56 protein-coding genes and 2 tRNA genes (2 of these 58 only partly in view) are annotated in these 55569 nt (G+C 65.5%); 42 read left to right on the top strand and 16 right to left on the bottom strand.

The features are described 5' to 3' along the window. Both OU426_RS13975 and OU426_RS13970 read left to right on the top strand, forming a co-directional pair. A protein-coding gene (locus tag OU426_RS13975) for a Gfo/Idh/MocA family protein (protein ID WP_267634644.1) crosses the window boundary here: on the top strand, positions 1-364 show its 3' end. 752 nt of this gene lie to the left of the window's left edge; only the last 364 of its 1116 coding nucleotides appear in the window; its start codon lies beyond the left edge, outside the window; it ends in the stop codon at positions 362-364. 55 nt (positions 365-419) lie between these two features. Further along, the gene (locus tag OU426_RS13970) at positions 420-1553 is read left to right on the top strand and encodes a Gfo/Idh/MocA family protein (protein WP_267634643.1); all 1134 of its coding nucleotides are present in this window, start codon (positions 420-422) and stop codon (positions 1551-1553) included. A 3-nt stretch (positions 1554-1556) separates the two neighbouring features. Here OU426_RS13970 and OU426_RS13965 read toward each other — a convergent pair whose 3' ends face one another. Beyond that, the gene (locus OU426_RS13965; protein WP_267634642.1) at positions 1557-2585 is read right to left on the bottom strand and encodes a LacI family DNA-binding transcriptional regulator; all 1029 of its coding nucleotides are present in this window, start codon (positions 2583-2585) and stop codon (positions 1557-1559) included. Between the two features lie 128 nt (positions 2586-2713). Between OU426_RS13965 and OU426_RS13960 the strand changes: the two genes are divergently transcribed. The 6 genes from OU426_RS13960 (at position 2714) to OU426_RS13935 (ending at position 7705) form a co-directional block, all read left to right on the top strand. Next, positions 2714-2789, top strand: a tRNA-Val gene (locus OU426_RS13960). A gap of 322 nt (positions 2790-3111) precedes the next feature. Next, positions 3112-4077, top strand: coding sequence for an agmatinase (speB, locus tag OU426_RS13955; protein ID WP_267634641.1), 966 nt, complete (start codon positions 3112-3114; stop codon positions 4075-4077). A 5-nt stretch (positions 4078-4082) separates the two neighbouring features. After that, positions 4083-4547, top strand: coding sequence for a DUF1499 domain-containing protein (locus OU426_RS13950; RefSeq protein ID WP_324289827.1), 465 nt, complete (start codon positions 4083-4085; stop codon positions 4545-4547). A 242-nt stretch (positions 4548-4789) separates the two neighbouring features. Then, positions 4790-5845 (top strand): peptide chain release factor 1, encoded by a 1056-nt coding sequence (gene prfA / locus OU426_RS13945; protein WP_267634639.1) that lies wholly within the window; start codon positions 4790-4792, stop codon positions 5843-5845. Beyond that, positions 5842-6699, top strand: coding sequence for a peptide chain release factor N(5)-glutamine methyltransferase (gene prmC / locus OU426_RS13940; RefSeq protein WP_267634638.1), 858 nt, complete (start codon positions 5842-5844; stop codon positions 6697-6699). Before prfA ends, prmC begins: the two co-directional genes overlap by 4 nt. Positions 6700-6964: 265 nt before the next feature. Continuing rightward, positions 6965-7705 (top strand): DUF4167 domain-containing protein, encoded by a 741-nt coding sequence (locus OU426_RS13935; protein ID WP_267634637.1) that lies wholly within the window; start codon positions 6965-6967, stop codon positions 7703-7705. Between the two features lie 55 nt (positions 7706-7760). On the opposite strand, the gene rsmA is transcribed toward OU426_RS13935, so the two are convergent. The 6 genes from rsmA to lptF all read right to left on the bottom strand — a co-directional run bounded on the left by rsmA (position 7761) and on the right by lptF (position 15409). Then, positions 7761-8621, bottom strand: a complete 861-nt coding sequence (gene rsmA, locus OU426_RS13930) for a 16S rRNA (adenine(1518)-N(6)/adenine(1519)-N(6))-dimethyltransferase RsmA (protein ID WP_267634636.1) — start codon at positions 8619-8621, stop codon at positions 7761-7763. A 91-nt stretch (positions 8622-8712) separates the two neighbouring features. Beyond that, the gene (gene pdxA / locus OU426_RS13925; RefSeq protein ID WP_267634635.1) at positions 8713-9705 is read right to left on the bottom strand and encodes a 4-hydroxythreonine-4-phosphate dehydrogenase PdxA; all 993 of its coding nucleotides are present in this window, start codon (positions 9703-9705) and stop codon (positions 8713-8715) included. Beyond that, on the bottom strand, positions 9702-10997 hold the full coding sequence (locus OU426_RS13920) for a peptidylprolyl isomerase (RefSeq protein ID WP_267634634.1): 1296 nt from the start codon (positions 10995-10997) through the stop codon (positions 9702-9704). The genes pdxA and OU426_RS13920 overlap by 4 nt, the downstream gene beginning before the upstream one ends. Positions 10998-11049: 52 nt before the next feature. Then, the gene (locus tag OU426_RS13915) at positions 11050-13215 is read right to left on the bottom strand and encodes an LPS-assembly protein LptD (protein ID WP_267634633.1); all 2166 of its coding nucleotides are present in this window, start codon (positions 13213-13215) and stop codon (positions 11050-11052) included. Further along, complete coding sequence (lptG, locus tag OU426_RS13910; protein ID WP_267634632.1) at positions 13215-14306, bottom strand: LPS export ABC transporter permease LptG; 1092 nt, start codon at positions 14304-14306, stop codon at positions 13215-13217. The genes OU426_RS13915 and lptG overlap by 1 nt, the downstream gene beginning before the upstream one ends. Then, the gene (lptF, locus tag OU426_RS13905; RefSeq protein WP_324289826.1) at positions 14303-15409 is read right to left on the bottom strand and encodes an LPS export ABC transporter permease LptF; all 1107 of its coding nucleotides are present in this window, start codon (positions 15407-15409) and stop codon (positions 14303-14305) included. The genes lptG and lptF overlap by 4 nt, the downstream gene beginning before the upstream one ends. A gap of 151 nt (positions 15410-15560) precedes the next feature. Between lptF and OU426_RS13900 the strand changes: the two genes are divergently transcribed. The 3 genes from OU426_RS13900 (at position 15561) to OU426_RS13890 (ending at position 17794) form a co-directional block, all read left to right on the top strand. After that, positions 15561-17033 carry a leucyl aminopeptidase gene (locus OU426_RS13900; RefSeq protein ID WP_267634631.1) on the top strand — a complete coding sequence of 491 codons (1473 nt, stop codon included), beginning with the start codon at positions 15561-15563 and terminating at the stop codon, positions 17031-17033. Between the two features lie 10 nt (positions 17034-17043). Continuing rightward, the gene (locus tag OU426_RS13895) at positions 17044-17520 is read left to right on the top strand and encodes a DNA polymerase III subunit chi (protein WP_267634630.1); all 477 of its coding nucleotides are present in this window, start codon (positions 17044-17046) and stop codon (positions 17518-17520) included. 197 nt (positions 17521-17717) lie between these two features. Beyond that, positions 17718-17794 (top strand) — tRNA-Asp (locus OU426_RS13890). A 102-nt stretch (positions 17795-17896) separates the two neighbouring features. Here the strand turns inward: OU426_RS13890 and OU426_RS13885 are convergent. Beyond that, positions 17897-18514, bottom strand: coding sequence for a thiamine phosphate synthase (locus OU426_RS13885; protein ID WP_267634629.1), 618 nt, complete (start codon positions 18512-18514; stop codon positions 17897-17899). Between the two features lie 59 nt (positions 18515-18573). Then, on the bottom strand, positions 18574-18900 hold the full coding sequence (locus OU426_RS13880) for a TfoX/Sxy family protein (RefSeq protein WP_267634628.1): 327 nt from the start codon (positions 18898-18900) through the stop codon (positions 18574-18576). Between the two features lie 63 nt (positions 18901-18963). Between OU426_RS13880 and OU426_RS13875 the strand changes: the two genes are divergently transcribed. The 6 genes from OU426_RS13875 (at position 18964) to OU426_RS13850 (ending at position 25135) form a co-directional block, all read left to right on the top strand. Beyond that, a complete protein-coding gene (locus OU426_RS13875; protein WP_267634627.1) occupies positions 18964-19704 on the top strand; it encodes an RNA methyltransferase in 741 nt (246 codons plus the stop codon). Between the two features lie 124 nt (positions 19705-19828). Next, positions 19829-20866, top strand: coding sequence for a M4 family metallopeptidase (locus OU426_RS13870; RefSeq protein WP_267634626.1), 1038 nt, complete (start codon positions 19829-19831; stop codon positions 20864-20866). Further along, on the top strand, positions 20863-21171 hold the full coding sequence (locus OU426_RS13865; protein ID WP_267634625.1) for a protealysin inhibitor emfourin: 309 nt from the start codon (positions 20863-20865) through the stop codon (positions 21169-21171). Before OU426_RS13870 ends, OU426_RS13865 begins: the two co-directional genes overlap by 4 nt. A 162-nt stretch (positions 21172-21333) precedes the next feature. Beyond that, on the top strand, positions 21334-22488 hold the full coding sequence (ctaA, locus tag OU426_RS13860; RefSeq protein ID WP_267634624.1) for a heme A synthase: 1155 nt from the start codon (positions 21334-21336) through the stop codon (positions 22486-22488). Beyond that, positions 22485-23957 carry a carboxypeptidase M32 gene (locus OU426_RS13855; protein WP_267634623.1) on the top strand — a complete coding sequence of 491 codons (1473 nt, stop codon included), beginning with the start codon at positions 22485-22487 and terminating at the stop codon, positions 23955-23957. The genes ctaA and OU426_RS13855 overlap by 4 nt, the downstream gene beginning before the upstream one ends. After that, a complete protein-coding gene (locus OU426_RS13850) occupies positions 23954-25135 on the top strand; it encodes an MFS transporter (protein ID WP_267634622.1) in 1182 nt (393 codons plus the stop codon). Before OU426_RS13855 ends, OU426_RS13850 begins: the two co-directional genes overlap by 4 nt. Here the strand turns inward: OU426_RS13850 and OU426_RS13845 are convergent. After that, positions 25132-25920 carry an enoyl-CoA hydratase gene (locus tag OU426_RS13845; protein WP_267634621.1) on the bottom strand — a complete coding sequence of 263 codons (789 nt, stop codon included), beginning with the start codon at positions 25918-25920 and terminating at the stop codon, positions 25132-25134. The two genes, OU426_RS13850 and OU426_RS13845, sit on opposite strands and share 4 nt — an antisense overlap. A 78-nt stretch (positions 25921-25998) precedes the next feature. On the opposite strand from OU426_RS13845, the gene OU426_RS13840 reads away from it, so the two are divergent. The 4 genes from OU426_RS13840 (at position 25999) to OU426_RS13825 (ending at position 28914) form a co-directional block, all read left to right on the top strand. Next, positions 25999-26430: a PaaI family thioesterase gene (locus OU426_RS13840; RefSeq protein ID WP_267634718.1), complete on the top strand. Its 432-nt coding sequence runs from the start codon at positions 25999-26001 to the stop codon at positions 26428-26430. A 605-nt stretch (positions 26431-27035) separates the two neighbouring features. After that, entirely contained in the window at positions 27036-27500 is a 465-nt protein-coding gene (gene rplM / locus OU426_RS13835) for a 50S ribosomal protein L13 (protein ID WP_267634620.1), read from the top strand. 2 nt (positions 27501-27502) lie between these two features. Beyond that, positions 27503-27991, top strand: a complete 489-nt coding sequence (gene rpsI / locus OU426_RS13830) for a 30S ribosomal protein S9 (protein ID WP_267634619.1) — start codon at positions 27503-27505, stop codon at positions 27989-27991. Between the two features lie 101 nt (positions 27992-28092). Next, on the top strand, positions 28093-28914 hold the full coding sequence (locus OU426_RS13825) for a sulfotransferase domain-containing protein (RefSeq protein ID WP_267634618.1): 822 nt from the start codon (positions 28093-28095) through the stop codon (positions 28912-28914). A 15-nt stretch (positions 28915-28929) separates the two neighbouring features. Here the strand turns inward: OU426_RS13825 and OU426_RS13820 are convergent, their stop codons facing one another. Both OU426_RS13820 and OU426_RS13815 read right to left on the bottom strand, forming a co-directional pair. Further along, positions 28930-29739 carry a PhzF family phenazine biosynthesis protein gene (locus OU426_RS13820; protein WP_267634617.1) on the bottom strand — a complete coding sequence of 270 codons (810 nt, stop codon included), beginning with the start codon at positions 29737-29739 and terminating at the stop codon, positions 28930-28932. 104 nt (positions 29740-29843) lie between these two features. Beyond that, entirely contained in the window at positions 29844-30056 is a 213-nt protein-coding gene (locus OU426_RS13815) for a DUF1127 domain-containing protein (RefSeq protein WP_267634616.1), read from the bottom strand. A gap of 110 nt (positions 30057-30166) precedes the next feature. Here OU426_RS13815 and OU426_RS13810 point away from each other — a divergent pair, with 110 nt between their 5' ends. The 11 genes from OU426_RS13810 (at position 30167) to prfB (ending at position 41429) form a co-directional block, all read left to right on the top strand. After that, entirely contained in the window at positions 30167-31579 is a 1413-nt protein-coding gene (locus tag OU426_RS13810; protein ID WP_267634615.1) for an aminotransferase-like domain-containing protein, read from the top strand. Positions 31580-31751: 172 nt separating this feature from the next. Next, entirely contained in the window at positions 31752-32645 is an 894-nt protein-coding gene (locus OU426_RS13805) for an ABC transporter permease (protein WP_267634614.1), read from the top strand. Next, positions 32642-33454 (top strand): ABC transporter permease, encoded by an 813-nt coding sequence (locus OU426_RS13800; RefSeq protein ID WP_267634613.1) that lies wholly within the window; start codon positions 32642-32644, stop codon positions 33452-33454. The genes OU426_RS13805 and OU426_RS13800 overlap by 4 nt, the downstream gene beginning before the upstream one ends. Before the next feature lie 11 nt (positions 33455-33465). Continuing rightward, complete coding sequence (locus tag OU426_RS13795; RefSeq protein WP_267634717.1) at positions 33466-34542, top strand: ABC transporter ATP-binding protein; 1077 nt, start codon at positions 33466-33468, stop codon at positions 34540-34542. 168 nt (positions 34543-34710) lie between these two features. Further along, positions 34711-36456, top strand: coding sequence for an arginine--tRNA ligase (argS, locus tag OU426_RS13790; protein ID WP_267634612.1), 1746 nt, complete (start codon positions 34711-34713; stop codon positions 36454-36456). 67 nt (positions 36457-36523) lie between these two features. Then, positions 36524-37561: an SPOR domain-containing protein gene (locus OU426_RS13785; protein ID WP_267634611.1), complete on the top strand. Its 1038-nt coding sequence runs from the start codon at positions 36524-36526 to the stop codon at positions 37559-37561. After that, positions 37558-38568: a glycoside hydrolase family 3 N-terminal domain-containing protein gene (locus OU426_RS13780; protein WP_420712603.1), complete on the top strand. Its 1011-nt coding sequence runs from the start codon at positions 37558-37560 to the stop codon at positions 38566-38568. Before OU426_RS13785 ends, OU426_RS13780 begins: the two co-directional genes overlap by 4 nt. A 14-nt stretch (positions 38569-38582) precedes the next feature. Continuing rightward, positions 38583-39371, top strand: a complete 789-nt coding sequence (locus tag OU426_RS13775; RefSeq protein WP_267634609.1) for a segregation and condensation protein A — start codon at positions 38583-38585, stop codon at positions 39369-39371. A gap of 86 nt (positions 39372-39457) precedes the next feature. Then, positions 39458-40036, top strand: coding sequence for an SMC-Scp complex subunit ScpB (gene scpB / locus OU426_RS13770; RefSeq protein WP_267634716.1), 579 nt, complete (start codon positions 39458-39460; stop codon positions 40034-40036). Between the two features lie 4 nt (positions 40037-40040). Further along, positions 40041-40229, top strand: a complete 189-nt coding sequence (locus OU426_RS13765; RefSeq protein WP_267634608.1) for a hypothetical protein — start codon at positions 40041-40043, stop codon at positions 40227-40229. A 72-nt stretch (positions 40230-40301) separates the two neighbouring features. Further along, positions 40302-41429 (top strand): peptide chain release factor 2, encoded by a 1128-nt coding sequence (prfB, locus tag OU426_RS13760; RefSeq protein WP_267634607.1) that lies wholly within the window; start codon positions 40302-40304, stop codon positions 41427-41429. A 111-nt stretch (positions 41430-41540) separates the two neighbouring features. Here prfB and OU426_RS13755 read toward each other — a convergent pair whose 3' ends face one another. Genes OU426_RS13755 through OU426_RS13740 form a run of 4 tightly spaced genes read right to left on the bottom strand, consistent with a single transcriptional unit; the run spans position 41541 to position 44860 of the window. Beyond that, a complete protein-coding gene (locus OU426_RS13755) occupies positions 41541-42671 on the bottom strand; it encodes a Gfo/Idh/MocA family protein (RefSeq protein ID WP_267634606.1) in 1131 nt (376 codons plus the stop codon). Further along, the gene (locus OU426_RS13750; protein WP_267634605.1) at positions 42668-43468 is read right to left on the bottom strand and encodes a 3-methyl-2-oxobutanoate hydroxymethyltransferase; all 801 of its coding nucleotides are present in this window, start codon (positions 43466-43468) and stop codon (positions 42668-42670) included. The genes OU426_RS13755 and OU426_RS13750 overlap by 4 nt, the downstream gene beginning before the upstream one ends. After that, a complete protein-coding gene (locus OU426_RS13745) occupies positions 43468-43782 on the bottom strand; it encodes a MocE family 2Fe-2S type ferredoxin (protein ID WP_267634604.1) in 315 nt (104 codons plus the stop codon). The genes OU426_RS13750 and OU426_RS13745 overlap by 1 nt, the downstream gene beginning before the upstream one ends. 7 nt (positions 43783-43789) lie before the next feature. Next, complete coding sequence (locus OU426_RS13740) at positions 43790-44860, bottom strand: fatty acid desaturase family protein (protein ID WP_267634603.1); 1071 nt, start codon at positions 44858-44860, stop codon at positions 43790-43792. Between the two features lie 132 nt (positions 44861-44992). Between OU426_RS13740 and OU426_RS13735 the strand changes: the two genes are divergently transcribed. From OU426_RS13735 to iolE, 10 genes are all read left to right on the top strand, one after another. Beyond that, positions 44993-46024 (top strand): LacI family DNA-binding transcriptional regulator, encoded by a 1032-nt coding sequence (locus OU426_RS13735; protein ID WP_267634602.1) that lies wholly within the window; start codon positions 44993-44995, stop codon positions 46022-46024. 142 nt (positions 46025-46166) lie between these two features. Then, positions 46167-46985, top strand: a complete 819-nt coding sequence (locus OU426_RS13730) for a TIM barrel protein (protein WP_267634601.1) — start codon at positions 46167-46169, stop codon at positions 46983-46985. An 84-nt stretch (positions 46986-47069) separates the two neighbouring features. Next, positions 47070-48011: a sugar ABC transporter substrate-binding protein gene (locus tag OU426_RS13725; protein ID WP_267634600.1), complete on the top strand. Its 942-nt coding sequence runs from the start codon at positions 47070-47072 to the stop codon at positions 48009-48011. A gap of 103 nt (positions 48012-48114) precedes the next feature. After that, complete coding sequence (locus OU426_RS13720; RefSeq protein ID WP_267634599.1) at positions 48115-49227, top strand: ABC transporter permease; 1113 nt, start codon at positions 48115-48117, stop codon at positions 49225-49227. A 4-nt stretch (positions 49228-49231) separates the two neighbouring features. Beyond that, complete coding sequence (locus tag OU426_RS13715; RefSeq protein WP_267634598.1) at positions 49232-49999, top strand: ATP-binding cassette domain-containing protein; 768 nt, start codon at positions 49232-49234, stop codon at positions 49997-49999. Further along, positions 49983-50780 (top strand): SDR family oxidoreductase, encoded by a 798-nt coding sequence (locus tag OU426_RS13710; RefSeq protein ID WP_267634597.1) that lies wholly within the window; start codon positions 49983-49985, stop codon positions 50778-50780. Before OU426_RS13715 ends, OU426_RS13710 begins: the two co-directional genes overlap by 17 nt. 19 nt (positions 50781-50799) lie before the next feature. Further along, positions 50800-51807, top strand: coding sequence for an inositol 2-dehydrogenase (gene iolG, locus OU426_RS13705; protein ID WP_267634596.1), 1008 nt, complete (start codon positions 50800-50802; stop codon positions 51805-51807). Next, positions 51804-53702 carry a bifunctional 5-dehydro-2-deoxygluconokinase/5-dehydro-2-deoxyphosphogluconate aldolase gene (locus OU426_RS13700; RefSeq protein WP_267634595.1) on the top strand — a complete coding sequence of 633 codons (1899 nt, stop codon included), beginning with the start codon at positions 51804-51806 and terminating at the stop codon, positions 53700-53702. Before iolG ends, OU426_RS13700 begins: the two co-directional genes overlap by 4 nt. Then, on the top strand, positions 53699-55522 hold the full coding sequence (iolD, locus tag OU426_RS13695) for a 3D-(3,5/4)-trihydroxycyclohexane-1,2-dione acylhydrolase (decyclizing) (protein WP_267634594.1): 1824 nt from the start codon (positions 53699-53701) through the stop codon (positions 55520-55522). Before OU426_RS13700 ends, iolD begins: the two co-directional genes overlap by 4 nt. A 9-nt stretch (positions 55523-55531) precedes the next feature. After that, positions 55532-55569: the 5' end (the start) of a myo-inosose-2 dehydratase gene (iolE, locus tag OU426_RS13690; protein ID WP_267634593.1), read on the top strand. It continues 856 nt past the right edge of the window; only the first 38 of its 894 coding nucleotides appear in the window; its start codon is at positions 55532-55534; its stop codon lies beyond the right edge, outside the window.

The following is a 55569-nucleotide window of genomic DNA, read 5'->3' as shown; positions in this document are numbered from 1 at the left end:
GACCGGCCGCAAGATGGGCTATGCATATGAGATCACCGGCACGACGGGCGCCATCCGTTTCGATCAGGAAGACCAGAACGCGATCTGGCTCTACCGTGCCGAAGGGCCCGAGGCCGAGCGCGGCTTCCGCAAGATCCTGACCGGCCCCGCGCATCCCGACTACCGGAACTTCTGCGTCGGCCCCGGCCATGGCACCGGCTTTCAGGACCAGATCATCATCGAGGCACGCGATTTCCTTGCCGCGATCCATGGGGGCAGGCCGGTCTGGCCCACCTTCCGTGATGGCCTCGCGGTCTGGGAAGTCGCCGATGCAGCTGCCCGTTCTGCCGCTGCCGGGGGCACATGGGTATCGGTCGCAGGATGATCGCCGCCCCGCCACCTAATCTGACGTCAATCGCTTCTCCCGAAGGGAACCGCACATGGCAAAACTGAAATGGGGCATGATCGGCGGCGGCGAGGGCAGCCAGATCGGGCCGGCTCACCGTCTGGGCGCGCTGGCCGACGGCCACTTCGAGCTTGTGGCGGGTGCGCTCGATCACCGGCCGGAGGCGGGCCGCGCCTATGCCCGCCAGTTGGGCGTCGCACCAGAGCGTGCCTACGGCGACTGGAAGGAAATGCTGGCGGGCGAGCGCGACCGCCCCGACAGGCTCGATCTGGTGACGATCGCCACCCCGAACGCCACCCATTACGAAATATCCAAGGCCTTCCTCGAAGCCGGGATCAATGTCCTGTGCGAAAAGCCGATGACCGTGACGGTCGCGGAGGGCGAGGATCTGGTGAAGACCGCCGCCCGCACAGGCAGGATCTGCGCAGTCAATTATTGCTATTCGGCCTATCCGATGGTGCGTCAGGCCCGCGCCATGGTCCGCGCGGGCGAGATCGGCCGGGTCAGGCTGGTGGTCACGAGCTTCAGCCATGGCCATCATGGCGATGCGACAGACGCCGACAATCCGCGCGTGCGCTGGCGGTATGATCCGGCGATGGCGGGCGTCTCGGGCCAGTTCGCCGACTGCGGCATCCATGCGCTGCATATGGCGAGCTTCATCTGCGACGACGAGGTCGAGAGACTCTCGGCCGACTTTGCCTCCACCATCCCAAGCCGGGTGCTGGAAGACGATGCAATGGTGAATTTCCGCATGGGGCGCGGCACCGTAGGGCGGCTCTGGACCTCCTCGGTCGCTATCGGGCGCCAGCATGGATTCGACATCCAGGTTTTCGGCGAAACCGGTGGCTTCCGCTGGGCCTCGGAACAGCCAAACCAGCTCATCTACACCCCGGTCGGCGGGCGAACCCAGATCATCGAGAAGGGCGAGGGCGGGCTTCATGACGAGGCCAGGCGCCTCACGCGTGTCGCCATTGCCCACCCCGAAGGCTTCCCTCTCGCGGTGGCCAATATCTACTGCGACCTTGCCGACACGATCCGCGGCACCGCTCGCGACGGCCTGCCGCTCGCCGCTTCGGGCCTGCGCTCGATCGCGGCGATCCACGCCGCCGTTGCTTCGGCAAAGGCGAACGGCGCCTGGCAGGACGCGCGCCCGCCGATGTTCCGCTGAGGTTCAGGTGAGGCGCGGCAAGGTTCCGCGCTCGACGACGGAACAGTCAAAAAGCCGCGCCTCGGGCGGCAGGTCCGGTTTTTCCACCGCCCGGACCACCAGATCGATGCTCGCGGCGATGATCTCGGCAATCGGCTGACGCACCGTCGTCAGGTCGATCCCCGCCCAGCGGGCCATTTCCATGTCGTTGAGGCCAAGCACGCCCACATCCCCCGGCACCTTCAGCCCGGCGTCGGCAAGGGCGCTCAGCGCGCCGATCGACAGAACATCATCGCCGCAGAAATACCCCCCGGCGGGTGGCCCCGCCGCCAGAAGGCGCTGCATCTCGGCCCGACCTGCCTCGAAGGAATAGGCCCCGGCGAAACTGACCGTGACCCGGACCCGACCGGCCACCCCTTCAATGAACCCCGCCAGCCGGTCCTGGGTCGAGGTCGCGGCCTCCGGCCCGCCCAGAAAGCCGACATGGGCAAAGCCACAGGCCAGAAGCCGCTCTGCCGCCAGCCGCCCGGCGGCGCGGTTGTCGATGGTGACGAGATTGACCTCAGGGCTCGCTGACCAGCGCCCGAAAGACTGCACGACCGGCAGCCCCGCCTCGTGGAAGCGGCGGGCAAAGGCGGGCGGCAGGGTGGAACTCGCGAGGATCACCCCGTCGACCGAATAGCGCCGCAGCATCTGCACCGCCTCTTCCTGCGACAGATCGCCCGAGAGGTTGACCAGCAAGGGCCGCAGCCCACGGTCCTGCAAGCCACGGGTGAACTGGTCGAAGACCTCCAGAAACACCGGGTTGTGGAAATTGTTCGACACGAGCCCGATCATCTGCGTGCGGCCCGTCGTCAGCGCCGAGGCCAGCGCCGAGGGCGCATAGCCAAGCGCCTGCGCCGCCGCCTCGATCGCTGCGCGCTTCTTGGCTGACACAGAGGCGCCCGGCGTAAAGGCCCGCGACACGGCCGAGGTCGAAACCCCCGCACGCTCCGCCACCTCGCGCAACGTCACCGCCCCTTGCCGCCGCCCCGGTCCGACCGCCTCTCGCACGTGTCCTGCCCTCCGGCCCACTGGCCGAGGCTTACGCGACAAGCGCCTTTGCCGTCCAGCGGGAATGCCCCGCGCGCTTGTCCCGCACGCTTGCCCTGTCCGGAAAACCGCTGTATCAGCGCGCTCACGGGTGATTAGCTCAGTTGGTAGAGCGCCTCGTTTACACCGAGGATGTCGGGAGTTCGAGTCTCTCATCACCCACCATCTTACCCCGTTGATCCTGATAACCTATTGTCCGGACTGACAAAGGGTTGCCCCAACTGTTCCATAGGGGGAATGCGCGCGGGGGCGATCCGGCTGGATTGGTGCAGCGCGGGGCGAGGCGGGCGAATAGCCTTCCCCGTTCCGTTCGACCTCAGGGAGCGCAGGAACGGTCGTGCTCGAGGATCGGGCAGCGATTGGCGGATAATTTGATCAAACCATCACTTGACTCGGCGCGCGCGTTCGGGCCTTTTCGGCAGACCCGGATCCGCCCGTCTCCGGCCCCTTTGGCAACGACAGGGCGTCTTAGGCCTGGGGGATTTCCATGGCACTCGAAGATGCAAAGACGCAGGTTGATACTGCGTTCACCCGCAAGGACCGCAGGGGACTTGCCTTTGAAAACGCATTCGGCGGCGCGACGAGCTTTCTGCGCCGGACCTATACGAAAGATCTGAGCGGGGTCGATCTGGCCGTGACCGGCGTGCCGTTCGATCAGGCGGTGACGCACCGCACGGGTACACGGTTCGGACCCCGCGCGATCCGCGAGGCCTCCTGCCTGCAGCCCTATGACCCGCCCTTCGGCTGGCCGACCAATCCGCTCGAAGAGATGAGCATCGTCGATTACGGCGATCTGGCGTTTGATTATGCCAAGACCTCGGAATTCCCGGACACGCTGACCAACCATATCCGCACGATCCTCGCCGCAGGCGCGGGAACGGTGACGCTCGGCGGTGATCACTACATCACCTTCCCGATCCTCAGGGCCTATGCGGAGAAATTCGGTCCGCTCGGCGTCATCCATTTCGACGCCCATTCCGACCTCTGGGCCGACGACGACCTCACCCGCATCGACCATGGCACGATGATGTACAAGGCGGTGAAGACCGGGCTTGTTGACCCAAAGCGCTCAGTCCAGATCGGCATCCGCACGGTGACCGACGATTATCTGGGCGTGAATGTGATCGACGCCCGCGAGGTGCACGAAAAGGGCTGCGACTGGGTGGTGGCGAAGGCGAAAGAGATCGTGGGGGCAGGGGCGACCTATGTCACCTTCGATATCGACGCGCTCGATCCGGCCTTCGCGCCCGGAACCGGCACGCCGGTCTGGGGCGGGCTGGCAAGCTGGCAGGCGGCAGCGATGCTGCGCGATCTTGCCGGGATCAATATGGTCGGCGGCGATGTGGTCGAGGTCTCGCCACCCTATGACATCACGGGTGCTACCGCGATCGCGGGGGCGCATGTGGCCTATGAGCTGATCTGCCTCTACCACTGGGCAAAGACCCGGCGGTGAGGCGGATGTTCTATGCGCTTCTTCTGATCCTCGTCGGGGGCATGGCCTGGATCCGCCTTGCCCCCGACGATCCGGCGCGCTGGCATGTCGATCCCGGTCCTGCGATCAGCCATGGCGCGCTCACCGCCGTCCCGCCGGGGCCGGACAGCGTAATCGTCGTTCCGGGCGGCGCCCGGGCGATGATCGGCCCGCTCGAGGCGACGGGTGAGGCCGCGCTGGGCCGCCTGGACACAATCGCGATGGCGACGCCGCGCACACGACGTCTCGCCGGCAGCCCGAAAGAGGGCCGGATCACCTGGGTGACACGCTCTGCCACATTCGGCTTTCCCGATTACACAACCGCCGAAGTGCGCGTGGTGGACGGGATGATTTTCATCGACCTCTATGCCCGCCTGCGCTACGGGCGCCGGGATTTCGGCGTGAATGCCGCACGGCTGCGGGACTGGCTCTCGCGGCTGGGCGCCGATTGATCCAATAGCGGCCGCGCCAAGGGCGCGGCCAGGATATCTCTCGCGCCCCGGACAAGGTCCGGGGCACTCGGGGCGCCTCCGGCGGGAGTATTTCCGGACAGAACGAGGACAGGTGAAACGTTCTGTCCGAAAATACTCCGGGGTCGCCACCGGTTTGCCACAGGTACAAAAACCGGCGGCGACGGGCAGAGCCCCGGGGCCCTCCCCCTTGACCAAAGGCCGGGCAAGGGCGAAGAGGCGGCATGGTACCTTTCGACAAACTTGACCAGATCGTGCGGCGTTTCGAGTTTCTCGAAGCGAAGCTTTCGGCTGGCGCGGCGCCCGCCGAGATCGCGGCCCTGTCGCGCGAATATGCCGATCTGAAGCCGGTGGTGGCCGAGATCGGCGCCTACCGGCAGGCGCTCGGCGATCTTGCGGAGGCCGAGGCGATGCTCGCCGATCCCGAGATGAAGGCTCTGGCCGAGGATGAACTGCCGGTGCTGAAGGCGCGCATCCCCGAGATGGAAGGGCGTTTGCGCATCGCGCTGCTGCCCAAGGATGCGGCGGATGCAAGGCCTGCGATCCTCGAGATCCGGCCCGGGACGGGGGGCGAGGAGGCGGCGCTCTTCGCGGGCGATCTGCTCCGCATGTATCAGAAATACGCCGAGGCGCAGGGCTGGCGGTTCGAGCTGCTTGAGTTCAGCGCGACCGAGCTTGGCGGCGTCAAGGAAGCGATGGCGCGGATCGAGGGCGAGGGGGTTTTCGCCCGCCTGAAGTTCGAAAGCGGCGTGCACCGCGTGCAGCGCGTGCCCGAGACCGAGGCGGGCGGACGCATCCACACCTCCGCCGCGACAGTCGCGGTGCTGCCCGAGGCCGAGGAGGTCGAGATCGACATTCCGGCGACCGATATCCGGATCGACACGATGCGCTCGTCTGGCGCGGGCGGCCAGCATGTGAACACCACCGATTCCGCCGTCCGGATCACCCATCTGCCAACCGGCATTGTGGTGACCTCCTCCGAGAAGAGCCAGCACCAGAACCGCGCCAATGCGATGGCCGTCCTGCGTGCGCGTCTCTACGATCTGGAACGCTCGCGCGCCGATGATGCGCGCGCCGCCGACCGCAAGGCGCAGGTGGGCTCGGGCGACCGCAGCGAGCGGATCAGGACCTACAATTTCCCGCAAGGGCGGATGACCGATCACCGGATCAACCTGACGCTTTACGCGCTGCCGCAGGTCATGGCGGGCGATCTCGGTGACGTCATCGATGCGCTCGTCGCCCATGATCAGGCGGCCAAACTCGCCGAGATGGAGGCGTGACCGGCAACGAGGCGCTTCGCGCCGCGATCCCGCGCCTCAGGACGGCGGGCATCGATAGCGCGCCGGGCGATGCCCGCCGCCTGCTCGCCCATGCGCTGGGCCTTTCGCCCGACCGGCTGATCCTGCATCTCGCCGATGAGATGACCGGCGCGCAGCAGAGGTCATACGAAGAGGCGCTTGCCCAGCGGGTCCGGCGTCGGCCGGTAAGCCAGATCGTCGGCGAACGCCAGTTCCTCGGCCGTACCTTCCGCGTCACCGGCGATGTGCTCGACCCCCGGCCCGAAACCGAGCTTCTGGTGCTGAAGGCGCTGGAACGGCCCTTCGTGCGGATGCTTGATCTCGGCACCGGCTCGGGCTGCATCCTCCTGTCCTGTCTCGCGGGCATGCCGATGGCGACCGGCCTCGGCACCGACCTCTCCGAGGCGGCCCTCGACGTGGCCAGGGACAACGCCACGCGCCTCGGTCTCGCGGCGCGGGCTACCTTCGCCCGCTCGGACTGGTATCAGGCGGTCGCCGGCCGGTTCGATCTGATCGTCTCGAACCCGCCCTATATCGCGGCCGACGAGATGGCGGGGCTCGCGCCCGAGGTCCGCGACTGGGAACCGCATCTGGCGCTGACCCCGGGGGGCGACGGGCTGGACGCCTACCGGGCGATTGCGGCGGGCGCGGGCGCTCGGCTGATGGCGGGGGGGCGGATCCTTCTGGAAATCGGCCCCGCGCAGGGGCAGGCGGTTGCCGCCCTTCTGGACGCCCAAGGGTTCGAAAGCCCGGCGATTCTCCCCGACCTTGACGGTCGCGACCGGATCGTGATGGCGGTGAAACCCGGCGATCCGGAGGGCTGCGGCGCGGTTTGAGGCGTTGCAAATTCGCAAGAACTGACCCAATCGCGAAAATATCGGGGCAAATCCGGCGCTTCGCCGCCCTGCATGCGAGAATCCGCTTGTCAGGCCCGCCTTGCCCGTGCAAACAGGGCGCAGCGGATCCAAGCGGCTCTTTGGCCGGGCTCGGGCCGCTGTTCTTACCCACATGACCCTCAGGACGTCCGATAGCGGAGCCTGGCGCGGGTCGGTCGGGCAAGCACCCGCCCCTTGAAGCCTCTGGCGAGCATAGACGAAGCACATGAGATCATCGAAATCCCGTTCGCGGAACAAGTCGAACCGGCAGCGTTCGCTGGGCAATATCGTCAACCGGGTCTTTGACAGTTCCGGCCCCGAGGGCAAGGTGCGCGGCACACCGCAGCAGATCATCGACAAGTACCTGATGCTCGCCCGCGATGCGCAACTATCGAGCGACCGGGTGGCCGAACAGGCCTTCCTGCAACATGCCGAACATTACACAAGGATGCTTGGCGAGGCGCAGCGCGAGCTTGCCCGCGAGCAGGAGCAGCGTCAGGCCCAGGGTGGTCAGCCGGGCGGCAATCAGGGCGGGCAGCCTTACGGCCAGAACGGGAACGGCAACGGCTATGGTGGTCAGGCCGGGGGCGAGCGCTATGAGCCGCGCGACCCGGGCGAGAGCGATCAGCCGGACCTCACCGCTGCGCCGGAAAGCGGCGAAGAGGACGAGGGGCCGGGTCTCGTCGAGACCCCCGAAATGTATCACGCGCCGGAGCCCCTGGGCTTCGAGGGCTCGACGCCCGATTTCCTGGGTGGGGGGCAGCCGCGCGAGCGGCGCGAGGGCAACCGCGGCCCGCGCCGCGAGCGGAGCGAGAAGCCCGAGGGCGGCGCCGACAAGAAGGACGGCGAGCGCAAGGAAGGCGGAAGCCGTGGTCCGCGCGGCCCGCGCCGTCCGCGCGGCGAGCGCAAGGATGGCGATGCGGGCGCCGAGGCGCCGGCCGCAGTCACCGCGCCGGACAGCGAATAGGCCTCAGGGCAAAGTCGGAAGCAGCACGGCCCCGGATTGCCGGGGCCGTTTTCATTCAGATCTGCTCGGGGCGACGCTGGTCCGCAAGAAGGCGGGCGAGCGTGCAGAACCGTTCGAGGTCGATCTCCTCGGCGCGCGCGGTGGGCGGGATGCCCGCTTCGCTCAGCAGGTCATCGATCCCCGGTGCCAGACCCTTCAACGCGGCGCGCAGCATCTTGCGGCGCTGGTTGAAGGCAGTCGCGGTGACGTGGGCCAGGATCTTCGCATCGGCCGGATAGCGTGGCTCTGGCATGGCGGTCAGATGGACGACCGCCGAATGGACCTTGGGCGCCGGAGTAAAGGCCTCGGGCGGCAGGGTGAGGACGATCTTCGCCTCCGCCCGCCATTGCGCGAGAAGCGCCAGACGTCCGTAGGCCTTCGATCCCGGCTTCGCGACGATCCGCTCGGCCACTTCCTTCTGGAACATCAGCGTGAGGCTCTGCCAGAAGGGCGGCCAGTGTGCGGGAGTAAGCCAGCGCACCAGAAGCTCGGTCCCGACATTATAGGGCAGGTTCGCCACCACCTTGATCGGCTGGCCGAGATGCTGCGTGGGGTCGACAGTCAGGGCGTCGGCATTGAGGACGGCGAGGCGCCCGGGGTAGGCATCGGCGATCTCGGCCAGCGCGGGCAGGCAGCGCTCGTCCTTCTCGACCGCCAGCACCCGTCGGGCGCCCTCGGCCAGAAGCCCGCGCGTCAGGCCGCCGGGGCCGGGGCCGACCTCAAGGATATCGGCGGTCGTAAGGTCGCCCGCCGCCCGGGCGATGCGGGCGGTGAGGTTGAGATCCAGAAGGAAATTCTGGCCGAGCTGTTTCCTGGCCGAGATCCCGTGGCTGGCGATCACGTCGCGCAAGGGCGGCAGGCTGTCTATCGTCGCCATCAGTCCGGGCTCCGGCGGGGAAAGGGGGCTCTGCCCCCGTCCCGGACGGGGTCCAGGACTCCCCCGGGATATTTGCAAACGGAAGATCGGGTCATGGGTGGGTCTTGCGGTTCTCTGCCATGCGCGCCGCGAGGCGCAGGGCGGCGATGAGGCTGGAAGGGTCGGCCCTGCCCTGGCCCGCGATATCGAAGGCGGTGCCGTGATCGGGCGAGGTGCGGACGAACGGCAGGCCGAGTGTCACGTTCACCCCGTCGGCGAAGGCAAGCGTCTTCAACGGGATCAGCGCCTGATCGTGATACATGCAGATCGCCGCGTCATAGCGGGCGCGGGCTTCGGCATGAAACATCGTGTCGGCGGGCAGGGGGCCCGCGATCTGAAATCCTTCAGCGCGCAGCCGGTCAAGGACGGGCAGGATGAGGTCCAGCTCCTCGCGCCCCATCGTGCCGCCTTCGCCTGCGTGCGGATTGAGGCCCGCGACCGCGAGGCGGGGCTGGCTAAGACCGAAATCGCGGGCGAGGCCGGCGTGGGTGATGCGCAATGTCTCTTCGAGCAGCTCGGCCGTCAGGCGGGTGGCCACGTCGGCGAGCGGGATATGGATGGTGACCGGCACGGTGCGGAGCGTGTCGGAGGCGAGCATCATCACCGGGCGATGGCCGCCGCCCGCGAGATGGGCGAGATATTCGGTATGACCCGGGAAAGCGAAGCCCGCGCCGCGCTTCAGCGCCTCCTTGCTGATCGGCAGGGTGCAGATCGCACTCGCCTCGCCCCTCTGGACAAGCTGCACCGCGCGCTCGATCACCGAAATCACGGCAGCGGCATTTTCCGGCGCCGGGCGGCCGGGCAGGGCGGGTGCGGGGAACGGATGGGGCAGGACCGGCAGTCTGTCTGCCGAAACGCGGGTTGCCTCTGCGGGCGTGGCGATTTCCTGATAGATGGTGCCGGGCGGCAGGTGGCGCGCATTGCCGATCCAGAAGAAGGGCAGCGCCGCGCCCAGAGCGACGCGTGCCTTCACCGCGATCTCGGCACCGATGCCCGCAGGCTCGCCGCAGCTCAGCGCGACCGGCAGGCCGGGGCGTCCACTCATGGCCGGGTGATGATCGCGCCCGCCTTCAGGTCCGCGAGCCAGGCATCGGCAAGCTGGCCGATCTTGCGGTTCTGCAGTTCGTCGCGGATCTGGTCGCGGCTCGGGCCATTGCCGAAACCGAGCCCTTCGATCGCCGAGGGGATGATGTCGCCATCGGCGGTCTTCACCGCCGGATCGGCGATCACCGGCACGACGGCATCCAGATGGTTGGCCGCGATGGTGGCGTTGCGGGCACAGAGCATGACGACGCGGGGACCGGAGGCGCCCTGAACCACGGCGGCCTCGTTCGCGTCGAGCCGGTCGAGTGCTGCGGCAATATCCCCGGGGATCGCGCCCCTGAGCGCCGTCTGCCGGTTCACCGCACCGCTTTGCCCCTTGGTCATCAGATAGAGATCGTCGCAGGAGCGTGCCTCGGTCGCGATCCGCTGCGCCTCTGCCGCCTGACCCGCACCAAGCGCGAGGACGGCATAGTCGCTTGCGATGGCACCGGGTGCCAGCTTGTCCTCGCCGCCGGTCATGCCGCGCAGCAGGAAAAGCGCGACATAGCCGTTCAGCGGCACCGGCTCGCTGATCTGGCCCTGGCCGAGCTTGCCCACCGCCGCCTGTGCCTGTGGCGGCAGGTTCGATAAGGGGATCCAGTCGATCCGGCCGCCATCCTCGCGCGAGGGCGCGAGCGACATCTCTCGGGCAAGCGCCGCAAAGGCCGCCTCGCCGCGGGTCTCGGTCGCGAGTTTCTCGGCCTTGCGGCGAACAAGCCCGATCTCGCCCGGACGGGCGCGCAGGATGATCTCGGACAGAAGCACGCGCGGCCCCGTGCCCCGACCATTATCGGCGGAGAGGGCGCGGTCGATCTCGGCCTCGGATACGCTCACGCGGCCCAGATAGCGGGCGCGCACCACCTCGCGCCAGGCGATGCCTGCCTCGACGAAATCGCGGAAGGTTTCGGGCTCGACCCCGCCCTGGGCGATTGCCTGCAGGAACTGTTCGGTATCGAGATTGGCGCGGCCCGCGAATTCGGCCATCCCGGCCGCGATCTGCTGGTCGGTGAGCTTCACCCCGATCGAGCGGGCCATCGCCAGACGCAGCCGGTCCTCGATCAGGCCTTTCTCCGCTTCGGCCTGGATATCGCCGGGGAAACGCAAAAGCGTCAGAAACTGGATGCGCTGGTCAAGCTCATATCCGGTGATGGCGCTGTCGTTCACGCGGATCACCGGGCTGAACTGGCTCTGTGCGAGCGCGGCCGGAGCCACCAGGCCAAGCACGAGGTTCAGGGCAAGGAGGATGAAGCGCATCTATCTGGTTCCGTCTCTGCTCGTTCGTCTTTAGCGGTTGAGGCGGGCGCTGTCAGCCCCCGCAGACCTTGCGATATTGTCGGCCGTCGCTGCCGGTGCCGAAGCCGTTGAGGTTGACCGTCAGGCTGACCTCGGTCGATGGCCTCACACTAGTCGAGGACGTGAAGCGGCGCGAGAGGGAAAGATCGAGCCGCGCGCAATCGCTGAGATAGGTGAGGCCGAGTCCGGCCTTCACCGTCTCGTCGGCGGTGAAATCATACCGGCCATTGGCCGAGACATGCCAATGGTCGCTCGCCTGCCAGCCGGCCGAAAGCGCCAGTTCCGATGTGGCGAGCGGGCGGCCCACGGCGGGATCGGCGACAAGCCAGACATAATTGGCGCCCAGCGAATAACGGCCGCGGTTGAAATCGAGCCGGAGTTCGTCCTTCGAGAATTTGAAGGCGTCGTCGAAAAGCGCGCGATTGATCACCGACAGCCCGTCGTCGGTCTGCAAATGCATCGCAAGAAGCCAGTCGGACCGGGTGCCGGACAGGCGAGAGCCGGTCGAGAACTGCCCGAGGTCTTCCGACCTGAGGATGCGGCCAGCCGTCACTCCGACGCGCCAGCCTGCCGGATCGTAGCGCGTCCAGCGCAGCCCGACATTGGTGCGCAGGCCGCTTTCGTAAAGGTCGGCGCCGGGAAAACGGCTGAAGGCAAAGAGGTTGCCTTCGTCCAGCTCCACCAGCGCGCTGTCCTCGTTCGGAACGGGTTCGATGTCGTCGGGGCTCCAGACCAGCTGCACGACCGGTTCGATCACTTGCGCCGAATGGCCGCCCTGCGTGGCCTTGACCCAGGGCCAGCTCAGTTCGACCGACGCCGTCGGGATGGTACGGGTAACGGTACCGGGCCAGGCCTGATCCTGGCCGATCTGGTAAAGGTCGCTCCGGACCGCCGCGCCGAAGCTCAAGACCATGCCGTTGCCGAGAATTTCCTGCCGCCGCCAGTCGAGCCCGAGCGAGATCCGCGCCACGTCCCGGCCGTCGGTCACCCCGTCGCCGTTCACGTCCGTATCCACGGTGGACAGACGGTTGAGGCCATGCAGATCGAACCGCAGCTCCGCCTGCCCGCCAATCAGTGCAGGCGTGAAACGACGGATATGTTCAACGCTCGATTCGAACGAGGGCAGCACATCGTTGTCATCGGCGGCGCGCAGCGAATAATAGGTCGCAAGCCGCGCATCGAAGAACAGGTCGCGCTTGGTCCGGGTCAGGAAGATATCGCTGGTCAGCCGGTCCTTGTCGGTGATGCCATAGTCGAGAAGATAAGCGTCGTCGCTCGCCGTTTCGACGTCGAAGCCCCAGCGGTAGTCCCTTGGCAGGAAAAAGCGGCCGGTCGCAAAAAGATAGCCGCGATCCTCGCCGGGGAAGATGTCGTCCCGGCCAAGCGCGCCGTTCAGCTCGACCGTGCCGTTCGCGAAGGCCTGACGGTAGCGCAGGCCCACGGAACGCCCGCCTTTCGCGGTCAGATAGGGCGTTACAGTCAGGTCCTTGTCCTCGCCGAGGGCGATGAAATAGGGCAGCTTGAAACCGATCCCGAGTTCCGACGAGGTGCGGACCGACGGCAGCAGAAAGCCGGTCGCCCGGTCGAGCGTCGGGTCCGGCATCCTCAGGCGCGGAATGTAGAAGACCGGCAGCCCCGCGACGCGGAACTGGGCATTGTCGTAGTAAAGCTGCTTGGTCTGCTGATCATGGGTCACCCGGGTGGCGCGGATTTCCCACAAGGGTGTCGGGTTCGTCGGGCAGACCTGGCAGGTCGAGGCCGCAACCCGCGTGGCCGTCGTATAACGGCCCTCGACCCGCCGGATCTCCGCGGCGGCGATCTGCAACTGGCTTTCAAGGACCAGCCGCGCACCCTTCAGGACGCCCTCACGGAAATCGGCGCTCAACTCGCCTTCGTCGGCGAGCATCAGCGTGCCCTTGCCGTCAGCGATGGTGATCGGCCCTTCCAGCGTCAGCCGGTCTGTCGTCTGATCGTAAGTCAGCCGTTTCGCTGTCAGATGCTGACCCTTGTAGATCACCTCGACCGCGCCTTCGGCGACCAGTGTCTGGTCAGCATTGATGTAAAGCGTGTCCGCAACAAGCGCGGGCAGCTCTTCTGCCAGCGCGGGCTGGCGCACCGGTGCGATGAGCAGGGCGGCGGACAGCAGAAGCGCCAGTTTCAGCGACTTTCCAAGACGCATCAGCCGTCCTCCAGATGCAGAAGCAGGCTGAGCGACAGCATGAGCGCGGCAAGCGGCGGTGTCCAGGCAGCGAGGAGGGCGGGGATCTGGCCGCTTTCGCCCAAGACCTGCGCGAAGTTCCGCACGAAGAAGATAGCTATGCCGGAAACGAGCGCCAACAACACCATCAGCCCCGACTGGCCGAACCGCGCGTGCCGCATGGTGAAACCCGCGCCGACCAGCACCATCGCCGCCAGCAGAAGCGGCAGCGTCAGTTCGCCCTGAAGCGCGACAATGTGGCGGCGGGCCGAAAAGCCAGCGGCGTCCAGTCGCGCGATGAAGGCGGGCAGGTCCCAGACCGATATGGTTTCCGGCGAACCGACGGACTCGCGGATCTGGTCCACGGTGAGGTCGGACGAGATCGACAGTTCTGCCTCATGGCGCACCGTTGCCTCGGGATTGTCGCTGCTCGCAAGGTCCCAGACCTTGACGTCGCGGGCGATCCAGCGGCCGTCTTCCAGCCGCGCCTCGGCGGCAAGCAGGCGCGTTTCCGGCCGTCCGTTGGTGCCGAACAGAAGGAAACTGACATTCGACAGGACCCTGTCGTCCTCGCTCGCGCCGCCCGCGCGGATCACCCATTGCCCGTCCGTCGCCGACTGGCGCAGCCAGAGGCCGCCGGCGCCGCCATCGATCGAGGCCTCTGCCGAGACGATCGGCCCGCCGGTCAGCAGCTCGTAGCGCTTGGTAGTGGCCGCGACGATCGGGTTCAGCAGCGCCACGGCGAAAACGCCGATCGCGAAGGCAGCGCCGACCGGGGCCAGAAGCGTACGCAGCGCCGACCGGCCCGAGGCGCGGATCGCCACCAGCTCGGACGTGCGCGCCAGCCGCAGGAACAGGGCAATCGCCGTCATCACCATCAGAAGCGGCAGGATGCGGTAGGCTGTGCCGGGCGTATGAAGAAGCGCAAGCCCCACGAGGTCGGAAAGGCCCTTGTCCGGAAAGCGCCGGATCTGGTCCACGAGATCGAGGAGCCACAGGATCACGAAGAACCCCCCGCCGACGAGGGCGAAGGTCGCAAGAAACCGCCGGGCGATATAAAGCGACAGCCTCATGCCAGCGCCTCCCGACCGGCTCGCGCCGGTCGTCGGCCGCGCCCCGCCCAGGCCAGCATCGCCGCACCGAGCGCGACGCCGACCGCTGGTGCAAGATAGCACAGGCCAAGAAGGCCCGGGCGGCTCGCCGCCGCCTTGTCCGCGAGATTCGAAATGAGGAAGAGAACGACGAAAAGGCCGCAAGCCTGGCCGATCTGGCGCCAGTGGCCGAAGCGGGAATAGCTGCCGCCCTGCAATGCCGCGAAGGCGACAAGCGCCAGCGCCAGCGGCAGGAAGGGCTTGGCGATCCGGTCGTGCGCCTCGAACCAGGCGCGCTCGACCGTGGCGCCGATCGCGCTCATCGCCGCTTCGTCGGCGGACAAGAGCGTTGAAGTCGGCAGTTCCTCGACCTGCGGCCAACGCTCGCCGGGCGGGGTCAGGAAACTCGTGATATCATAGGTGAAATTCTCGAACCGGGTCAGCGACAGCCTGCCCGTCGCCGCGTCCAGCCTCTGCGCTTGCCCGTCCAGCAGCACCAGTTTCGGCCCGCTGTCGCTTCTGGCAAGATAGGCGCGCTTCGAGGAATAGATCACCTCGGCCGCCGGATCGCGTCGGTCCGACAGGAAGAAATCGCCCAATTCCCCCGTCTGGTCGATCCGGCCGATGAAAAGCGTGATCCCCTTGGCCGGATGAACGAACGTCCCCTCGGACAGGAATTTCGAACTGACGTTCTGCGAAACCTCCAGATTGCGCTCGTTCAGCCGCGCCCGCGACATCGGCACGAGGAAATGGCTCAGGACCGACAGCATCAGGGCGACGATCAGCCCGAAATAGATCACCGGCCGTGCAAGTCGGAAGGGCGAGAAGCCCGTGGCCTGCATCACCACCAATTCGCTTTCGCTCGAAAGCCGGTTGGTCGCATAGATCGTCGCCACAAAGGCCGCGACCGGCAGCATCAGCCGGATGACGTTCGGCAGCGAAAGCGCTGAAAGTTCAAGGAAAACCCAGACCGACTGGTTGTCCGAAATCAGTTGATCAAAAAGCCTGACCGCCCGGTTCACCCAATAGACCGAGACAAGGACAAGCGCGAAAAAGCCGAAGAACATCATCAACTGCGACAGCAAATATCTGTCGAATCGAGAGATCAATGCACCGGCTCCCCGTGTTTGGTTTTGACCTGCCTAGCGCAAAGGCGGGGCCGGGAAAACTCCTATCTGGCCAAAGCGGCGGGCCTTCGCTAGGGTCCCGCCAACCCCCCGAAAGCGGAGAGATCATATGTCCCTGCCCGTCGCCATTTCCTTCCATGCCACCGATGCCGCCGAGGCCATCTCTGCCAAGGGCAGGGTCGCGGTTCTTCTGCCCGCCGACGGCAAGCTTTCGGGCGCCGCGGCCAGGATCGACAAGGCCACGAAGGGTGCCATCGGCCGGGCGATGGAGGGCAAGGCCTGGTCCAAGGCCAAGCCGGGCGACGCGATCGACCTCGCCTGGCCCGCAGGGCTCAAGGCCGAGGCGTTGCAACTGGTCAAACTGCCTGCCAAGGCCTCTGTCGCCGAGGCCCGCAAGGCCGGCGCCGCGATCGGCAAGGCGCTTGGCGCCGACGGCGCGACGGTCGTCGCGGGTGGGCACGCGCGCACCGCCGATCTCTCGCTCGGCCTCGCGCTCCGCGCCTATGACTTCAACCTCTACAAGACCGGCGAGAAAGAGCCGAAAGGCGCCGTCCGCATCCTCGCCGACAAGCCCGAGAAGGTCGCGTCCGAGGCCGGGCCGATGGCCGCCGTGGCCGAGGGCGTGCTCTTCACCCGCGATCTGGTCAATGAACCGGCGAACGTGCTGACGACGACCGACTTCGCCGCCCGCCTCGCCGCGATGCAGGAACTGGGTCTCGACGTCGAGATCCTTGAGGAACCGGAGCTCGAAAAGCTCGGCATGCGCGCGCTTCTGGGCGTGGGGCAGGGGTCGGAAAGCCCCTCGAAGGTCGTGGTGATGCAGTGGAAGGGCGGCAAGAAGAAAGAGGCACCCTTCGCACTCGTTGGCAAGGGCGTTGTGTTCGACACCGGCGGTATCTCGCTGAAGCCCGCCGAGGGCATGCAGGACATGACCATGGACATGGGTGGCGCGGGCGTCGTCGCCGGGGTCATGCGGGCGCTCGCGCTCCGCAAGGCCAAATGCAACGTGGTGGGCCTCGTGGGCCTTGTCGAAAACATGCCCGACGGCCGCGCCCAGCGGCCAGGCGACGTGGTGAAATCCATGAAGGGCGACACGATCGAGGTCATCAATACTGACGCCGAGGGCCGTCTCGTGCTCGCCGATGTGCTCTGGTACGCGCAGGAGCGTTTCAAGCCCACCCGCATGATCAACCTCGCGACGCTCACCGGCGCGGTGATCGTGGCGCTTGGCCACGAGAATGCCGGGGTGTTCTCGAACGACGACAAGCTCTGCGCCGCGCTCCTCAAGGCGGCTTCGGCCGAGGGCGAGGGTGCCTGGCGCCTGCCGCTCGCCCCTGCCTATGACGCGCTCCTGAAAAGCCATATCGCCGATATGCGCAATTCCGTCGGCCGCCCGGCAGGCTCGATCACGGCAGCGCAGTTCCTCAAACGCTTCGTCAAGGACGAAACCCCCTGGTGCCATATCGACATCGCGGGCGTCGCTTTGCCCGCGACCGAACAGCCGCTTGTCGGCCCGAAATGCGCCTCGGGCTGGGGGGTGATGACGCTGAACCGGCTGATCGCCGACCTCTGCGAAGGCTGAAGGAAGCCGGATGGGCGCCGTCTTCTTCTATCACCTGACCCGCTCCGCACCCGAGGCCGCGGTCGCGATGCTCGCCGACCGGGCAGCGGGGCAGGGATGGCGGGCGGCGGTGCGGCTGAGGGAGGCCGCGCGCGCCGACTGGCTCGACCAGAAGCTCTGGCTCGGGCCCGAAGACGGTTTTCTGCCGCACGGGATCGCGGGCGGCCCGCATGATGCGTTGCAACCGCTGCTCCTGACCGCCAGCCCCGACTTGCCCGAGGGTGTGCGCTTCCTCATGGCGCTGGACGGTGCGGAGGTCACCGCCGCCGAGGTCACCACCCTCGACCGCGCCGCCATCCTCTTCGACGGCAACGACCCCGCCGCCGTCGAAGCCGCGCGCGGCCAGTGGCGGGCGCTGACGGCAGCGGGGCTTGAGGCGCAATATTGGAGCGAGGAGAGCGGCCGCTGGCAGAAGAAGGCCGAGAGCGGTGTGGCTGGTCAGGGGTGAACCTTCCGGCGCCTGATCTTGCCGCTGTCTATGACGGTTCCGGTGACAGGGCCAAGCTCATGCGGAAGAAATACCCGACAAAAACCCACGTATTACGTGCAGGCATACGTTCTGCCATACGTGAAATGCACCCCGGAAATCGGGGCTGCAGCCCCCCTTGACGCCCCCGGCCCGCTCCTGTAGCAGGCCCCTGTCGCGCGGTGGTAGCTCAGTCGGTTAGAGTACCGGCCTGTCACGCCGGGGGTCGCGGGTTCGAGCCCCGTCCACCGCGCCACTTCTCTCTTGGATCGATTGTCCGGCCGCCGCCTCGTCGAAGGCTGCGGGTCCTTGGCGGACCCTTCGTCCCTCCTCGGGCGTCGGGCCGGATTTTGCAGCGTCACATGGCTTTTGCGAGTGTTTCCAGGGTCTTGGCGGGATCGTCCGTGCGCCAGATCTCGTCGCCTATGGCGAAGAAATCGGTGACGGGCGACAGGGCGCGGATCAGATCTTCGCTCAGCGCGCCTTCGGCGACGACCGGCACTTCGACCATTTCCGACCACCAGGCGAAGAGCTCCGCCTCCGCCCGCTTTCCGTTGCCAAGCGCGGTCTCGCCCACCGGTCCGAAAGCCACATAGTCCGCCCCGGCCTCCCCCGCCGACATCCCCGCATCCCGCGACGCCCCGCACCAGGCGCCCACGATGGCGTCGGCCCCGAGCGCCTTGCGCGCGGCGCGGACGGATCGGGCGGAATCGGTCAGGTGGACGCCGTCAAGGCCATGTTTTTCCACGAGAGTCTGGTGGTTCTCGATCACCAGCGCCACGTCGCGCGCATGCGCCACTTCGCGCACTGCATCGGCGGCACGGCCGAGGTCATATTCGTCGCGCGAGGCGAGCGCGAGGCGGATGCAGGCGACCTCGACCCGGTCGAGCGCACGCGCCAGAAGTCTCGGAAAGATCTCAAGATCAAGGACCGGCGGGGTGATCAGATAGATTTGCGGGCGATCGTCAGCGGCCATGGCATCCTCACGTTTCGCCGCCCCTTAGCGCAGATCGCGGGCCTTTGCCATCCGTCCCGTCATTTGGGCGGCAGGGCCTTCACGAAGCCTAGTGCCAATTTCATCACCTGCCCGCGCCGCGCATCATCGGCCGTGGCCTCGTCGGAGAAATCGACCATCCCCGCCATCGGCTTGCCGGTGAACATCATGGGCGAGGCACCGGAGATCGCCAGCGCCTCCGCCTCGTTCGGCTTGCCCACCCGGAACATCGCGCCGCCCTTGTGGATGCCGCAGACCATATGGCCGTTCAGCTGAAAGCAGAGACCGCCGAACATCTTGCGTTCGGTGACCTTCTCGCCCGCCAGATCCTCGCGCATCAATTGCGCCAGCCCCTCGTCCCAGGCCATGACCCTCTCCTTGCCAGAGTGCCCCCGTCAAAGTATCAGGCCCCGACCCCGACCGATAGAGCCATGTCAGACCTTCAGCCGACCTTCATCCTCGTCCGCCCCCAGATGGGGGAGAATATCGGCGCCGCCGCCCGCGCGATGCTGAATTTCTCGCTCACGCAGATGCGGCTCGTGGACCCGCGCGACGGCTGGCCCAATCCGCGTGCCGTCGCCATGGCCTCGGGCGCGGCGGGGCGGGTGCTGGATCATGCCGGGGTTTTTGCGACCCTGCCCGAGGCGATCGCCGATTGCGCCTATGTCTTTGCCACCACCGCGCGCGGGCGGGAACTGACGAAACCGGTGATGACGCCCGAACGGGCTATGGAACATGCCCGCGCTCTGACGGCCTCGGGCCAGAAGGTCGCCGTTCTGTTCGGCCCCGAACGGGCGGGTCTGGAAAACGAGGATGTGGCGCGGGCAAATGCGATCATCTCTGTGCCGGTCAATCCTGATTTTGCCTCGCTGAACCTTGGTCAGGCGGTGCTTCTGTGTGCCTATGAATGGATGCGCCAGACGGGCGAGCGGCCGCCGGAAGTCGTGGAAATGGCGCGGACCGAATTCGCCAGCCTTCTGGAAATCGAAAAGCTCGGCGACCATTATGAGGAGCGCTTGAGCGAAGCGGGCTTCTTCTTTCCGCCGACCAAGGCCGAGGGGATGAAGCTCAACTTGCGCAATCTCTGGAGCCGCATGCCCTTCACCCGTGCCGACGTGCAGACCCTGCACGGGATGCTGCGCCAGATCGTCCGGCATCGCGACAAGGGCTGAAGTGGGCCTGCTGACCGGGGTCGGCCAAAATCAGCCTATGCGTGCATGACGCTAGGTCAACCTCTCCCGATAGGCACGCAATTGCGCTATCCTCTCCATGCTCATTTTCAGCAGGGAGGTGATTATGTGTGGCCATTGTTTCATCATTCCCCAGGATGTTCTCGAACGGCTTTCCCACGATGAAGGCCTTGAAATGCCCACCCGCGCGGCGATGGAGCGCACGGCACTGCTTGATGCCGAGATCCGCAAGCTGCGCATCCAGAACCAGAAGCTGACGCGGCTTGGCATGCAGATTTCGCCGGGGCTGGAAAAGCCGATGGCGGCGACGCCGCCCAAGGTGCTGATCTATGATTGCCAACGTGGCACCACGCTGCCCGGCGTGCCGGTACTGACGCCGGGCAGTTCGGGCGACGTGACGGCAAGGACCGCCTTCACCGAGACGACGGAGCTTGCGAAATTCTATTCGAAGGTCTTCGGGCGCAACTCGATCGATGATCAGAGCATGTCGCTGGTGTCCTCGATCCACTACGGGGTCGATTACAACAACGCTTTCTGGAATGGCGTGCAGATGACCTACGGCGATGGCGACGGGCGGATTTTCCTCGACTTCACCAAGGGCAATGACGTGATCGCGCATGAGATCACCCATGGCGTGACCCAGCATACGATCCAGCTGGCCTATACCAATCAGGCAGGCGGGCTGAACGAAAGCCTGTCGGATGTCTTCGGCTCGATGTTCCGCCAATGGCAGGCGGGGCAGACGGTGGCGACGGCAGACTGGCTCATTGGCGCCGACATCATGGGGCCGGCGGCCAGGGCGGGCGGCTATAGCTGCCTGCGCGACATGGCGAATCCGGCGGCGAAACATGCGCTTGCGCCGCAAATCACCCATTTCAGCCAATACAAGAACGGCATGGACCCGCATCATTCGAGCGGCGTGCCGAACCTTGCCTTCACCACCGCCGCCAAGGCGCTGGGCGGAAAGAGTTGGGAGAAGATGGGCCAGATATGGTACAAGGCGATGACGGGCTACCGGCCGTCGCCCAACCTGAGGATGGCCGCCTTCGCCCGGCGCACACGCAAGGCGGCGGCGTCGCTTTATCCGAAGGATGCCAAGGTGATGGCTGCGCTCGATCAGGGATGGAAGAAGGTCGGGCTGTGACGGACAAAGAAGCGAAAAAACCCGAGGCGGTCGTCGATGTCGAACGGCTCGGGGGCTTTGCGGGCTTCGGGGGGCCGGGTGCGCGCATCCGCAGCCACGGGACGATGGCCCTATCGGAGTTGAGCGCCGACGACAGGGCGCGGCTTGAGGCGCTGGTGACCGAGGAAAGCCCGCCCTTGCCGATGCCGGACGAGTTCCTCTACAGGATCACCCGGCAGACCGAGGCGGGCAGCGTGACCATCGAAGTGCCGGAATCGCGCGTTCCAGAGGCGCTGCGCGCCTGTGTCCGCGACGAACTGATGTAGCGTGCGGCGCCCTCATCGCGCCGCCTGCGCGCCGCTCTTCGGGCGCGGACCGGGCTTCGCCCGTCTGGCCAGCGCGGTCTGCCCCCAACATCCGCTTCGCGGTCCCTTGAACCCCCGCCCGCGCCCGCCTAGTCTCGCGCGCGGTTGCTAAGGCGAGCGGTGATGACCCCCAAACGGACGATATTCGAAGAGGTGAAGGCGGGGGCCGAGGCGCCCGCCGCGCCGAAAGGCGGCATGATCGATGCCGAAAAGGGCAGGGGGCGCGGACCGGTCCGGCGCTGGCTTGTGGCGATCTTCCTCTTGGTCGCGGCGATGATCCTGGTGGGCGGGCTGACACGGCTGACCGACAGCGGGCTCTCGATCACCGAATGGCGCCCGGTGACCGGCGCGCTGCCGCCCCTGAACGAGGCGGGCTGGCAGGCGGAGTTCGACAAATACCGGCAGAGCCCTGAATTCCAGTTGCAGAACAGTCAGATGACGCTTGAGGGGTTCAAGTCGATCTATTGGTGGGAATGGGGCCACCGGCAGCTTGGCCGGACCATCGGCCTCGTCTGGGCTGTCGGGTTCGTGTTCTTCTGGGCGACGCGCCGTATCCCCACGGGCTGGACCGGGCGGCTTCTCACGCTCGGCGCGCTTGGCGGTCTGCAAGGGGCAATCGGCTGGTGGATGGTGTCCTCGGGCCTTGAGGGCAGGATGGTTGATGTCGCCTCCTACCGGCTGGCGACGCACCTCGGCCTTGCCTTCGTGATCCTTGGTCTGACCGCCTGGTACATCCTCATGCTCGCCCGGCCTGAGGGCTGGCTTCTGCAGGCGCGGCGGTCGCGGGAGGAGCGGCTGTTCCGCCTGTCGACCGGCCTGGTGCATGCGGCCTTCCTGCAGGTGCTCCTCGGTGCCCTCGTCGCGGGGATCGACGCGGGCCGGGCTTTCCCGACCTGGCCCCTGATGGGGGAAAGCTTCTTCCCCGCCGACGCTTTCTACGTGCCGGATGGCGGCGCCAGCTGGCGCGCCTTCTTCGAGAACCCGGGCCTCGTGCAGTTCATCCACCGGATCATGGGCTATGTGACCTTTGGCTTCGGCCTTTTCGTCTGGTGGCGCGCGCGGGGGTCCGCCCATCCACGCACGCGTCAGGCGTTCGACTGGATGGCCGCGATCCTCTTCGGGCAGGTGGTGCTTGGCATCGTCACGGTGCTGCATGCCGCCCCCCTTACCCTCGGCCTTGCCCATCAGGCGGGCGCGATCCTGCTCTTCACCCTCATCCTGCGCGCCCGTCACCGTGCGCTCTACCCTATCGTCACCTCTATCCGGGATGCAAAATGACCGCCTATTCCGAACTGATGTCGTTTCAGCGCGAAACCGAGGCCTTGGCCCAGATCGCCGGCCGACTCGGCTGGGATCAGGAAACGGTGATGCCTGCGGGTGGTGCCGACCAGCGCGGCGAGGAGATGGCGGCAATCGAAAGCGTGCTGCATGCCCGGCGCACCGATCCGCGGCTGGCCGACTGGCTGGCCAAGGCCAAGGCGCCGGATGCGGTGGGCAATCGCGCGCTCGACCTCATTTCGCGCACGTACCTCAGAACCGCGCGCGTGCCGGCGAAACTGGCGGCAGAGATCGCGCGCCAGACCTCGGTCGCCCAGCACATCTGGGCCGAAGCACGGGCGAAGAACGATGTCGCGCATTTCCTGCCGACGCTGGAAAAGAACGTCGCACTGATCCGCGAGAAGGGGCAGGCGCTGGCCGATGGCGGTGACGCCTATGACGCGCTGATCGAGGATTACGAACCGGGCGCCAGCGCCGCCGATCTGGCGGCGATGTTTGACGCAATGCGCCCGCGCCTTGTAGCACTGCGCGCGGCCGTCCTCGGCGCCAGCTACCAGCCCGCCGCACTCGACCATTCCTTCGCGCAAGATGGCCAGCTCGCCCTATCGCGCGAGCTCGCGGACGCGTTCGCCTACGACTGGTCGCGCGGGCGGCTCGATCTTGCGGTTCACCCGTTCTCGTCGGGGTCTGGGAACGATGTCCGCATCACCACCCGCGTGGCCGAGCGTGACCCGTTCAACTGCCTTTATTCGACGATCCACGAGGTGGGCCACGCCTGTTACGAGCTTGGCATCGATCAGACATATCTGCTGACGCCGCTCGGCCAGGGCGTGTCGATGGGGGTCCATGAAAGCCAGAGCCGGATCTACGAAAACCAGCTCGGCCGTTCCCGGGCTCTGACCGGCTGGCTGTTCGGGCGGATGAAGGAAACATTCGGCGCGTTCGGCATCGATGATCCGGACGCCTTCTATGCGACGGTCAACAAGGTCCACAAAGGCTATATCCGCACCGAAGCCGATGAGGTGCAGTATAACCTCCATATCATGCTGCGCTTCGATCTCGAGCGTGATCTGATCGCCGGGCGACTTACCGTCGCCGATCTGGAAGAGGCCTGGAACGCGCGCTTCAAGGCCGATTTCGGCTACGCTGTCGACAAACCGTCGAACGGCGTACTGCAGGATGTCCACTGGTCGGGCGGCCTTTTCGGCTATTTCCCCACCTATTCGCTCGGCAACCTTTATGCGGGCTGCCTGCATCAGGCGCTGCGCGCAGCTGTGCCCGGCCTTGATGCAAGCCTCGCCAAAGGCGATGCGCGGCCTGCCACCGATTGGCTGCTCGCGAACCTTCAGCGCCATGGCGGGCTGCGCACGCCGCGTGAAACGATCGCCCATGCCTGCGGGTTCGAGCCGTCGGCCGAACCGCTTCTGGACTATCTCGAAGAGAAGTTCCGCGCGATCTACCGGTTGTGAGCGGGGTCAGGACGGCGGTCGGGCTGCTGGCCGTCGGCCAGACGCTCACCTATGGCGGGGTCTATTACGCCTTTCCGGCAATCCTGCCGGATCTGGAGGCGGCGACGGGTTGGTCAAAGGCCACTCTGGCGCTCGGCCCGACCCTCGCCATGTTGTTGATGGCGATCTTCACGCCCCTCACCGGGCGGCTGGTCGACAGGGGTCTTGGGGGCGAGATGCTGGCCTTTCTGCCGGTGCCTGCCGCCTTCGCCATCGCCTTGATGGGATTCGCCGCAACGCCCGCGCACTGGCTGATCCTGTGGGCAATCGTCGGGATCACCCAGGCCGGGTGCCTCTATGAGACCTGTTTCGCCTTCCTGACCCGACGGCTCGGGGCCGAGGCACGGCCCGCCATCGTCCGCGTCACGCTGATTGCGGGCTTTTCCGGCACGCTTTCTTTCCCCCTTGGCCACTGGCTGGCCAATGCCTTTGGCCCCGCTGGGGCACTTATCGGCTTTGCCAGCCTGATGATCCTCGTTGCCGTCCCGGCAAACCTGTTCGGTGCCCGTATCCTGCGCGCCTCGACGGGGCTTGCGGGCGCCGAGCATACGCCCTCGCCGCCTGGCATGGTGCGCATCGCCTTGCGGAACCCTGCCTTCTGGATGATCGGCGCGATCCTCAGCCTCGCCTATCTGAACCACGGGATCCTGATAACCTATGTGCGCGAGCTCTTTTCCTCGCGCGGGGCGAATGACGGGATGGTGACGCTTGCTGCCGCGATGATCGGCCCAAGCCAGGTGCTGGGCCGCTTTCTTCTGATGCTGAACGAGGCGCGGGTCGCCAATCGATCTGCCACATTCGCGGCCCTCGGCGGACTGGTGATGGCCGCACTGGCGCTGTGGCTTGCCGGGGTGGCGCCGATGGCGATCTTCCTTGTGGCCCTGTCGCAGGGCGCTGGCATCGGCATCATCTCGATACTCCGGCCTGTGCTCATTGCCGAACATCTCGGCCGTGAAGGCTTTGGTGCAATCTCGGGCGCCATAGCCATCGGGCCGATCCTCGCGTCCGCCGCCGGACCGATGGTCGGCGCCTGGCTTCTGGGGGCGGGCGGTCCTGCGCTGGTGATTGCCGCCTGTGCAGGTTTGCCTTTGGCGGCCATCATCCTCTGGGCGACGATGCGCCCGCGGCGGGCCGGTTAGGCCCAATCGGGCGGGCGTTTTTCGAGGAACGCGGCGATCCCCTCGTCGGTATCGCGCCAGAGCATGTTCTCGACCATCACCGCGCCCGCATGGGCGTAAGCGTCGGCGAGCGAGAGGCCGATCTGGTCATAGAAGGCGCGCTTGCCGATCTTGACCGCCGCCGACAGTTTGCCCGCGATCTTCGTGGCCAGAGCCTCGACCTCTGCACCCAAGGCGTCGGGTGGGACCACCCGGTTCACCAGCCCGACCTCCGCCGCCCGGGAGGCGGAAATGAAATCGCCCGTCGTCAGCATCTCGAACGCCACTTTACGTGGCACGTTTCGGCTCAGTGCCACCATCGGAGTGGAGCAGAAGAGCCCGATGTTCACGCCATTCACGCCAAAGCGCGTGCCCTCTGCGGCCATGGCAAGATCGCAGGAGGCGACAAGCTGGCAGCCCGCGGCGGTGGCGATGCCATGGACTTCAGCGATCACCGGCTGGGGCAGGGCGGGGATCATCTGCATCACCTCGGCGCAGCGGGCGAAGAGGTCTTCGAAGTAGGCGCGCCCCTTGTCAGGCGCCGCCCGGCCCGCCTGCATTTCCTTCAGATCGTGGCCTGCGCAGAAGGCTTTGCCGTTTGCGCGCAGGATCACCACACGCACCGTCCGGTCGGTCATCAGCGCCTGGAACGCTGCCTTCAGCGCGGCAAGCATCGCGTCCGACAGGGCATTCAGGCTGCCCGGCGCGTTCAGGGTCAGGATGGCTATCGGCCCGTTGTTATGGCGCAAAAGTATCGGCTCGCTCATCTTGTCAAAACCTCCGGCTCGGGGAAGTCTAGGGACTGACGCAGATGGAGGGAAGTGCCGGTGAGTGCTGATATCGTGATGAGCGAGGCCGATCTTTCCGCCTTCATCGAGCGCGAGTTCCCACAGGTGCGCGGCGATTTCGCCGTCGAGCGGTTGACCGAAGAGGGAATCGTCATCCGCCTGAAGGTCACTGAGCGGCACCTGCGCCCCGGCGGAACCGTCTCGGGGCCTTCGATTTTCGGGCTGGCCGATGTGGCGGTCTATCTCGCACTTCTGGCCCGGATCGGGCCGGTGGCGCTTGCGGTCACCACCAATGCGAGCGTCGATTTCCTCAGAAAACCCGAGGCCGGTCGGGATCTGATCGCCGAGGCGCGGCTTCTGAAGCTCGGGCGGGTGCTTGTCGTGGGCGACGTGCTGATCCGGTCTGAGGGCCGCGAGGCGCCGGTCGCGCGGGCGTCGATGACCTATTCGATTCCGCCCGATCGAATTGCCGCGACGGCCAGCACCTAGGCCTGACCGAAATCTTGAATAGATTTCGGACCGGAACCTTTCAAAGGTTCCGGCCGGATTTCGTGCCGATATCCGGCGGCGGCGTTCGTGGAAGGTTTCAGGTGATGAAGCCGTCGCCGCCGCAGGTCGCGCAGCGGGTGGTCTTGGTGCCGAAGCAGCCGCCGCAGCGTTCGAACTTGGCGCGGCCATAGACATCGGTGCCCATCAAAACCTGGCCCTTGCCGGCGCAGATCCGGCAGGGCGCTCTCCCGAAACCGTGGCAGCGATTGCAGCGCCTCTTGACAGGTGGGGTCTTGTCTTTCTTGGGTCCGGTGGTTGGCATGGTTTGGGGCTCAGCTCATAGACATCCCTGCGAAAGGAGACCACAAGCCCGCCCTTCTGTCACGTCTCGGGGCCTTGATGGGCCATTCGACTGGCCCGGATGTGGCGCGGGCGCATCGCAGAATGTGGGGTAAAATAATACCTATTTTGTAATCCATTGAAATTAATAAATTAAATAAAACATGACGCCCTTGACCGGCATGCAGAGATCAGAGAAAAGCCACCATCCAAATTCCGGGCGGAGTCGCAACCGCCTGAAAGATCCCGAACTCGAAGGGCTGACAATGAAGACCTATACCGCAAAACCGGCGGAGATCGAGAAGAAGTGGATCCTGATCGATGCCGAAGGCGTCGTTCTGGGCCGCCTCGCGACGATCGTCGCCAACCGCCTGCGTGGCAAGCACAAGGCCACCTTCACCCCCCACATGGACATGGGTGACAATGTCATCGTCATCAACGCCGACAAGGTGCAGATGACCGGCAACAAGCGCGCAGACAAGCGTTACTACTGGCACACCGGCTATCCGGGCGGCATCAAGTTCCGCACTGCCGAGCAGGTGCTGAAAGGCAACCACCCCGAGCGTGTCGTCACCAAGGCCGTCGAGCGGATGATCACCCGCAACCGCCTTGGCCGCCAGCAGATGACCCACCTGCGCGTTTACGCCGGTGCCGCCCATCCGCACGAGGCGCAGAACCCCGAAGTCCTCGACGTCAAGTCGATGAACCCGAAGAACACCCGGAGCGCATGAAGATGGCCGACGAAATCAAGTCCCTCGACGATCTGAAAGCCGCCGTCTCGACCGCCGCTCCCGCCGCTGCCGAAGCCGCGCCGCGCGCGCCGCAGCGTGACAAGCTCGGTCGCTCCTATGCCACCGGCAAGCGGAAGGACGCGGTCGCCCGCGTCTGGATCAAGCCGGGTTCCGGAAAGGTCATGGTGAACGGCAAGGACATCAACAGCTACTTCGCCCGTCCGGTTCTGCAGATGATCCTGCGCCAGCCCTTCCAGATCACCAATGTGGAAGGTCAGTTCGACGTCTATGCGACGGTCGCGGGCGGCGGGCTTTCGGGTCAGGCCGGTGCGGTCAAGCACGGCATCTCGAAAGCGCTGCAGCTTTATGAACCCTCGCTGCGTGGCGCGCTGAAGGCGGCAGGCTTCCTGACCCGCGACAGCCGCGTCGTCGAGCGGAAGAAGTACGGCAAGGCCAAGGCTCGCCGCAGCTTCCAGTTCTCGAAGCGCTGATCCGGTCTTTCCGGCATCAACACAGGCGGCCGCAAGCGATTGCGGCCGTTTTTCTTTGCGCGGTCAGGCTTTGCGGATAGACCGAAGCGAAGAGGTAGGGCATGGCACGGACATTCGTTCTGGGGATCGGCGCGCAGAAGGCAGGGACGAGCTGGCTGCATGCCCTGCTGTCGCGTCAGGCTGGTTTCGCGGCGGGCCTCGAGAAGGAATATCACGTCTGGGACGCGCGCGAGCTGCCGCTTCTGGCGATAAACAGGCGCCGCTGGGGCGATCAGACGGCCGCGGGCGGGCGCGCGCTTGCGCTCATGCAGAAATTTCCCTGGTTCTACTTTCGCCATTTCGACCGCCTGCTGGCACAGGACGGTAGCCTTGCAGCCGACATTACCCCCTCCTACGCGGCGCTTGACGGGCGCACCTATGCGCGGATCCGGACAGGCATGGTACGGCGGAATATCCGGTTCAGATCGGTCTTCATCATGCGCGACCCGGTCAGCCGGTGCCTGTCAGCCTTCAACATGAACCGCAACCGGGGCGCGGGGGGCATGGCCGAAGCCGTCGATCCGGGTGCCGAGGCCGATAGCGCCTTTCGCGCTTATGTGGCTTCTGATCACGCGCGGATCCGGACCTGCTATGAACGGACCCTGGCGGCGGTGGAGGCGCATCTGCCTGCGGATGAACATCTGACGCTGATTTACGAAGAGATGTTCGGTCCCGAGACGATTGCGCGCCTGTCGGATTTTCTCGGCCTGCCGCTCGATAGCGAGTTCGCCCGGGACCGGGTGTTCGGAACCGACTATGCAACCGATGTCTCGATCGAGGCGCAGCGCTCTTGCCGTGACCTCTACGCGCCGACCTACGATTATGTGGCAGAGCGCTTCCCCCAAGTCCGGGCCCTATGGCAAGGCTTTGCCGATCAAGGTTGACCAGGCGGAGCTCGGTCAGGCCGGATAAATCTGCGCCTTCATGAAGGTCACGGCCCCGCCGCTCAGGACCACCCTGTCTTCGGTGACGCTTATCCCTATCTCTCCGCCGCGGCGAGATGCCTGAAAGGCCGAAAGGTCACTGCGACCAAGCCTTTCGACCCAGAAGGGGGCGAGGCTCGCGTGGGTCGAGCCGGTGACCGGGTCTTCGTCGATGCCGCCGCCGGGGCAGAAGTAGCGCGAGACGAAATCGACGGGCGCGCCCGTGTGGGTCTGGCCGCCTGCCGCCGTGATGCAGAGCCCAGTCTCGCCCATCTCGGCGATGATCTGCAGGGGCGGCTGAAAGGCGACGACAGCATCTGGGCTTTCGATCTCGACGAACCAGTTCTCGAAGTTCCGTACCGCGCGGCGCCAACCGCCCTGGAAGATGCGCCGGAACAGTTCCGGCGGCGCGGCGGGGGTGGGGTCGAGGCGCGGCAGGTCGAGCGCGTAGCGTCCGTCAGGCAGACGCGAGACGGTCAGCGCGCCTACCTTTTGTGTTTCGAATCGCATCGCGCCCTCGGCGCCGTAGGCAGAGGCGAGGACATGAGCGGAAGCGAGCGTGGCATGGCCGCAGAAGGCCGCCTCGTGGCTGGGCGTGAACCAGCGGATATTGTAGGCGCCATCGCTTCGGACGACAAAGGCTGTCTCTGACAGCGCATTTTCAGCTGCAATTGCCTGCATCAGCCGCGCCTCCATCGGCCGGTCGAGGATCAGGACGGCAGCGGGATTGCCGGTGAAGGGGCGGTTTGCGAAGGCGTCGACCTGGTACATTGTGAAGCTTTGCATGGGGCCTCGCGCGTGCTGTTGAGCAAAAAAGAGGCCGGGCAGGGCCCGGCCGAGGAAGAGGCTTCCGCTCTGGGGTTAGCGAAGCCTGTGGGGCGGGCCGACGGTCAGTCTCTCCAGAAGGGCCTGATGCCCTCGTCATGGGCGCGGTGGGCGTCGAGGCCGATATCGCGCAGGAGATGATCGTCGAGCACCAGAAGCGCGCGGCGGCTTTGGCGGCGGGTGCGCCAGAGGGTGACAATTGCCTTTGCCGCTGCAACGAGGCCGGTCTGCCGGCCGGGGGCGATCGGGCGGAGGGCGGGTTTGCTGAGGCTGGTCATGTCATCACCTATTGTGTTGATACAAATCTGTCATATCGACATTGAAACACTACAATTCCGTGCTACAATGCGCCAGTGAAACATTGTGACCATGACAATCAGGGATCGTGATGAGCAAGATCTGGCGCCCAGACCTGACACAATTCGACGGGCCGAAGTACTTGGCGCTGTGCCATGCGCTGCGCGATGCGGTGCGCTCGGGCGCGCTACCCGAAGGCGCACGTCTGCCGCCGGTGCGCGAACTGGCCTGGTCCTTGTCGATCACGCCCGGCACGGTGGCGCGGGCCTATCAGATCGTCACGCAGGAGGGGCTTCTGCAAGCGACCGTGGGGCGGGGCACATTCGTCGCCGCGCGCGAGCCTCGGCTTGGCCCGACCCAGCCGATCTTCGAGGAGATCGAGGCAGAGCGGTTGGGACTGAGCGCGAGCAACCTGATCGACCTGCGCTCTCCCCAGTTGCCAGAAGTTGGCCAGACAGCGGCCATTTCAGCGATTTTGCTGCAGATCGCCGGGCAGATGGGGCAGGATCATCTGGAATATCCCTCATTGCGCCGCGACGTTCCCTTGCGCATGGCTTACGCCGACTGGCTGGGCGACCAAGCGCTCGGGCCGTTCAGCGAGGAAGAGATTGCGCTGACCCTTGGCGGTCAGAACGCGCTTGGCATCACTTTGCAATGCTGCCTCAGAGGCGAACGGCCGCACATCTATTGCGAGGAACTGGCCTATGCCGGTTTCCGCCGGGCGGCGCGCCTGAACCGGGCTGAGGTGGTCCCCGTCCAGCTGGACGAAGAAGGGATGGTGCCCGAGGCGCTTGATGCCGCCTGCCGCCGCTATGGTGGGCGGATTGTATGTATCACGCCCGAAGCACAAAACCCGACCACCGCGCGGATGAGCCTGGCGCGACGGGCAGAGATCGTGCGTGTCGCCCGCCGTCACGACCTGCAGATCATCGAGGACAACTGCTATTCCGTGGCCTCGGCCAGTGGCCCGGCGCTTCGGGCGCTGGCGCCGGAACGGACCTGGCATATCACCAGCTTGTCGAAAAGCATCTCGGCCGGCCTGCGCTTCGGTGCGGTCATTTGCCCGACGGGCCTCGGCGAGGCAGCGCGGCTTGCCGCCCAGCACAGCTATTTCGGCCTGCCGCGCCCGGTCTCGGACATTGCCTATGCGCTCTTCCGCTCGGGTGAGGCGCAGCGGCTTCGTGACCGGGTGCAGGCCAGCTTCGCGCGCCGGCAGGAGATCGCGCTGAACCTGCTCGGCCGTCACGAGATGCGCTGGCAGCCGGGTCTGAGCTTCCTTTGGCTGCCGATGCCGCAGGGCTGGCGCGCCTCGACCTTCGCCCGCGAGGCAGAGGCAAACGGCATCCTGATCCGTTCGGCTGACGAATATGCTCTGGTGGATGGCCGGGCGCCGAACGCGGTGAGAATCGCGCTGGCGGGTGCAATAGCGGAAGCTGATTTCACCACCGCGATCGCCCGGCTTGCGCAACTTCTAGACAGCCCACCGGACGATCTTCCGGTCTGAAGCACTTGAAATAAAGTGATAAAGTTCGGGAGACTCGTCCGGCAAAATAAAATGATCAAATTTTTTGCCTCACGCCACCGCCTGTGCTAAGACGCTTCCCAGATCGCACGACCTGTGCGATCTAGGGGAGAGACAGACGGCCTGAATGGCCGCCGCCCGCAGGGATGGGGATATGACACAACGATCAAACTGGGGGCGCCTGACCCGCTCGCCCGCCTTCAACGGCTATGCGCTGATCAGCCCGACGGCGCTTTATGCGCTGCTGCTTCTGGCTGCGCCGCTTGCCACGGTGGTCTATCTGTCGTTTCAGACCGACGGGTCCGGGGTGCGCGAGGTCATCCATCAGTTCACGCTGAGAAACTATCTCGAGGCCTGGACCGACCCGATCTACCGGGCGATCATGCAGCGGTCGCTGTTTGTCTCGTTCATGGTGACGCTCGCGACCGTGGTGCTGGCCTTCCCGGTCGCCTATTTCGTCTCGTTCCACGTAGCGCCGAACAAGAAATCGCTCTGGCTCTTCCTCATCACTATCCCGTTCTGGACCTCCTATCTGGTGCGGGTGTTCCTGTGGAAGGTGATCCTCGGCTATAACGGCGTGATCAATTCCGGCCTGAAGAGCATTGGCCTGATCGACGATCCTCTGACCTGGATCAACGTCAATGTCGGCGCCATCGTGATGACGCTTGCCCACGCCTACGCGCCCTTCGCGATCCTGCCGATCTTCGTGGCGCTGGAAAAGATCGACCGGTCGCTTCTGGAGGCGGGCCGCGATCTGGGCGAAAGCGCGTTGATGACTTTCTGGCGCGTCACGCTGCCCTTGGCCATGCCGGGCGTCGTCGGCGCGGTGCTGATCGTCTTCATCCCGACGGTCGGTGACTATGTGACGCCCGACATCATCGGCGGCGGCAAGATCCCCCTGATCGCCAACGTCATCCAGAAACAGCTTCTCGCCATTGACAACATGCCGCTTGGCTCGGCTGTCGCGGTCTCGGCCATGCTGATCGTCGGCGTCATCTCTGCCGTCTTCGTTCTGGCGAACGCGCGCTTCCTGAGGGTGAAGAAATGAAGTCGCAAGGTAACGGTCTCAGGCTCTATGCCATCCTCTATCTCGCGTTCCTCTATGCGCCGATCTTCCTGCTGCCGATCTTTTCCTTCAACGACGGCACGATCATCGCTTTCCCGCTCAAAGGCTTCACCACCAAATGGTTCGCGGTGATGGCCGAGAAGGGACAGCTGCATCAGGCGGTGATCAATTCGCTGATCGTGGCGGGCTCGACCGCGATCCTCGCCACCACGCTTGCGATCTTTGCCGCCCGCGCTTCGACGAGGTTCGAGTTCAAGGGCAAGGGCGCGATCATGGCGATGATCATGCTGCCGCTCGTCCTGCCGGAAATCATCGTCGCGATGGCGATCCTGGTGATCCTTCTGCAGATGGGTGTCGGCCTTGGTCTTACGACGATCATCCTCGGCCATACGCTGATCTGTACGCCCTTCGCCATCGCGATCCTTTCGGCGGCCTTCCAGAGCCTCGACAAGTCGCTGGAAGAAGCCGCCTACGACCTTGGCGAGGGCAAGTTTTCGACCTTCCGGCTGATCATCCTGCCGCTGGTGCTGCCGGGTATCATCTCGTCCCTCCTGATCTCCTTCACGATTTCGATGGACGAATTCATTCTTGCCGCCTTCATTGGCGGCACCTCGCCGACGCTGCCGGTCTATATTTACTCGCAGCTTCGTTTCCCCAAGGAAATCCCGGTGATCATGGCCGTCGCGACCTGTCTCGTGGCCGTGTCCATCGTGCTTCTCATCATCGCTGAATATTTCCGCCGCCGTGGTGTCGCAAAGACCGGGGGCAAGGATTCCGGAGGCTTCCTGTGAGCAAAGACGCTATGATCCATCTGCAAGATGTCCAGAAATATTACGGCGATTACCACGCGCTGAGGGGCATCAACTGCGACATCAGGGCGGGCGAGTTCTTCTCGCTGCTCGGGCCTTCGGGCTGCGGCAAGACCACGCTTCTGCGCACCATCGCAGGGTTCGAGGATATCACCTCGGGCGTCGTGATGATTGACGGCAAGCATATGGAAGGCGTGCCTGCCAACAAGCGGCCCACGAACATGGTGTTCCAGTCCTACGCGATCTTCCCGCATCTGACGGTCGAACAGAATGTGGGCTTTGGCCTCCGCCGCGACCCACGCCCCAAGGCCGAGAAGGACAAGGCCGTGGCCGAGGCGTTGGAGATGGTGGGCCTCAAGGGTTTCGGCAGCCGAGCGGCGCATGCGCTTTCGGGCGGCCAGCGCCAGCGCGTGGCGCTCGCCCGCGCGCTGATCCTCAAGCCTAAGGTGCTGCTGCTCGACGAACCGCTCTCCGCGCTCGACAAGAAGATGCGCGAGAACATGCAGGTTGAACTGATCAAGCTGCAGCGTCAGGTCGGCATCACCTTCATTCTGGTCACGCACGACCAGGAAGAAGCGCTCGTCATGTCCGACCGGATCGCGGTTATGTTCGAGGGCGAGATCGCCCAGCTTGCTGATCCGGAGACGCTTTACCGCCTGCCCAATTCGCGCCGGGTCGCGGATTTCATCGGCCATATGAACTTCCTGCCGGCGAAAGTCGCGGGCGAGGAGAACGGCGAGATTGATGTGGATGTGCAGGGTCTCGGCCGCTGCCATATCTCGGCCAAGCAGGCGCCGGGCGGCAATCGGGGCGAGGAGCCTTCGGTCGGCTTCCGGCCAGAGACGCTGACCCTTCTCTATGAAGGTCAGACTGCCACCGACCGCGAGGCGACCGGCACCGTCGAAGAGGTCGTCTATTACGGCGACATGACCTATTACGACGTGAAGCTTGACGGCGTGGATGAGCCGGTGCGTCTGTCCATGCGCAACGTCCCCGGCCGCCCGGTGCTCGACCGCGGCGTGAAGGCGCGCGTTGCCTGGAGCCCCTCGGCGCTGGTGCTGTTCCGCTAGAACTTCTATGCCTCCGGCGGAGGTCTTTGGTCCAAGATGAAGGATGCAGTTTCATCTTGGCACAAGTACCTCGGGGGGTGAGGGGGGCAGCGCCCCCCTTCTTTCCCTTGCCGCCATTGACGCCATCGGGCCGCTCTGGCATCCCCGCTTTGATCAAAGGGGAAAGTGATGAACCTGTTTTCCGATATCCGTGCGCTGGTGATCGAGAGCCTCGGGGCCATGACCGCCGAAGGCGCGTTGCCTGCTGGGCTGGATTTCACCGCCGTCGCGGTCGAGCCGCCGCGCGATGCCGCGCATGGTGACATGGCGACCAATGCCGCGATGGTGCTGGCAAAGCCCTCGGGCCAGAACCCCCGTGCGATCGCCGAGGCGTTGGCGGTCAAACTTGCCGCCGACCCGCGCGTGACGCTGGCCGAGGTTGCGGGGCCGGGCTTTCTGAACCTGCGCCTTGCGCCTTCCGTCTGGCAGGGGCTGGTGCGCACGGTTCTGGATGCGGGCAAGGACTATGGCCGCTCCACCCTCGGGCGCGGCGCCCGGGTGAATGTCGAATTCGTCTCGGCAAACCCGACCGGACCGATGCATGTCGGCCATGTCAGGGGCGCGGTCTTTGGCGATGCGCTGGCTTCGCTTCTGGCCTTCGCGGGCCATGATGTCACGCGCGAATATTACATCAACGACGGCGGCGCGCAGGTCGATGTGCTGGCGCGGTCTGCCTATGAGCGCTACCGCGAGGCACACGGGCTCGAGCCGGAAATCCGTGAGGGCCTCTATCCGGGCGACTATCTCATTCCCGTCGGCGAGGCGCTGAAGGAAAAGTACGGCGACAGTCTTCTCGACAAGGGCGAGCAATATTGGCTGGCCGATGTCCGCGAATTCGCGACCGAGCGGATGATGGCGATGATCCGCGAGGATCTGGCCTCGCTCGGTGTGAAGATGGATGTCTATTCCTCGGAAAAGGCGCTGTACGGAACCGGCAAGATCGAAAGCGCGATCCAGACCCTGCGCGACATGGGCCTGATCTACGAAGGCGTGCTGGAGCCCCCGAAAGGCAAGCTGCCCGAGGATTGGGAGGAGCGCGAGCAGACCCTCTTCCGCTCGACCGCGCATGGCGACGATGTCGACCGTCCGGTGCAGAAGTCGGACGGCAACTGGACCTATTTCGCCCCCGACATCGCCTATCATTACGACAAGGTGACGCGTGGCTTCGATCAGTTGATCGACGTTCTGGGTGCCGATCATGGTGGCTATGTGAAGCGGCTGAAGGCCGTGGTTTCAGCGCTGTCGAACGGCAGGGTGCCTTTGGAAGTGAAGCTCATCCAGCTGGTGAAGCTTTTCAAGAACGGCGAGCCCTTCAAGATGTCGAAGCGGGCAGGCACGTTCGTAACGCTCCGCGATGTGGTCGAACAGGCGGGCGCCGACGTGACGCGCTTCGTGATGCTCACCCGCAAGAACGATGCGCCGCTGGATTTTGATTTCGACAAGGTGCTGGAACAGTCCAAGGACAATCCGGTCTTCTATGTCCAGTACGCCCATGCCCGGGTCTCCTCGGTCCTGCGCAAGGCGGCCGAGGCCGGGATTCCGACCGATGACGCGACGCTTGCCGCCGCCGATCTGAGCCTTATCGGCCATGAGGTGGAGCTGGCTCTTGCCAAGAAGATGGCCGAATGGCCGCGTCTGGTGGAGATCGCGGCCAAGGGGCAGGAGCCGCATCGCGTGGCCTTCTATCTTTACGAACTGGCGTCCGAGCTGCATTCGCTGTGGAACCGCGGCAATGATGATACGTCGCTGAGGTTCGTGCAGGAGGGCAATGTCGCTGTCAGCCAGTCGAAAATCGCGCTGGCACGGGCGGCGGGCGTTGTCATTTCGGCGGGTCTTGCTATCTTGGGCGTCAAGCCGGTCGAGGAAATGCGCTGATCAAGAGGCGCCCGCTGGCAGAGCAGGGCGGCCCCGCCGTGGCGGGGCGCCGGATGACAGGACGGCGATGACAGTCTGGCAGGACGACGAGGTCTATCCCGAGGCGCCTGCGGCCTATGCCGCAGACCCGCGCACTGCCGCGTCGGGGCGCGCGGGCGCTGTGGTGCGCGCGGCGGGCGGGCTCGTCTCTGTGGCGCTGATCGCGGGCGTGGTCGTCTGGGGCTACAAGCTCGCGCAGCGCCAGATCCATGGCGTGCCGGTGATTGCGGCCCCCGAGGGTGAGGCGCGGGTTGCGCCTGACAATCCGGGAGGAGAGCTTGCCGACCATCAGGGCCTGGCGGTGAACATGATCGCCGCCGAGGGCGAGGCCGAGGCTGCTGCCGATCTGCTCGTGCTCGCCCCGCGCGCGGCGGCGCTCAGTGACGAAGATACGGCTTCTGACGCGCTGCAAATCACTGCCGGTTCGCCACTCGCGCCGCTCGCCGCGATGCCCGGGCCGAATGTCGGCACAGTCAGGCCAAGCCCGTCGCTTGAGGCTTCGATTGCCGCGCCCGACGGGCTGAAGTTGCCCTTGCCCGAGGAGGCAGCCGAACCGATCGACGCGCCGGAACTGGAAACCGTCGAGGCGGGGTCGGTCGAGGTGGCCTCGATCGAGGCGGCCCTGATGGAGGCCAATGCTTTCGACCCGCTCGGCGAGGCGCCGGTTGAAGGGATCGACCCGTCGGTGCCCGGCGTGTCCACATCCTTGATCCCGGTCGCGAAGCCCGCCGGGCTGGCGCCCATGCGCCAGGAAGTGACGCTGGTATCGGCCTCTGCCGACCGCCCGGTCGAGGATGTCGCGCCCGCGACGATCACCGCTGGCACAACGCTCGCCCAGATCGGCGATTATCCGTCCGAGGCAGAGGCAAAAGCTGCGTGGACAGCCGAGGTCGCGCGGTTCGGCGCGCTGTTCAACGGCAAGGCGCGGGTGATCGAACCGGCGACACGGGGAGAGGAGACTTTCTATCGGCTTCGCGTCATGGGCTTTGCCGACCGCGACGAGGCGCGGCGTTTCTGTGCGGCGCTGAATGCCGAAGGCCGTTGCGTCGCGGTGACCGTGCGCTGATGGCCGCCGCACCGCTTGCCGTGATCTTTGGCTGTGAGGGGCCGGTGCTTGGCGCGGACGAGGCCGCCTTCTTTCGCGAGGTGGATCCTCTCGGCTTCATCCTCTTCGCGCGCAATGTCGAGACGCCCGGTCAGCTGCGCCGCCTGACCGGCGACCTGCGCGCCGCCGTGGGGCGTGATGCGCCGGTGCTGGTCGATCAGGAAGGCGGGCGCGTCCAGCGTCTGCGCGCGCCGCACTGGCGCGAATGGCTGCCACCGCTCGATCAGGTTGCGGCAAGCGCGCAGGGCCGGATGGAGCGGGGAATTTGGATCCGCTACCGGCTGATTGCCGAGGAACTGCGTGCGGTGGGCATCGACGCCGATTGCGCGCCCTCGGGCGATATCGCCTGGCCCGACACCCATCCTTTCCTGAAGAACCGCTGTTTCGGCTATGACACGGTTACGGTCGCCCGGGCCGCTCGGGCGGCCGCATCCGGCCTTCTCGCTGGCGGCGTCCTTCCGGTGATGAAGCACATGCCCGGCCATGGCCGCACGGTTGTGGACAGCCATCACGATCTTCCGGTTGCAGCCGCTTCGGCCGAGGAACTGGCACGCACCGACTTCGCACCCTTCCGGGCGCTCTCCGACCTGCCGATGGGCATGACCGCCCATATCGTGGTGCCTGCCTACGACTCTGGCCACCCTTCGACCCAATCGCCGCGGATGATCGGCGTGATCCGCGAGGAGATCGGTTTCCAGGGCCTCCTCCTCAGCGACGATCTGAATATGGAGGCGCTGAAGGGTACGCTCGCGGACCGCACCCGCGCCGCATTGGCGGCAGGCTGCGATGTCGCGCTGCATTGCAAGGGCGACATGGACCAGATGATAGAGGTCGCCGCTGCCGCCCGGCCGCTCGATGCGGCGGGCTTCAGGCGCGCTGAGGCGGCGCTGGCCCGCCGCGCCGCGCCCGACCCCATTGACGCCGAGGCGCTCATGGCCGAACTTCAGACGATCCTCGCCCCGAACTGAGAACTGACCGTCGTATGTCCGACCCGAGCCTCTTTCAGGAAGACCCCGTGTCGGTCGGTGACCGGCTCGCGGCCGAGGCGCTGATCGTCGATGTGGACGGGTTCGAGGGGCCGCTCGACCTGCTGCTGACACTGTCGCGCACCCAGAAAGTTGACCTGCGCCGGATTTCCGTCCTGCAACTCGCTGAGCAGTACCTGGCCTTCGTCGACAAGGCCAAGGCACTTAGGATCGAGCTGGCCGCCGATTATCTGGTGATGGCCGCCTGGCTCGCCTTCCTGAAATCGCGGCTTCTTCTGCCGCCCGACCCGAACGAGGAAGGCCCGACCGGCGAGGAACTGGCGGCGCACCTTGCTTTCCAGTTGGAACGCCTCGGCGCCATGCGCGAAGCCGCCGCCCGGCTGATGGCGCGCGACCAGCTTGGGCGCGATTTTTTCGCGCGCGGCCTGACCGAGGATGTGACCCGCGTCCGCCGCACCCATTATTCCGCCACGCTTCTCGACCTGATGCAGGCCTATGCCCGCATCCGCACCCGCGACGAGTTCCGCCCCTTCGCCTTCGACCGCACCCATGTCTTCACCATGGAACAGGCGCTTGACCGGATGCGCGGGCTGATCGGCTATGCGGGCGGGTGGACCGACCTCATGGGCTATCTGCCCGACGGCTGGGCCCATGATCCGGTCCGCCGTCGCTCTGCCACCGCCGCGACCTTTGCCGCGTCTCTGGAACTCGCCAAACAGGGGCAGATCGAGTTAAGACAGGCCGAGACCTTCGCGCCCATCACCCTTCGCCGGAAGACCCATTGACCGACACCGCCACCCCAGATCGCCAGAGCGATGCACCCGAGGAACGGAGCCTTTTCGAGGCGCCGCCGATCGCCGAGCAGGAGCGGATGGTGGAGGCGATCCTTTTTGCCTCTGCCGAGCCGGTGACGGTCGCCGACCTCGCGCAGCGCATGCCGCATGGCTGCGATCCGGCCGAGGCTTTGGTGCATCTGAGGAAGCGCTATGAGGGCAGGGGTGTGAATGTGGTCCGCGTGGGCGATGCGTGGGCGATCCGCACCGCACCGGACCTTGGCTTTCTCATGCAGAAGGAAGTCGTCGAGACGCGGAAACTGTCGCGCGCCGCGATCGAGACCTTGGCGATCATCGCCTATCACCAGCCTGCGACCCGGGCGGAGATCGAGGAGATCCGGGGCGTCGCCGTCAGCCGGGGCACGATCGACCAGCTAATGGAACTGGACTGGATCCGCCTCGGCCGCCGCCGGATGACGCCGGGCCGCCCGGTGACCTTCGTCGTCACGCCGCGCTTCCTTGACCATTTCGGACTTGAATCTGCCCGCGATCTGCCGGGGCTGAAGGAATTGCGGGCGGCGGGGCTTTTGGACAACAGGCCGATGCCCGGCACGACCACTCTTGGCGACGAAGAGAGCGACGAGATGGCGGGCCAGACCGAGCTTTTTGAGGATTGAGCCCATGGAGCGCGCGATCCGCATGCTGATCCGGGCAGCGATGGACACCGTCTTCCGCCACCTGCCGGGCTGGCTGGCGCGGCGGGGCGGCAATGACGGCACGGCCCAGGGCCGCGCCCGCATCCGCACGAACGAACGCGACATGGCCAAGAAGATGCGCATGATCCGCAAGCTGACGCGTTGGCTGCGCTGACCGGTCCGACCCGCCCTTGTCCGGGGCGGGCGGCTCCTGTATCAGGCGCAGCGGACGGCTGAGAGGACGAAGATGCGCGCGGAAACCCAGAACAACGTGGATGCGATCAAGAAATCGCTGACGCTTCTCGGCCAGCGCATGGATTGGGAAACCGCCCCGCACCGACTGGAAGAATTCAACGCGATGATCGAGGACGGCAACCTCTGGTCCGACCCCGCGCGCGCTCAGAAGCTGATGCGCGACCGGCAGATGCTGATGGATAAGGTCGAGACTTACAGGAAGATCGACCGCGAACTGACGGACAACGTCGAGCTGATCGAACTGGGCGAAATGGAGGGCGATCAGGAGATCGTCGGTGAGGCCGAGAAGAGCCTGAAGGAGCTGCGCGAATTTTCCGCCGCGAAAGAGCTTGAGGCGCTTCTGGACGGCGAGGCCGACGGCAATGACACGTTTCTTGAAATCAACGCGGGCGCGGGTGGTACGGAAAGCTGCGACTGGGCCTCGATGCTTGCTCGCATGTATGTGCGCTGGGCCGAGAAGAAGGGCTACAAGGTCGAGATGCAGTCCGAGACTGCGGGCGAGGAGGCGGGCATCCGCTCAGTGTCCTACAAGGTCTCGGGCCCCAATGCCTATGGCTGGCTGAAATCGGAATCGGGCGTCCACCGTCTGGTGCGCATCTCGCCCTATGACAGCGCCGCGCGGCGACATACGTCCTTTTCGTCGGTCTGGGTCTATCCGGTGGTGGACGAGAATATCGAGATCAACATTCCCGACAGCGATATTCGGATCGACACCTACCGGTCCTCGGGCGCGGGCGGCCAGCACGTCAACACGACCGACTCGGCCGTCCGGATCACCCACCTGCCGACCAATATCGTCGTCACCTCCTCGATGAAGTCCCAGCACCAGAACCGCGAGATAGCGATGAACGCGCTCAGATCGCGGCTTTATCAGCTGGAACTCGACAAAAGGAACGCGGCGATCACTGCGGCGCACGAGAACAAGGGCGATGCGGGCTGGGGCAACCAGATCAGGTCCTATGTGCTGCAGCCCTACCAGATGGTGAAGGACCTGCGGACCGGGCATGAGACCTCGGACACGCAGGGCGTGCTCGACGGCGATCTCGACGGGTTCATGGCGGCGACGCTGGCCTTGGATGTGGCAGGCAAGAGCCGCGCCGAGGCGCAGGGCGAGGAATAGTGTGAAGAAGGGCGAGGGGCGCTGCTCCTCGCGCTCCCCGAGGTATTTTCGCCAATAGAAGGGGCAGCGGTTCTTGCCCTTCAGCGCGGCTCGGTCGGGCCTGCTCGCGCCTCAGGCCTCACCCTCGCCGAAGCTCTTGCGTTGGCCTGAAATCGCGGCTTCGGCGATGCCGTGGATGATGCGTTCGATCCTCAGACCTTCGCTGAAATCAGGCCAGCAGGGCGCGCCGCTAGCGATCGCCTGGATCAGCCCGGCAGACTCGATCACCTTGAGGTCGTTGAAGCCGATCTGGTGGCCGGGGGCAGGGGTGAAGGCGCCATAGGGCGGATGGGCCGGTCCGGTTAGGAGGGTGCGGAAGCCTGCCTCGGACGCCTCGCCCTCATTCACATAGAGCTGCAACTCGTTCATCCGTTCCTGCGCGAAGGCGATCATGCCCTTCGTGCCATGGACTTCGAAATCCAGCCGGTTCTTGCGGCCCCAGGCCGAACGAGAGGTGGAAAGCGAGCCCTGCGCGCCGGAGGCAAAGCGAAGGATGGCGGTCGCGGTATCTTCGTTTTCCACCGACGCCCGGCCCCCGTCGGGCAGGGGGCGGGTTTCATGGATGATCTGGGCATCGGCGATCAGGCTGTCGACCGGGCCCATCAGAAGAAGCATCATCGACACGAGATGGCAGCCAAGGTCCCCGAGGGCACCAAGGCCCGCGTCGGCCTTGCGGGCGCGCCAAGTCCACTCAAGATCGGGATCGGCCTGATAATCCTCGTCCACCCAGCCGCGGAAATGGACGGGGCGGCCGATCCGGCCCGCCGCGACCAGCCGCACGGCATGCTGGACGGCAGGGTTTCGGATGTAATTATAGCCCAGAAGCGTGGCGCGGCCCGTCTTGCGGGCGGCACTCGCCATCGCCTCGGCATCGGCAAGGGTCAGCGCCATCGGCTTTTCGCACCAGACATGCTTGCCTGCCTCGAGTGCGGCCACGGCAATTTCCCGGTGCAGGCCGTTCGGCGTCGTGATCGACACCACATCCACGGCCGGGTCGGTGACAAGCGCCCGCCAGTTATCGGTCGCGCGGGTAAAGCCGAATTGGTCGGCCATCGCCTTCGCCTTGTCGGCAGGCGTGTCGCACAGCAGTTCCAGCCGCACCGGTGGCAGACCGCCCATCACGCGGCCCGCGTTCGCCCAGGCGATGGCATGGGCCTTGCCCATGAAGCCCGTGCCGATCAGGCCGATGCCGATCGGTCTCATGCGGTTTCCCTTTCAAGCCAGTCCTCAAAGGCTTCGACGACTTCGGCCTCGCTGTCCACGAGATGTTGCGGCGCGGGATAGAGGCCGGCATGGACCTCGTCGGCGAAACGGCCCATCGCCTCGATCCGCAGGGCTTGCAGCCGGTCCTGTTCGGCGGCGAGGTTGGCGTAGACCTTGGCATGGCGCGGCACATGGCCCCGGTTCTGGCCGAGCACATCTTCGGAAAAGAGATATTGCGCATGGCCCGCCGAACCGGCCCCCATCGAGATGAGGAAAAGCGAGGTCTTTTCGGCGATCGCTCGGGTGATGCCATGCGGCACCACCTCGATCTCGGCGGCGAAGGCGCCTGCTTCCTCAAGCGCGCGGACCTGCCGCCAGACCAGTTGCGCGGTCTCCAAGGTCTTGCCCACGGCCCTGAAGCCGCCGGTCCAGGTGCGTTTGGACGGGATGAGGCCGACATGGCCGCAGACCGCTATGCCGTGATCGGCCAGTGCCCGCACGGTGGCGAGCGAGCCCGAGCAATAGACGGCATCTGCCCCATGCTTGATCAGCGGGAAGGCCCATTTCAGGAAATCCGCGGTGCCGCCGATCTCGAAATAGTTCACGCCGGGGAAGGCAAAGGCATCCGGTGCCGCCTCGCGGAAGCGACGGTCGAAGATCATCGCCGGCGGGACGGAAAGCAGTTCCACCCCCGCCGCGGCCGCCGCCGCCGCCTCTTCCAGCGTTTCGACGCGCAGCATGGCATATTGATGGCTGCCGCGCTGGCCGAGCAGGTCATGTACGGTCGGCGGCGCCATCACGACACCTTGATCTGCACGCGGCCGCCTTCGACCCGGGTCGGATAGGTGGCGAGATTGACGCAGACGGGCGCGCGTTTCGCCTCGCCGGTCCGGTAATCGAACTGGCCGTTGTGCTTCGGGCATTCGATCACATGGTCCATCACCAGACCCTCGGCGAGATGGACCTGTTCATGGGTGCAAAGCCCGTCGGTGCAGTAGAAAGCACCATCGGGGCTGTGGTAGATGGCATAGGTGCGGCCCGCGTGATCGAAGCGGATCACATCTTCCTCGTCGATCTCGTCAGTGGCGCAGGCGTCGATCCAGTCGGTCATCTTGTCCTCATTCTGCGGGTTGGCCTGCGGCCATGTGAAGCTCTTCCCGGTAGGGCCGGGCGGTGGCGGGCAGGGCGCGCTTCAGGAACAGGTCCTGACCGCGCAACTGGCGCATCAGGACGGGCAACATCTCGCGGTAGCCCGCCCAAATCGAGCGTGTGGGGGCAGGCAGGTCGTCCTTGATGCGCTCATGCAGGTCCGGCAGCCGGTGGTAGGGCACCATCGGGAACATGTGATGTTCGATATGGTAGTTCATGTTCCAGTAGATGAAGCGGCTGACGGGGTTCATGTAGACGGTACGGCTGTTCAGACGGTGGTCGATGACATTGTCTGCAAGCGCGCCATGCTGCAGAAGGCCGGTCATCACATGGTGCCAGGCGCCGTAGAGGCGGGGCAGGCCGATGACCATCAGGGGCAGGATCGAACCCGTCCAGACCGCAAGTCCGATCGTCGCGGCATAGATGACGACCCAGACACGGGCGACCGTCACGACTTTTTGTCGTTCGCTCTCGGGGATGAAGGTTGCTTCCTCGGGGTCTTGCCGGCCCGAGGCATTCAGGATCATCCTGTTCCAACCCGCCCAGGCATCGGCAAGGCCGAAGAAGTTCGACAGGAGCCTGAGCGCCGCTGGCGGCCGCATCACGGCGATTTCCGGGTCGCGCCCGACGATGATCGTATCGGTATGGTGGCGGGCATGGCTCCAGCGCCAGGTTACTGGGTTCCGCACGATCATGAAGCTTGCGATGTGGTATACGGCGTTGTTCATCCACGCCGTGCGGAAGGCGGTGCCATGCCCGCATTCATGCCAGCGGGAATCTGAGGCCGAGCCGTAGAGCACGCCGTAGGCGAGCCAGAAGGGCGCCGACCACCACGACGGCCAGAGCCAGATGCCGAGACCGGCGAAGAGCACCATCGCGCCATACAGGATTAGCGTATCACGGATCGCGGGTCCGTCTTCGCGCGCCATCAGAGCCTTCATCTCCTTGCGCGGAATGTCGGAGTGATACCAGTCGGCGGCGGCAAGCCCCGCCGCTACTGCGCGTTCCGCATCCGGGCCGATCAGGCTGTAGTCTCTCATGGCACTCCCCCGGCCGTACGAGTCGCGGAAAGGATAGGGGCAGTCGGGGCATGCGCCTATCACTCTGCTTGTCATTCCATCAAAAACCATCAATGAATGACGGGAATGGTGATGTAAAACTTGCAAGGCGAGATGGCGAAGCGACCGACGATACAGGATTTGGCGGCCGCCTCGGGGGTGAGTGCGGCAACGGTGGACCGGGTGCTGAACGGCCGCCTGAAGGTACGGGAGGAAACCGCGCGCCGGGTCTATGAGGCTGCACGCGCCATCGGCTATCACGCCGCGCCGCTGCTGGCGCAGCGATTGCAGCCCGACCTGCAGCGTGTGCGGTTCGGATTCGTCCTGCACAAGGAGCGGCAGGCCTTCTATCAGGCCTTTCATCAACAGATTCAAAAGGCGGTCGAACAGGCAACCGGTGTTCGGGGCGAGGTGATCATCCAGTATGCCGCCTCGCAAGCGCCGGGCGACTTCGCCAAACTGATGGCCGGCATGAAGGGCCGCGCCGATGTGGTCGGGGCGACGGCCGTCACCCACCATGAGGTTACGGCGGCGGTCGAGGAACTGACGCAGGCGGGCATTCCCTGCTTCGCACTTCTGAACGATTTTGCCCAAGGTGTGCGGCAAAACTATGTGGGCTTGAACAATCTGAAGGTCGGGCGCATCGCCGCCTCAATGCTGGCGACGGCGGTGCACCGGCCAGGAAAGCTCGCGGTTTTCGTCGGCGGCTACCGCTGGCACGGGCACGAACTGCGCGAAACCGGCTTTCGCAGCTACATCCGCGAGCTGGCGCCGCAATTCACCATCCTCGACACTCTGGTGAACCTCGAAACCCGGCAACTGACCTACGAGGCGACGCTCGACCTTCTGGGCCGCCATCCCGACCTGAGCGGCATCTATCTGGCGGGCGGCGGAATGGAGGGGGCGATTGCCGCGCTCCGCGAGACGCGGGCACCGGGCGAGGTGGCGCTGGTGGTCAATGAACTGACGCCGGAATCGCGCAGCGCGCTGCAGGATCGCTATGTGGCGATGGTGATCTCGACGCCATTGGAAAAGCTCTGCCGCGAGTTCGTGTCCCTGATGATCCAGGCGGTGCAAAGCGGCGGCGCGGGCACCCCGGGGCAGCATTTCTTGCAGCCCGAGCTCTATATCCCCGAGTCGGTTTGATGATGCGATTGCATCATTACCCAACGTCATTTTGCGTCATGCATGATGTGAAATACCTCCCCGACTGTTGACCCGACTCACCCGGTGGGCACAGGGTCTGCGCGGCAAGGGCGGCATCAGACCGCCGCCGAAGGGGGAGGCGATGGTCCGGTTTGCGATCAATCACATGACGATGGCGCGGATGGGCTTCGACGGCCTGCTTACGCTGGCGCGTGAACTCGGGTTGGTCGGGATCGAACTGCGCAACGACCTTTCCGGGCCCTTGTTCGGCGGGCTCGCGCCCGAGGAGGCAGGTGCACGGATCAAGGCGGCGGGGCTGAGGCTTCTGGCGCTCGCCGAGGTCAAGCGCTTCAACGACTGGTCGTCCGACAAGGGGCGCGAGGCCTTGTCCCTCATCCGCATCGCCAAGGCCGCCGGCGCCGAAGCGGTCAGTCTCATCCCCCGCAACGACAATCAGGGCATGGGCAATGGCGAGCGGCAGGCCAACCTGCGGCTGGCGCTGCGCGAGCTGAAACCGATGCTGGAGGATCACGACCTGATCGGCATGGTCGAGCCTTTGGGCTTCCCCATCTGTGCCCTGCGCCACAAGGCCGAGGCGGTGGAGGCGGTCGAAGCCTTGGGCGCCAAAGGCCGCTTCCGGCTGGTGCATGACACGTTCCACCATTTCCTTGCCGGTGGCGGACCGATCTACCCGGACCATACCGGCATCATCCATATCTCCGGCGTCACCGCGCCCGCGATCGCGGCGGAAGAGATGCAGGACGCCCACCGCGTGCTCGTCGACGGACACGACCGGCTGGGCAATGTCGAACAGATTGCGGCCTTCGAGGCGGTGGGCTGGCAAGGGCCGGTCTCGTTCGAGGCCTTTGCGAGCGAGGTGCACGCGCTCCCCGATCCGGGTGCGGCGCTCAAGGCATCCATGAAATTCATCGGTCAGGCGTTGGAGCAGAGGGCCGCCTGACCGGCGAGTGACTGGCCCCGGAGAGGGCCTTCCGGTGGAGATTTCAAATCAGGGCGTGCCGGACGCCGCTATGGGAGGAAGAAGATGAGAAAGACCATTCTGATTGCCGGGTTCGCGACGCTGATGGGGACAACGGCCATGGCCGAAACCGTCGGCGTTTCCATGGCGCTTTTTGACGACAACTTCCTGACCGTCCTCAGGAACGGCATCCAGAAATACGCCGACGAACAGGGCGTGACGGTGCAGATCGAGGACGCACAGAACGACGTGGCCAAGCAGCTTGACCAGATCAACAATTTCATCGCCTCGGGCGTGAATGCGATCATCGTCAACCCGGTCGACACGTCGGCCACGCAGGCGATGTCGGATGCGGCGGCGGCGGCGGGCGTGCCGCTTGTCTATGTGAACCGCCAGCCGATCAACCTCGACTCGCTTCCCGACAACCAGGCCTTCGTCGCCTCGAATGAGGTGGATTCGGGTACGCTTGAAACCATCGCGCTCTGCGACAACTGGGCCGGCGAAGGCAAGTCCGAGGTCAATGTCTATGTCATGCAGGGCGAACTGTCGAACCAGGCAGCCGTGCAGCGTACGCAGGACATCTATGACGTGATCGAAGCGGGCAAGTGCAAGGTGAAGGTCAATGTGATCGACCAGCAGACCGCCAACTGGAGCCGTGATCAGGCGCAGAACCTCATGACCAACTGGCTGTCGACCGGCACCGCTTTCGACGGCGTGATCGCCAACAACGACGAAATGGCGATCGGCGCGATCCAGGCGATGAAGGCGGCGGGCATTGACATGGCCTCGGTCCAGGTCGGCGGCGTCGACGCGACGCAGGATGCGTTGGCCGCGATGCAGGCGGGCGATCTCGACGTGACCGTGTTCCAGAACGCGGCCGCGCAGGGCTCGGGCTCGCTGAATGCCGCTGTCGCGCTCGCCAAGGGCGAGGCGGTCGATCAGACCGTCTGGGTGCCGTTCGAACTGGTGACCCCGGCAAACGTCGCCGACTATCTCAGCAAGAACTGATCCGGGCAGGGTCAAGGAACGGGGCGGCGGCTTCGCCCCGTTCCGCCCGCGTTTCCGGAGGGCCACTGGGGACGCGGGCCACATAAGGGGAAGGGGACCATTCGTGACGCAGACGACGCACGGCCTGGGCGGCCTGAAATACGACCCCACCAAGCGAACGCGCGCGCCGGAATGGAACGTGTTCCTCGCACTGGTGATCATCATCCTGATCTTCGAGGTGCTGAACCGGCTGAACGGATCGAGTTTCCTGTTCAACATGCGCGACAACATGCCGGGGCTTCTGAACAAGCAGCGGCTGGATATCATGATCCTGCAGGTGGCGATCACCGGGATCATCGCCATCGGTGTCACGCAGGTGATCATCCTCGGCGGCATTGACCTGTCGTCCGGCTCGCTCGTCGGTGCGACCGCGATGATCGTGATGAGTTTCGCGCAGACGGCGCTGGTAAACGGCAATCCCAATCCGAAGGCAGTTCTCGGTGACTGGGCGATGGACCTGCCGGTGATCGTGCCGATTGTCGTGGGCATGGGCTGCGGCATCCTTGCGGGTGTCGTGAATGGCCTCTTGATCGCCTATACCCGCATCCCGCCCTTCATCGCCACGCTCGGCATGATGGTCACCGCGCGCGGGGTGGCGCGTTGGTGGTCGAACGGTCAGCCGGTCAGCTTTCCGACCGAAAGCTACGGCCATCTGTCGAACGGCGACATTCTGGGCACGCTCACCTTCGGGCTCCTGTCCTGGCCGGGCCAGAACCCGGCCGTGGTCTTTGTGGTGCTGGCTATCCTCTTCCACATCCTCATGACGCGCACCGTCTATGGCAAGCGAAGCTATGCCATCGGCTCCAACGAGGCGGCGGCGCGCATGTCGGGTATCAACGTCGACCGCCACAAGGTGCTGGTCTACACGGTCGCGGGATGCCTTGCCGCCGTTGCGGCGATCCTTCTCACATCGAAAAACCTGACCGCGCAGGCGGGCATGGGGGTGATGTACGAACTTGATGCCATCGCCATGGCGGTGATCGGCGGCATTTCCCTTTCCGGCGGGCGCGGCTCGATCCTTGGCACGGTGCTCGGCGCAATGATCTTTTCCACGATCATCTCCGGTTTCACCTCAATCCGGCTCGACGCCTATTATCAGGAGATGGTGAAGGGCGCGATCATCGTGGCGGCGGTCGTTCTTGACCAGTGGCGCCAGCGGCAGCGGGCGAGGGGGTAAGGCGATGAGCGATATCGTTCTTGAAACGCGCGGCCTGACCAAGCGCTATGGCGGGGTCCACGCGCTGGAAGACGCCGATTTCATCCTGCGCGCGGGGGAACATGTGGCCGTCGTCGGCGACAATGGCGCGGGCAAGTCGACCTTCGTGCGGCAGGTGACGGCGGTCGAGCAGAAGACCTCGGGCCAGATCTTCTTCGACGGGCGCGAGGTGGAATTCGCCGACCCGCTCGCCGCCCGCGAGGCGGGGATCGAGACGGTGTTCCAGACGCTGGCTTTGGCCGACGACCTTGACGTGCCCTCAAATCTCTTTCTCGGGCGCGAACTATTCAAATGGCGCTTCGGGCCCTTCTCCTGGCTCGACCGCAAGGCGATGCGCGACCGCACGCTGGAAGCGCTGAAGACCACGGCGGTGAAGATCCCCAATGTCGACAACCCGATCCGCAACATGTCGGGCGGGCAGCGGCAATGCGTGTCGATCGCCCGGACGGCGGCCTTCGCCTCGAAACTGGTGATCATGGACGAGCCGACGGCGGCCTTGGGCGTGCAGGAAACCGCGCAGGTCGAGACCATCATCCGGGGGCTGAAGGAACGCGGCGTGCCGTTGATCCTGATCAGCCACAACCTGCGGCAGGTCTTCGACCTTGTCGACCGGATCGTCGTCTTCCGGCGCGGGCGGATCGTCGCTTCGCTGCGGAAGGACGAAACCGACGGCAACGACATCGTCAGCTACATCACCGGCGTGAAAGGCGGGGCCGATGCCGTCGACGCCTGACATGCCTCACCGTGACACGGTCGCGGTCATCACCGGCGGGGCGCAGGGCCTCGGCCGGGCGGTGGCTGAGGCGTTGATCGCCGAGGGCTGCGGGAGCATTGCCATCGCCTCGCGCCGGGTGGCAGAAGGCGAGGCGGCGGCGGCTGAACTCTCCGCCATGGGCGCGGATGTGCGTTTCATCCGCACCGATCTGGGGGATGCAGAGGCGGCGGGGGCGCTGATCGACCGGGCAGCCGAGGCCTTTGGCCGGGTGACGGCGCTGGTGAATGCCGCCGCCGCGACCGACCGGGGGTCTATCCTCGACACGGACCCCGAGGCGTTCGACCGGCTGATGGCGGTGAATGTGCGCGGACCTTTCTTCGCACTGCAGCGCTTCGCCCAGCGGGCAGTGGAAGCGGGTCATCCGGCAGCCTGCGTCAATATCCTGTCGATGGTCGTTCATTGCGGCCAATCCTTCCTCGCGCCCTATTCGGCGTCGAAGGCGGCGCTTGCCAATGTGACGAAGAATGCGGCGCAGGCGCTTCGGGGGCATCGCATTCGGGTAAATGGCGTGAATTGCGGCTGGATGGACACGCCGGGCGAAGATGACGTGCAGCGCCGCTATCACGGGGCTGAGGACGGCTGGCTTCAGGCCGCCGAGGCGCGCCAGCCGATGGGCATGCTGGTGAAGCCCGCGCATGTGGCGGGTCTAGTCACCTATCTTCTGGGCGCGCGGTCGGGGGTGATGACCGGGGCGCTGGTGGATTTCGATCAGAATGTGGCCGGGGCCTATCCCGAATAGTGGCCGGAAGGAGAAAGACATGGGTGTGAGGTTCGGGCTTCTGGGGGCCGGGCGTATCGGGCGGGTGCATGCAAAGGCAATCTCGGCCGACAGCCAGGCGCGGCTTGTTGCCGTGGCTGACGCGCTGCCGGATGCGGCGCGCGATGTGGCCGCGCAGTATGGCTCAGAGGTCCGCACCATCGAGGCGATCGAGGCGGCAGGCGATATCGACGCGGTGGTGATCTGCACGCCCACGAACACCCACGCCGACCTGATCGAGCGCTTCGCGAAGGCTGGAAAGGCGATCTTCTGTGAAAAGCCGGTCGATCTGTCGCTGGCGCGGGTCCGCGATTGCCTGAAGGTGGTCGAGGCGACCGGCGCGCGGCTGATGGTCGGCTTCAACCGGCGGTTCGATCCCCATTTCCGCGCTGTACGGGCGGCCATCGACGAGGGCCGCATCGGCACGGTCGAGATGGTGACGATCACCTCGCGCGATCCCGGTGCGCCGCCCGTCTCCTACATTCAGAATTCGGGCGGCATCTTCCGCGACATGACGATCCACGATTTCGACATGGCGCGGTTTCTCTTGGGCGAGGAGGTCGAGACAGTTCAGGCCGCCGCCGCCGTCCTGACCGACCCCGGCATTGCTACGGCTGGCGATTATGACAGCGTCTCACTCATCCTGCGCACCGCCTCGGGGCGGCAGTGCCTGATCTCAAATTCCCGTCGCGCGACCTATGGCTATGACCAGAGGATCGAAGTGCATGGCTCGCTCGGCATGGCATCGGCGGAAAACCAGCGGCCCGTGTCGATCGAGGTCGCGTCAGTAACGGGCTATAACCGCCCGCCTTTGCACGATTTCTTCATGACGCGCTATACCGATGCCTACGCGGCCGAAATCGCCGCCTTCATCGCGGGCGTCACCGCGGGCGCCACGATCAGCCCCTCGGGCGAAGACGGGCTGAAGGCGCTCGCCCTGGCCGATGCGGCGCTGAAATCGGTGGCCGAGGGGCGTGCGGTCAGGGTCTCGGAAGTCCTGAACGGATGAAGACGCTCGACCTGATAACCATCGGCCGCGCCTCGGTCGATCTCTACGGCGCGCAGGTCGGCGGGCGGCTGGAAGACATGGCCTCGTTCCAGAAATATATCGGCGGCTCGCCCACCAATATCGCGGCGGGAACCGCGCGGCTGGGGCTTAGATCGGCGCTGATCACGCGGGTGGGCGACGAGCACATGGGCCGCTTCATCCGCGAGGAACTGGCGCGCGAAGGGGTGGACGTGAGGGGGGTGAAGACCGACCCCGGGCGGCTGACGGCGCTGGTCCTCTTGGGTATCCGCGACGACAAGCGGTTTCCCCTGATCTTCTACCGCGAGAACTGCGCCGATATGGCGCTCTGCGAAGAGGATATCGACGAGGACCTGATCGCCGAGGCACGCTGCGTAGTGGCGACGGGGACGCATTTGTCGCATCCCAAAACCGAGGCGGCGGTGGTGAAGGCACTGACGCTCGCCCGCAAGCATGGCTGCCAGACGGCTCTGGACATCGACTATCGCCCGAACCTCTGGGGACTTGCTGGGCATGGTGCGGGCGAGGAGCGGTTCATTGAAAGTGCGCGGGTAACGGAAAAGCTGCAGCGCCACTTGAAGTTCTTCGATCTGATCGTTGGAACGGAAGAAGAATTTCACATCGCGGGAGGCGCGACCGATACGCTTGTTGCCTTGAACAAGGTTCGGGAGACCACGCCCGCAACCCTCGTTTGCAAACGTGGGCCGATGGGGGCCGCCGCCTTCATCGGCCCGATTCCGGCCAGCCTTGACGAGGGGATCACCGGTCCAGGCTTCCCGATCGAGGTCTTTAATGTGCTGGGCGCGGGCGACGGGTTCATGTCGGGCCTCTTGAAAGGCTGGCTGGACGGGGCGGACTGGCGGACCGCCCTGACCTATGCGAACGCCTGCGGCGCCTTTGCCGTCAGCCGCCATGGTTGCACGCCTGCCTATCCGAGCTGGGAGGAATTGCGGTTCTTCCTCAAGCGCGGGGTGACCGAACGCGCCTTGCGCAAGGATGCAGAGCTTGAGCAGGTACACTGGTCGACGAACCGCCATGGAGAGTGGTCGACCATGCGGGTATTCGCGTTCGACCATCGTGCGCAGCTTGAGGACCTGCCGGGCGCTGACGCGACAAAGATATGCCAATTCAAGGATCTGTGTCTTGATGTTGCGCTGAGTGTTTCTGACGGAAGCCCGGGTTATGGCATCCTGTGCGATAGCCGGCTTGGCAGGTCCGCGCTTTACCGTGCAGCCGGACAGGGCCTGTGGATCGGGCGGCCCGTCGAGTGGCCAGGATCGCGTCCATTGACTCTGGAACCCGAGATAGGGCCGGATTTTGGTGGGTTGTCGGACTGGCCGTTGGGCCATGTCGTCAAGGTTCTGTGCTTCTGCCATCCCGACGACCCGGCCGAGATGCAGGCAGCGCAGGAGCAAACGCTTCAACGCCTGTTCGCAGCGTCGCGGCGGAACCGGTTGGAATTCTTGCTGGAAGTGATTCCCTCGAAAGTCGCCCCCGTTGCAGAGGATACGGTGGCGCGGCTGATCCGGCGGTTCTACGAGATCGGCATCTATCCGGACTGGTGGAAGCTCGAACCGATGCGGTCGGATGCTGCATGGAGCGCGACGGTGGCCTCGATCGAAGAGAATGATCCTCATACACGGGGCATCGTCGTTTTGGGCCTCGGCCAGTCCGAAGAGGATCTGGCGGCCAGCTTCCGGCTGGCTGCGAAATATCCGCTGGTGAAGGGCTTCGCCGTCGGCCGCACGATCTTTGCCGAGGCAGCGCGCGATTGGATGGCGGGCAAGATTGGCGACGCGCAGGCAATAGGGCTGATGGCCGCAAATTTCCGACGTCTCTGCGATGTTTGGGACGCGGCGAAAGGAGATGTGAGATGAAAACGATCCGCCTGACGGCCGCGCAGGCCATGGTCCGCTGGCTGGCCGCACAGAAGGGTCCAGACGGCGCGCGGTTCATCGAAGGGGTCTGGGCGATCTTCGGTCATGGCAATGTCGCAGGCATCGGCGAGGCCTTGCAGGCGGCGGGCGACAGCCTTCCGACCTGGCGTGGGCATAATGAACAGACCATGGCCCATACAGCGATTGCCTATGCCAAAGCCATGAAGCGGCGGCGGGCGATGGCGGTCACCACATCGATCGGGCCGGGGGCGCTGAACCTCGTGACGGCGGCGGCGGTGGCGCATGTGAACCGCCTGCCGGTGCTGCTGCTGCCGGGCGATGTGTTCGCAAGCCGCGCGCCGGACCCGGTTCTGCAGCAGATCGAGGATTTCGGCGACGGAACCGTCAGCGCGAACGATTGCTTCCGCTCGGTCAGCCGCTATTTCGACCGGATCACCCGGCCGGAACATATCCTGACCGCCCTACCACGCGCCTTCCGGGTAATGACCGACCCGGCAGAGTGCGGGCCGGTGACGCTCGCCTTCTGTCAGGACGTACAGGCCGAGGCTTATGACTACCCGGAAAGCTTCTTCGTGGAACGGGTCTGGGCAATCCGGCGGCCGGAACCGGACCGGGAGGAGCTGGCGGCGGCGGTCGAGGCCCTGAGGGCCGCGCAGGCGCCGGTGATCGTGGCAGGCGGTGGGGTGATCTATTCCGGGGCGGAGGCGGAGCTAGCTGCCTTCGCCACTGCGCACGGCATTCCGGTCGTCGAGACGCAGGCCGGCAAGTCGGCGCTGGCTCATGATCATGCGCTGAATTTCGGTCCCGTGGGCGTGACGGGTGGCGCGGCGGCGAATGCAGTCTGCGCGGCGGCCGATCTGATTATCGGTCTTGGCACACGGTTTCAGGACTTTACCACGGGTTCATGGGCCCTGTTCAAGAACCCGGCCCGGCGGACCCTGTCGGTCAATGTCCAGCCTTATGATGCGGCGAAACATGGCGCGCTGTCGCTGGTGGCAGACGCAAAGATTGCCTTGCAAGCATTTGGAAAGGCACTGGTAGCGCGGAAATGGGCAATCGACGCAGGACCGCGCACGGACTGGGCGGCGGCAACCGCAACGGCGAAGGCCGCGCCCGACAAGGGCAATGCGCTGCCCACGGATGCGCAGGTGATCGGGGCGGTGCAGCGGGCGGCGGGGCCGCAGACAGTGATCATGGGCGCGGCCGGGACGATGCCGGGCGAATTGCACAAGATCTGGGATGCGGCGCCCGGCGGCTATCACATGGAATACGGCTTTTCCTGCATGGGCTATGAGATTGCGGGGGCCTTGGGCATAAAAATGGCACGTCCCGAGGCGGACGTGATCTGCATGCTGGGCGACGGCAGCTACCTGATGGCCAATTCCGAGCTGGCGACGGCGGTGATGATGGGGGTGCCCTTCACCGTGGTGATCACCGACAATCGTGGCTTCGGCTGCATCAACCGGCTGCAGAAAGGCACGGGCGGGGCGCCCTTCAACAATCTTCTGGACGACGCCCGCCATGTGAACCCTTCGGCGATCGACTTCGTTGCCCATGCGGGATCAATGGGGGCGAAGGCGGTGAAGGCAGCGGATATCGCGGCGCTTGAAGCAGAGCTGCGGGCGGCGAAAGGCGCCGACCGGCCAGTGGTGATCGTCATCGACAGTGATCCTGCGCCCTCGACCGAAGCGGGCGGGCACTGGTGGGAGGTCGCAGTTCCAGAAGTTTCCGGCCGGGCGGAAGTTCGGGCGGCACGGGCAAAATATGAAGCGGCGCTCGTGGCGCGGCGCGGGAAGTGAGAGGCGAAGATGATCCTGTTCGGCACCAATCCGATTGCCTGGTCGAA

It is taken from the genome of Frigidibacter sp. RF13, from assembly GCF_026626305.1.
Classification (GTDB): Bacteria; Pseudomonadota; Alphaproteobacteria; order Rhodobacterales; family Rhodobacteraceae; genus TMP-24.
The sequence above is the reverse complement of the archived record's forward strand: the minus strand, read 5'-3'. Positions and strand labels throughout refer to the sequence as shown.

Coding starts and splice junctions, on each gene's coding strand:
- OU426_RS13970 (WP_267634643.1), top strand. CDS start 420: ATGGCAAAACTGAAATGGGGCATGATCGGCGGCGGCGAGGGCAGCCAG.
- speB (WP_267634641.1), top strand. CDS start 3,112: ATGGCACTCGAAGATGCAAAGACGCAGGTTGATACTGCGTTCACCCGC.
- OU426_RS13950 (WP_324289827.1), top strand. CDS start 4,083: ATGTTCTATGCGCTTCTTCTGATCCTCGTCGGGGGCATGGCCTGGATC.
- prfA (WP_267634639.1), top strand. CDS start 4,790: ATGGTACCTTTCGACAAACTTGACCAGATCGTGCGGCGTTTCGAGTTT.
- OU426_RS13935 (WP_267634637.1), top strand. CDS start 6,965: ATGAGATCATCGAAATCCCGTTCGCGGAACAAGTCGAACCGGCAGCGT.
- rsmA (WP_267634636.1), bottom strand. CDS start 8,621: ATGGCGACGATAGACAGCCTGCCGCCCTTGCGCGACGTGATCGCCAGC.
- pdxA (WP_267634635.1), bottom strand. CDS start 9,705: ATGAGTGGACGCCCCGGCCTGCCGGTCGCGCTGAGCTGCGGCGAGCCT.
- OU426_RS13920 (WP_267634634.1), bottom strand. CDS start 10,997: ATGCGCTTCATCCTCCTTGCCCTGAACCTCGTGCTTGGCCTGGTGGCT.
- OU426_RS13915 (WP_267634633.1), bottom strand. CDS start 13,215: ATGCGTCTTGGAAAGTCGCTGAAACTGGCGCTTCTGCTGTCCGCCGCC.
- lptG (WP_267634632.1), bottom strand. CDS start 14,306: ATGAGGCTGTCGCTTTATATCGCCCGGCGGTTTCTTGCGACCTTCGCC.
- OU426_RS13900 (WP_267634631.1), top strand. CDS start 15,561: ATGTCCCTGCCCGTCGCCATTTCCTTCCATGCCACCGATGCCGCCGAG.
- OU426_RS13895 (WP_267634630.1), top strand. CDS start 17,044: ATGGGCGCCGTCTTCTTCTATCACCTGACCCGCTCCGCACCCGAGGCC.
- OU426_RS13885 (WP_267634629.1), bottom strand. CDS start 18,514: ATGGCCGCTGACGATCGCCCGCAAATCTATCTGATCACCCCGCCGGTC.
- OU426_RS13880 (WP_267634628.1), bottom strand. CDS start 18,900: ATGGCCTGGGACGAGGGGCTGGCGCAATTGATGCGCGAGGATCTGGCG.
- OU426_RS13875 (WP_267634627.1), top strand. CDS start 18,964: ATGTCAGACCTTCAGCCGACCTTCATCCTCGTCCGCCCCCAGATGGGG.
- OU426_RS13870 (WP_267634626.1), top strand. CDS start 19,829: ATGTGTGGCCATTGTTTCATCATTCCCCAGGATGTTCTCGAACGGCTT.
- ctaA (WP_267634624.1), top strand. CDS start 21,334: ATGACCCCCAAACGGACGATATTCGAAGAGGTGAAGGCGGGGGCCGAG.
- OU426_RS13855 (WP_267634623.1), top strand. CDS start 22,485: ATGACCGCCTATTCCGAACTGATGTCGTTTCAGCGCGAAACCGAGGCC.
- OU426_RS13845 (WP_267634621.1), bottom strand. CDS start 25,920: ATGAGCGAGCCGATACTTTTGCGCCATAACAACGGGCCGATAGCCATC.
- OU426_RS13840 (WP_267634718.1), top strand. CDS start 25,999: ATGAGCGAGGCCGATCTTTCCGCCTTCATCGAGCGCGAGTTCCCACAG.
- rplM (WP_267634620.1), top strand. CDS start 27,036: ATGAAGACCTATACCGCAAAACCGGCGGAGATCGAGAAGAAGTGGATC.
- rpsI (WP_267634619.1), top strand. CDS start 27,503: ATGGCCGACGAAATCAAGTCCCTCGACGATCTGAAAGCCGCCGTCTCG.
- OU426_RS13825 (WP_267634618.1), top strand. CDS start 28,093: ATGGCACGGACATTCGTTCTGGGGATCGGCGCGCAGAAGGCAGGGACG.
- OU426_RS13820 (WP_267634617.1), bottom strand. CDS start 29,739: ATGCAAAGCTTCACAATGTACCAGGTCGACGCCTTCGCAAACCGCCCC.
- OU426_RS13815 (WP_267634616.1), bottom strand. CDS start 30,056: ATGACCAGCCTCAGCAAACCCGCCCTCCGCCCGATCGCCCCCGGCCGG.
- OU426_RS13810 (WP_267634615.1), top strand. CDS start 30,167: ATGAGCAAGATCTGGCGCCCAGACCTGACACAATTCGACGGGCCGAAG.
- OU426_RS13805 (WP_267634614.1), top strand. CDS start 31,752: ATGACACAACGATCAAACTGGGGGCGCCTGACCCGCTCGCCCGCCTTC.
- OU426_RS13800 (WP_267634613.1), top strand. CDS start 32,642: ATGAAGTCGCAAGGTAACGGTCTCAGGCTCTATGCCATCCTCTATCTC.
- OU426_RS13795 (WP_267634717.1), top strand. CDS start 33,466: ATGATCCATCTGCAAGATGTCCAGAAATATTACGGCGATTACCACGCG.
- argS (WP_267634612.1), top strand. CDS start 34,711: ATGAACCTGTTTTCCGATATCCGTGCGCTGGTGATCGAGAGCCTCGGG.
- OU426_RS13785 (WP_267634611.1), top strand. CDS start 36,524: ATGACAGTCTGGCAGGACGACGAGGTCTATCCCGAGGCGCCTGCGGCC.
- OU426_RS13775 (WP_267634609.1), top strand. CDS start 38,583: ATGTCCGACCCGAGCCTCTTTCAGGAAGACCCCGTGTCGGTCGGTGAC.
- scpB (WP_267634716.1), top strand. CDS start 39,458: ATGGTGGAGGCGATCCTTTTTGCCTCTGCCGAGCCGGTGACGGTCGCC.
- OU426_RS13765 (WP_267634608.1), top strand. CDS start 40,041: ATGGAGCGCGCGATCCGCATGCTGATCCGGGCAGCGATGGACACCGTC.
- prfB (WP_267634607.1), top strand. CDS start 40,302: ATGCGCGCGGAAACCCAGAACAACGTGGATGCGATCAAGAAATCGCTG.
- OU426_RS13755 (WP_267634606.1), bottom strand. CDS start 42,671: ATGAGACCGATCGGCATCGGCCTGATCGGCACGGGCTTCATGGGCAAG.
- OU426_RS13750 (WP_267634605.1), bottom strand. CDS start 43,468: ATGGCGCCGCCGACCGTACATGACCTGCTCGGCCAGCGCGGCAGCCAT.
- OU426_RS13745 (WP_267634604.1), bottom strand. CDS start 43,782: ATGACCGACTGGATCGACGCCTGCGCCACTGACGAGATCGACGAGGAA.
- OU426_RS13740 (WP_267634603.1), bottom strand. CDS start 44,860: ATGAGAGACTACAGCCTGATCGGCCCGGATGCGGAACGCGCAGTAGCG.
- OU426_RS13735 (WP_267634602.1), top strand. CDS start 44,993: ATGGCGAAGCGACCGACGATACAGGATTTGGCGGCCGCCTCGGGGGTG.
- OU426_RS13730 (WP_267634601.1), top strand. CDS start 46,167: ATGGTCCGGTTTGCGATCAATCACATGACGATGGCGCGGATGGGCTTC.
- OU426_RS13725 (WP_267634600.1), top strand. CDS start 47,070: ATGAGAAAGACCATTCTGATTGCCGGGTTCGCGACGCTGATGGGGACA.
- OU426_RS13715 (WP_267634598.1), top strand. CDS start 49,232: ATGAGCGATATCGTTCTTGAAACGCGCGGCCTGACCAAGCGCTATGGC.
- OU426_RS13710 (WP_267634597.1), top strand. CDS start 49,983: ATGCCGTCGACGCCTGACATGCCTCACCGTGACACGGTCGCGGTCATC.
- iolG (WP_267634596.1), top strand. CDS start 50,800: ATGGGTGTGAGGTTCGGGCTTCTGGGGGCCGGGCGTATCGGGCGGGTG.
- OU426_RS13700 (WP_267634595.1), top strand. CDS start 51,804: ATGAAGACGCTCGACCTGATAACCATCGGCCGCGCCTCGGTCGATCTC.
- iolD (WP_267634594.1), top strand. CDS start 53,699: ATGAAAACGATCCGCCTGACGGCCGCGCAGGCCATGGTCCGCTGGCTG.